Below are 46,268 nucleotides of genomic sequence, written 5' to 3'. Positions count from 1 at the left end.
GGCGACGCCTCCATCGTGGCCTTTACCGTCAGCGTCGACGGCAGCGGCAACGTTACCCTCGATCAACTGCGTGCCCTGCAACACCCGGACGGCAGTGACCCGGATGACCCGGTCAGCGTCGCCGGCAGTGCCATCGCCCTGACCGCGACCATCACCGATGCGGATGGCGATCAAGCCAGCGCCAGCCTGAGCCTGGGCAACTTCCTGACCTTCCATGACGACGGGCCGACGGCCTTCTACCCCGACGGCATTCACGTCGTGCTGGGGGTGGAGGATCCAGCACCCACCACCGTGACCAAGTCGCTCAACTTCCTGGCTAATGCCGGGGCCGACGGGGTCGGCTCCATCGCCTTCACCATCACCGATGGGCAGGCATTTGTGGACCAGGACGGCAAACAGCTGTTCTTGGATAACGAGGAGTTGTTCCTCTTCTACGATGGGGATTCCCAGCACATCGAGGCCAAGACGCTCGATGGCGACGTGGCGTTTACGGCGCAGATCGATGCCAATGGCGACATGTCCATCACCATGTTCACTGGCAGCTTCATCAGCAACACGCAGATCACCAGTATCACCGATCTGTCCGGCATTGGCGGCGGCAACGTCCCGTTCAAGGGCCTGAACATCGGCAGTAATCAGAATCCCGACCCCGACGGTAGTGATGACGTGCTGGTTTCCTCGGAAATCATGCCGCTGGGTGGGAGTGCCGGCACGGTCAACAGCAGCGCCAACGAGCTGGGGGTGGGCCAGGGCAACGAAGTGTCCAACGGTGAGGTCATCCGCTATGACCTGGTCACCGGCCTGAGCATCAACACGCAGCACAATAACGAAAGTTATAGCTTTGGCGGCTACCAGCAGACCTTCGCCTTCCGCCAGAAGCTGACCGTTACCGGCGGCAGCAAGGATGCGGACTTCAAGCTGCGCATCTATGACACTTCCGGTAGCGCCTCAGGGGCCAACACCACACTGGTGGGCACCACGCCGCTGGCGCAACTGGTGTTGCTGGTAAGCGAAATCGTCATCTACGACTCCAACGGCAATGTGCAGAGCAATGCCAATCACGTCGCTCAGGACGGTTCCGGTGTGATTCTCTACAACCTGGGCAACGGCTGGACCTTCGAGATCGTCAGCGTGGATGGGCAGGGTAACCCGCAGGCGTTCAATGCCGTGGAAATCGAGGCGATCGAATCGACCAATGGCACTGTCGGCAGCGACGGAACCACGACCAGCTTCAAGCTGGGCGAGTTCTCCTTCGGTCAGGCCATCGATCTAGACCCGGTCACCTTCAGTCTGCCGGTGACCGGTACGGATGGTGACGGCGATTCGGTCAACAGCGCCATCGATGTGACGGTCTACCCGGACAGCAAGAGCATCGAGGGTACCGATCTGGCCAACCTGCTTGTCGGCGACGGGGGCGAGAACTACCTGTTTGGCTATGGCGGCAACGACACCCTGATCGGCGGCAGTGGCGACGACATCCTCCTTGGCGGGCTGGGCAACGACACCCTGACCGGTGGTGCAGGCGCCGATATCTTCAGGTGGCAGGCCGGTGAAACGGGCCACGATGTGGTGACCGACTTCGAACTGGGTGTCGACAGCCTGGACCTCAGCGATCTGCTGGTAGGCGAGGAGGTCAACCCCCTTGATCAGTATCTGAACTTCAGTTTCTCGATCACGGCCACCACCATCGAGGCCAGTGCGGAAGCCGGTGGCAGTGTGGTGCAGACCATCGAGTTACAGGATGTCACCGAAGCCGACCTGATTGCGCAATATGGCGGATCCGATGTGGCCACTCTGATCACCGGCATGCTGGGTGACGGCTCCCTGGTGGTGGATACCGTCTGAGCCTGAGCCACGAACAGGTCCGCCATTATTACCGCTGGCGGGCTTGTTCGCGGCTGAGCCGTTTTATGATCCACCAGTTGCCACATCGTCCATTTCAGCCCTGCCACGCCGCCGGTGCGCCGATCAGCCTGCCCATGGCGCCGTGGATGCCCAGATCCTTGAGCACCGTGAGTTCGCCCTCGGTCTCCACCATCTCGGCGATCAGCGGCAGGTCGATGCTGTGGGTGGTACGGAAGATGGCCTCGATGAACAGGCGTTTGTCGTTCTCCCGGTCGATGGCGCGGATGTAGCTGCCGTCGATTTTCAGGTAGGCCAGGCCCAGGTGGGTCAGGTTGCCGATCAGGCTGAAGCGCCCGCCGAAATGTTGCAGGCCGAGCTGAAAACCGGTGTCGCGGATGCGCTTGCTCAGGCTTTCGATTTCGGCAGGTCTGGGTAGGTGGTGCTCGTCCACTTCGAAGGTCAGCAGTTTGGCCAGCTGGGGGTGCTGTTTGAGCATCGCAAGCAGGCGCGCCAGGCTTTCCGGTTCGTGCAGGGTCTTGCTGGACAGGCTCAGGGCCAGGGGCTGCGGGTGCCGTGCGAGGTGCGCCAGGCAGTGTTCGAGCATGGTCAGGTCAAAGCGTGCGGACCAGCCCAGGCGCTCGATCCAGGGCAGGAAACGGCCGGCGACTATGGTTTCGCCCCGGGGGTCGAGTAAGCGTGCCAGGACCTTCTGATGCAGCACATGGCGGCGCTCGGCGCACTTCACCACCGGCTGGAAATACAGCTGCACTTTGTCATTGTGCAAGGCGTCGTCGATCAACTGGTGCCATTCATGCAGCCCTTGACCGGGCTGGCTGGCGAAATCGTTCAGGCGCCCCCAGGGCAGGCTCGGGTCGCTCTGCGCCTGGGCCAGGGCCTGATCGGCGCGGGGCAGTACCTGGCCGATGGTCTCGTCCGGCCTGAAGACGGTCATGCCGATGTGCGCCACCGGTGCGCAGTCGCTGGCGTCGGTTTGCCGCAGGTTGTCCAGGTCTTCGTGGAGTTCGCGCGCCAGTTGCTCGGCCTCCAAGCGGCCGTGGCCGGGCGCGAGCACGCTGAACTCACCGCCGCGACTGCGCGCGGCCAGCCAGTGGGCGCGGTTGGGCTGGTTGAGCAGGCGCTTGAGCAGTTCGGCGATGGCGACTAGCAGCGCATCGGTGCGCTGGCCGCCCCAGCGCTGGTTGAGGCCGGCAAGGTCATTGACCCGCAGTACGATCAGGTAGCCTTCGGTACTCTGTTCCGTGATCGTCAGCAGGTTGGTCAGGCGGATGTCGAACAGGCGTCGATTGGCCAGGCCGGTCAGGCTGTCCTGATAGGCCTCTTCACGCAGCTTCTCGCTGCGGGCGGCTTCTTCGGCGAACAGCGCCTTGAGCTTGTCCACCATCTGATTCATGGCCAGTACCACGCGCTTCAGTTCCGGAGTGCGCGGCACCTTGGGCAGGGTCAGGAATTCGCGGCGGGTAATGGCCTGAGCCTGCTGCACCATGTTGTCCAGGGGGCGCAACTGGCTGCGCAGCAGCCAGCCGCCGAGAATCGCACTGAGCAGGCCGCAGAACAGCAACCAGAGCAGGCTGCCAATGGCACTGTCCCATAGCTTGGCGATGGCGAACTGTGGGTGGCTCAGCACCTCGACCCGCGCCGCCTGTTCCCAGCCGCGCATGATCAGGGCCTCGCCGCCCTGGGGTCGCAGGTCGACCAGGCGGACGAACCAATTCGGCACCTGCTCATTTTCGATATCGCTCTGCCGCTCCACCATTACCCGCTCGTCGGGGATGCTGAGCACGCGGATGCTGGTGAAGTAGCCGCTGTCGAAAATCGAGCTGACCATCAGCTCGATCATCGCCGGGTCGTCCACGTGCGGCGTCAACGATAGGCCGAGGGCGGTGGCGGCGTCCTGGGCGTGAGAGTTCAACTGGCCGATCAAGTGTTCGCGGGAGTTTTCCACGCCAACGATGAAACTGCCGCTGAAGGCCACCAGCAAGAACAGGCAAATGGCGAGAAACAGTTGCTTGAGCAGGGACATGGCGTTCTCCTAGCCTTCGCCAATGGCGAAGCCTTCTGTGCGCATTTTTTCAATAAATCCTGCCAGCGCGAGAGTTTCTTGCGGTCGCTCTTGTTGCTGCGAGAACCCGGCAAATACCGGTCTTCGGCATTGAAGGCGTACACCGGCAGCAGGTCCTGGCGTCGTGAAGCGGGGCGGATTTGATTGATCAGCTTGTCCAGTACCAGGGGGGCGTCGGCCGGGTTGGCGTAATGGCTCGGCACCATGTGCGCCAGGTTCAGTTTCAGCGCCTTGACGTAGCTGATGTGCGGCTTTTCGCTGAAAATGCCGAGGCGGTGCAGGCGAAGGTTCCAGTCGTCCCAGGCGGCCCAGGCCCGGCTTAGCCCGAGGGGGGGCGGCAAGCGGCAGAAACAGGGCAAGCGCCGGCCAATGCCGACGCTGTTGCCATCCTGGAAGGCGCTGCCAAGGCTGCATCTACCGTTTCTCCGCCAATCATGGCAGGAGTTTAGGCGGCATCCCGCGGCTTTGCCGCGAGCTGTCCAGGGAGTTGTCCGCGAATATGAATTTTTGCGGGTCGGGCGGTCGATCGCCATTCTCGGGCAGTCTGTCAGTCAGGGGTTGTGAGCATATCGAGCGCCGCAGCGAGAGCATCCAGGTGTTCGCGACAAGGCGTCGCACCGTGCCGTGTGGGTTTCCGCTCGGCGTGCAGGGACAACCCGCCAGGATCTGTGTCGTGTCGGTGAGTCAGCGGCGCACTGCCTGAGGCAAGCAGTGCGTCTGCTCAATAGCGCAGGTGGTTAACGCGGGTTGGGCAGGGTTTTCTGTTTGAGGATGTAAATGCTCACCAACAGTGCGCTGGTCAGCATGACGGCGCGAGCCCAGAACAGGGGGACCAGATAGCAGGAGAGGGCGATGCTGAACCACATCAGGGCGATGCTGTAGACCTTGGCCTTGAGTGGGATGCCCTGGCCTTCGAGGTAATCGCGAACCCATGGGCCGAGCCTGGGATGCAGCACCAGCCACAGATAGAAACGCCTTGAACTGCGGACAAAGCAGGCCGCGGCCAGCAACAGGAACGGCGTGGTCGGCAAGACTGGCAGGAAGATCCCGATCACCCCCAGCGCCACGCACAGCCAACCCAGGGTCAGCAGTGCGCAGCGAATCAGCGGGTTACGCTGTTCCTTTATGTCACGCGCCATGGCCGTGGCGCGGACTCAATGGTGACGGGGTTTGAGCAGGGCTGGTTTCTCTTCCGGGGCATGGCACAGCAGAAACAGGGCGGTCAGCAGTTCGGGGATTTGCTCGACCATGCTGTCTACCAGGTCGCGGTCGCTGGCGATTTCGGCGAACTCTGGCTGCTCTTCGAACAGGCCGGAGGCGACCATGATCGGCAGTAGCAATTCGCTGACCTCGTCTTCGGCATCGTCGAACCAGGCGGCTTCACGCAGGAACACCCCTTCCATGAAGCCGATGCACCAGCCACGCAGATCGGAGTCGTCCGGGTCGTCGCCGAGGTCGAGCTCGCAAGGCACTTCCGGGTCGTCGTCGCTGGCCAGTTGGCGGGCGATATGAGTCTGCAGTTGCACCAGGGTGGCTTCGATATCGTCGCGTTCCTCGTCGCTGCGGTAATGCGGTGGCTCGGAGAACAGGGCATCGATCCACTCACGCTCCGGTACCGGGTCGGGACAGATCGACAAGGCGGTTAGGTAGCCGTGGGCGGCCACGTAGTCCAGAGCCTCTTCGTGCAGCTCATCGGCGTCGAGGAAGGCTTGCAGGCGGGACAGTTGCTCGGCGAAGGACATCGTGGGGCTACCTTGAAGAAGTAAACGAGGATGGATTCTAGTCCAGACCTGCTGCAGCAGCCATAGTTCTAGAAGAATGTGCAGCGAAAAAACAGATCAAAACTCAGTCCGGCAAGCAGGTGCGTATAATGCGCGGCTCGTTTCGGAGACCTTTCATGCTCGACCACGCACTGCGCATCCTCAAAGACGTTTTCGGTTATGACAGCTTCCGTGGCCGCCAGGGGGCGATCATCGAGCGCGTGGCGGGCGGCGGCGACGCCCTGGTGCTGATGCCGACTGGCGGGGGCAAGTCGCTGTGTTTTCAGGTGCCGGCCTTGCTGCGCGAGGGTTTGGCGGTGGTGGTGTCGCCCCTGATCGCCTTGATGGACGACCAGGTCGCCACCCTCGACGAGTTGGGGGTGGCGGCAGTGGCCCTGAATTCCACCCTGAATGCCGAGCAGCAGCGCGAGATCGCCGAGCGGATCAATCGCGGCGAGATAAAAATGCTCTACCTGGCCCCGGAACGCCTGGTGCAACCGCGCATGCTGGCGTTCCTGCAGCGCCTGGATATCGCCCTGTTCGCCATCGACGAGGCGCATTGCGTGTCGCAGTGGGGGCATGACTTCCGCCCGGAATACCTGCAATTGGGCCAGTTGGCCGAGCTGTTTCCCAATGTGCCGCGCATCGCCCTGACCGCCACGGCGGATATGCGCACCCGTGAAGAAATCGTCCAGCGCCTGCATTTGCACGACGCCGAGCGCTTCCTCTCCAGTTTCGACCGGCCGAACATCTTCTATCGCATCGTGCCCAAGGATCAGCCGCGCAAGCAGTTGCTGGCCTTTCTCGCCGAGCGCAAGGGCGATGCCGGCATCGTCTACTGCCTGTCGCGCAAGAAAGTCGACGAAGTCGCGGCCTTCCTCTCCAGCCAGGGTTTTCCGGCGTTGCCCTATCACGCCGGTTTGCCCAGCGACCTGCGCGCCTACCACCAGAAGCGCTTCCTCAACGAGGAAGGCCTGATCATGGTGGCGACCATCGCCTTCGGCATGGGCATCGACAAGCCGAACGTGCGTTTCGTCGCCCACATGGACCTGCCCAAATCGCTGGAGGCCTATTACCAGGAAACCGGTCGTGCCGGCCGTGATGGCCTGCCGGCGGATGCCTGGATGGCCTATGGCCTGCAGGATGTGTTGCTGCTCAAACAGATGCTCAACAACTCCGAAGGCGACGAGCGGCACAAGCGTCTCGAGCAGCACAAGCTCGATGCCATGCTCGCGCTCTGCGAGGAAACCCGCTGCCGGCGGCAGACGCTTTTGGCCTACTTCGATGAGGACATGCCGAATCCCTGCGGCCACTGCGACAACTGCATCGATGGTGTGCAGACCTGGGATGCCACCGAGCCGGCGCGCCAGGCACTATCGGCGATCTACCGCAGCGGTCAGCGTTATGGTGTCGGTCATCTGGTCGACCTGCTGCTCGGCCGCGATAACGAGAAGGTGCGCGCCCCGGGCCATCAGCACCTGTCGGTATTTGGCGTCGGCAAGGCATTCAGCGAGGGCGAGTGGCGCTCGCTGTTCCGCCAGCTGGTGGCGCGCGGCCTGGCCGATGTCGACCTCGAGGGCTATGGCGGCCTGCGTCTGTCCGACAGCTGCCGGCCCTTGTTGCGCGGTGAAGTGACCCTGCAATTGCGCCGCGATCTGAAGCCGCAGCACACGGCGAAAGCCTCCAGCAGTGCTGCCAGCCAGCTGGTTCGCGGCGACGAGCGCGAGCAATGGGAAGCCCTGCGCACGCTACGGCGCAAGTTGGCGGAGGAGCACGCGGTGCCGCCCTATGTGATCTTCCCCGATGCCACCCTGCTGGAAATGCTCCGCAGCAAACCCGTCAGCCTGGCCGAAATGGCCCAGGTCAGCGGAGTCGGCGCGCGCAAGCTGGAACGCTACGGCGAGGCCTTCCTCGACGTGCTGGGCGGTAATGCCGAGGCGCCGCCGGTGGTGGCCGACCTGCGGCATGAACTGGTCAGCCTGGCCCGTGCCGGCATGACCCCGTTGCAGATCGCCAGCCAACTCCAGTGCAGCGAGAAGAACGTCTACAGCCTGCTGGCCGAGGCCATCGGCCAGCAGCAGCTTTCCCTGGAGCAAGCCCTGGATCTGCCGGAAGAGCTGCTCGGCGAGATCCAGGATGCCTTTCTCGATGGTGAAGGCGAGCTGCCGCCGGTGGCCGACGTCAGCAGCTTGTTCGTCGGGCGCGCCGAGGATGGCGTGTTGTACTGCGTGCGTGCCGCATTGCAGGCCGAGTTCGGCGCCTGAGTCCGCGGCGTCTTCAACTGCAGGCGGATCTTCGACCGTTTTGGCCGGCTTTTACCTCCCTCGGGGGCCGGCGCGAGTGTCTGGCGCTGGCTTTTCAGCCCCCGCCGAGGATGACCGGTGTGTGACAGGGTGAAGTATTGAACGACTTCAGGGACTTGCTCTCGAGGTTGCGGTTATGGTTAGCTCACTAATAATTAGATTTTGATAGTTAAAGAGCCGTTTAGCCATGTCGCAGTCACAGTTGGATCCACATCGTTTTGCCATGCAATTAGCCCAGTTATCCCGCTCCTGGCGCGCCGAACTCGATCGTCGTCTGGTTGGGCTTGGTCTGTCACAGGCACGCTGGCTGGTGCTCTTGCATCTGTCGCGCTTCGAGGAGCTGCCGACCCAGCGTGAGCTGGCGCAGAGTGTGGGGGTCGAAGGGCCAACCCTGGCCCGGCTGCTCGATAGCCTGGAAGCCCAGGGTCTGGTCAGCCGACAGGCAGTGCCGGAAGATCGCCGCGCCAAGAAAATCGCCCTGAGCCCGCCAGCGCAACCGTTGATCGAAAAGATCGAGGCTATTTCCACCCAGCTGCGTAAAGAGCTCTTCGCCGGCATCGACGAAGAAGAGCTACGCCGTTGCCAGCTGGTGCATGCCCGGATTCTGAGTAATCTGGAAAAGCGCTGATGGGGCAGGATCTACCGGACTTGCAGGCGCGTTTCGGTGCGAACTATCCGCGCTGGCTACTGGGCATCCTGATGATCGGCAGCATGGCCATGGTGCTGGCTTCGACCAGCATCAACGTGGCCCTGCCAGCGATCATGCTGGATTTTTCAATTGGCCGGCCGCAGGCGCAGTGGTTGTCCACCGGTTTTCTCGCGGCCATGACCGCCGGTCTGTTATTGGCCGCTTGGGCGCATTCGCGTTTTGGCGCCAGGCGCACCGCGCAGCTCGGCCTGTGGCTGTTCGTGTTCAGTTCATTGCTGGCACTGGTGGCCCAAGAGGCCTGGCAGCTGATTGCCCTGCGCATCGTCCAGGGCCTGTGTGCCGGCATCGTCCAGCCGTTGGCGATGGTGCTGATCTTTCGCGTATTCGTGGGCGGCGGCCGGGGCATGGCCTTGGGTTTCTACGGCCTGGGGGTGATGGTTGCGCCAACGTTGGGGCCGACCATCGGCGGCTATCTGGTCGACCACTTTGGTTGGGGCGCCGTGTTCTGGATGCCATTGCCCATGTGCGGCCTGGCGCTGCTGGGTGGGCAGTGGCTATTACCCAGTCGGCGGGAAAAAACCATACCTTTGCTGGATGTCGGGGCTTTCGTTTTGCTCTGCGTGGGGCTGTTTGCCTTGCTCGGCGCCCTGGCCGAGGCCCAGCGCTTTGCCTGGCTGGCGCCACGGGTATGGTTGCCAGCGCTGCTGGGTACGCTGGCCCTCATCGGTTTTTTCACCCGTAGTTGGCGTAGCGCCAAACCGCTGCTGCCGTTGCATTTGTGGCGGCATGCCGGTTTTCGCAATGCCAGCTGGGTGGCCCTGACCCTGGGCATGGGCCTGTATGGCTCGACCTATCTGATTCCGCTGTACCTGCAAACGGTCGAAGGCTACAGCGCCGGGCGCGCCGGTTTGCTGCTGTTGCCCGCCGGGGTACTGATGGGGGCCGCTTCCTTTGTCGGTGGCTGGCTCAGCGATAGGCAGTCGGCGGCCCTGCTGCTGGTCAGCGGTTTGCTGATTTTCGCCTTGTCTGCCGGCGGATTCGGCTGGATCGAGCAGGGCGCTTCGTTCGCCGTCCTGTGCTTTTGGGCCTCTATCGGGCGGGTCGGGCTCGGGCTGCTGTTGCCGGCGCTGAGCACCGGGTCGCTGGATATCCTCAGCGCGCAGGAGTTGGCTCTGGGCGCCGGAGCCATCACCTTCGTTCGTCAGCTGGGCGGGGCATTTGGCGTCAATTTGCTGACGTTCTTTCTCGAGTGGCGCCATGGCCGTGAAGGGGGCGACCTGGCAGCCGAGGCCGTGGCGTTCCAGCAGAGTTTCTGGCTGATGGCGGCGGTCTTTGCCCTGACCGTGCTGGCGGCTTGGCGCGTGCGCTCGCCAAGGCACTGAGGACCCGCATGCAGCCTGGATGCGGGGATGGTCATTTTATTGACTGCTGCCCGTTGCTTTTGCGTATGATGGCTACCTGCCTTATCGTTGCGCCTGCACTAACAGGTCGTCTGCTAAGGCATGCAGGCTGGTAGATCATGGCCATACTCATTCATCAACCGGGCTCGACACGGAGTGTTTCCCGGATGGAAGAATTTGCTGCACCCACTGTTTTCACCACTGATGGAGACGCACGCCAACGCGTGGGGTGGTGTAACGACTCGGGAGCGGAGTCAGCGGGAGAGTTCATATGTCTCGGGTCCGGCAATTGTTGTTCGGTCTTGCTTCAAGCTCGGCATTCTATTCTGGCGTAGTGCCAGCCTTGGGTCTGGGCGAAATCACCCTGCATTCGGCGTTGAATCAGCCACTGGAGGCTGAAATCGAATTGTTGCAAGTCGCCGATCTGTCCAGCAGTGATCTGTTGGTGCGGTTGGCATCTGCCGATGTATTCAGCCGCTCCGGCGTCGATCGCCTGTTCTTTCTCAACGATCTGCGTTTTACCCCTTTGCTGCGAGGCGGCAACAGTGTGATTCGTGTGGTGTCGAGTCAGCCGGTGCGTGAGCCCTATTTGAATTTCATCGTCGAAGTGGCACGGCCCAATGGTGCGCTGCTGCGCGAATACACCCTGCTGCTCGATCCACCTGGTTCATCGGCCTACCGCTCCGTCGCTACCGTGCCTGAGGTACGGGCAGCTTCCGTGCGCCCGGCGGTTTCGCCATCGCCAGCAGCTGCCGCTGCGCCGCGCGTCATGCCGATCGCCGAGGCGGGGGTGCGTTATCAGGTTGTCAGTGGCGACAGCCTGTGGAAGATCGCCGCAGACTTGCGTGCTGCCGGTAGCCAGGCACCGCAGCAAGCGCTGATGCGCGATATCCACGCGCTCAATCCGCAGGCATTCAGCCGTGGCGATATCAACCGCCTGCGGACCGGGGCCGACCTGCTGCTGCCGGATGCCGCCCAGGCGTATAGTGCGCCGATCGCCGAGGTCAGTGCCGAGGCAGTAACTACCACCCTCGGTGCGCCAGCTCTGACGCCTGGCGAGCCGCCAGTCGACCCGCAGGTCGAACAGATGGCACAAATGCAGCTGCGCCTGGATCAGGAGCTGCTCAGTCAGGCCGAGGAAAACCTCAAACTACAACAGAGCATCACTGATCTGCAGGCGCAGTTGCAGCTGTTGCAGGCACAGATGAGCGATAAGGATCGACAGCTGGCCGCGTTGCAAAGCCAGTTGGTGGAACGTCCCGCGCTCACGCAATCGTCTTTGCCGCCTGCTGCCGTGGCAGAGCCGTCGGTGCTTGAGTCGAACGAGGCGTCGAGCCGCAACTGGTTCAGCGCCGGTGTGGCTGCTCTGGCCTTGCTGCTGGTGGCGCTGCTCGGGTTGTTCTGGCGCAGCCGGCACAACCGGAGCCCGCTGTCAGCACCCAAGCAACAAGCCCAACCAGTGCCCGAGCCAGAGCCCGCGGCGAGCGTACCCGAGCCAGTCGTGCCACCGCTACGCAGCCTTCCTTTGGTCGCTCCTGTCGATCAGGCAGCTGCAGTCGGTCCTGCCGATGCACTGGAGGGTGCGAATATCTACATCGCCTATGGCCGCTTCGGTGAGGCCGCGGTAATCCTGCGCAAGGCGCTTGAGATTCAGCCCGAGCGCAGCGATATTCGCTTCCGACTGCTGGAGGTGTTGGCCCAGCAGGGCAATGCCAAGGCCTTCCTCGAGGAGGAAGCGAAGCTGCGCAGTGCCGGTTTCACGGCGGCGCGTATCGATCAGCTCAAGGCGCGTCATCCCGGATTGCTCGATGCCGCGGTGATGGCCGAGACGTTGGACGATGCGGTGTTGGTGCTGGACGAGGCGCAGTTGCAAGCACCAGTGCAAGCGGATGCAGCGCTGGAGGAGGATTCCCCGCTCAATCTGGATGATCTGTCGCTGGATGCGGATTGGGATCTGGTCAGTCCGTTTCCAACCAGCATGCGTAAAAAGAGTGCTGTCTCGACACCAGAGGTTTCCGAGCATGGCGAGCTGCCGGAGGTTTTTGCGTCGTCGGGTAATCGCGATGCACGCAGTCCTTTCGCCCAATCGATGCTGGTTGAAGAAACAACTGCAGGCGACTGGTTGCAGGACGATCTGGCCGAAGGCTTCCTCGATCAACCCTCTGCCGATGACGGCGAGTTGTTGCACGACCTCGATCAGTTGGCCGGTAGTCACGATAACCTGGCCAAACTCAACCTGGCATTGGCCTACATCGATCAGGGCAGTCTGGAAAACGCGTGCAATATCCTCAATGAAGTCATCAACGATGGGGATGACGAGCAGAAGCAGGAAGCCCGCGAACTGCTGGCGAAAATTGCCTGAATAGAGGGTTCGGCTGGCCACTGACTGATCGGGGCGCCACCTGGAAAGGCCCGCTTACCTGCGCAAGGTAAGCGGGCCTTTTTACCCTGCAGTCTGGGAGCTGTTGCCGGGCGGGGGTATCATGATTTTTTTGCGTAGGCAGAGTGGTTTATGTCCAGCAGCAAGGTTGAAGTGACCATCACCTATTGCAGTCAGTGCCAGTGGCTGTTGCGCGCGGCCTGGTTGGCCCAGGAGCTACTGTCGACCTTCGCCGATGATCTTGGCAAGGTCAGCCTGCAGCCTGGCACCGGTGGCGTGTTTCGCGTTACCTGTGATGGCGTGCAGCTATGGGAACGCAAAGCCGACGGTGGTTTTCCCGAAGCCAAGGTGCTCAAGCAGCGCTTGCGCGACTTGATCGATCCGGCACGGGATCTTGGCCACAATGATCGTCCGAACGGTGCCTGATCATTCGGTCAGCTTTTCTGTTCTTTGACTTGCTCTCTGGCCGCCCCAGCGCTAGGGTTGCCCGCTCTGTCGGCTAGTTGTCAGGATGTTGGATTTTTAGTGAAAACCTCAAATTGAACGTGCCGTCCAGGGCCCTGCTGTTGCTGGCGCTGGTGGTCGCGGCGATCAATCTGCGCCCCGGTATCACCTCGCTGGCGCCGCTCATCGAGCGGATTGCCGATGAGCTGGCATTGAGCCGGAGTCTGATCAGTCTGACCACGGCATTGCCGGTCCTGTGCATGGGCTTGCTGGCGCCTTTCGCGCCGCGCCTGGCGCTGCGGGTGGGGCTGGAGCGCACCATCGCCTTGTGCATGGGGTTGATCTCGGCCGCCTTGCTGATGCGTCTGGCCGGCCAGTCCAGTGTTGTCCTGATTGTCAGTGCGGTGCTGCTGGGGGCTGCCATTGCCATTACCGGGCCGCTACTGTCGGGGTTTATCAAGCGCCACTTTGCCGCTCAGATGGGTACCGTGGTCGGCTGGTATTCCCTGAGCATGGCCATTGGCGGTGCTTCCGGTGCCGTACTGACGGCGCCAGCCGCGCAACTGTTCGGCGATAGCTGGCCGCGAGGGCTGGCGGTTTGGGCTTTGCCCGCGTTGTTGGGGTTGCTGTTGTGGTTGTGCCTGCCCAGTCGCGCGGAGGCTGTGGATGCTGCGGAAGCCGGCAGCGGTTTGCCATGGAAGCAACCGCGGGCCTGGTTGATCAGTGGCTTTTTCGCGCTTCAGGCCGGGCTGTTCTATGCCCTGGCAACCTGGGCGGTGGCACGTTACCACGAGGCGGGTTTGACCCTGTTGCATAGCAATGCGCTGTTCAGTATCTCGATGTTGATGGGCATGCCCAGTGCGTTCCTGCTGCCCTGGTTGGCCCAGCGTTTCGGCAATCGCTATACCTTGTTGGTCGCCTGCGGCCTGTTGTCGTCCCTGAGCCTGGCAATGATCACCTTCGTGCCAACCTTCGTGCCGGAGCTGTGGGCGGTCTCCATCGGCTTGGCGCTTGGCGGTTCATTTGCCCTGTCCCTGGTGCTGCCGTTGTACGAGGCGGGCTCGCCATTGGCGGTCAGTCGCTGGACCGCGATGATGCTCTGCATGGGTTACAGCATGGCGTGTCTGACACCGGTTCTGACCGGGCTGGCGCGCGATCTTGCCGGTCACTATCAGCTACCGTTCATGGTGCTGACCGGCCTGGCCCTGTCGAAGACGGCGCTGGCCTGGGTCCTGCGCAACGGCCCGCGCCATTCTTGATCAGACGGGTGTGAGCGTTTTTCACAAGCTCTTAAGGTTTAGGCTGGCGATACAGGTCGATCAGCACCTGGTCGAGAATCGATGACGCGCCCCAGGGTCGCTGATCATTGAGAATCGCCACCACCGCCCAGCTGTTGCCATTGCTGTCGCGGCTGTAGCCGGCGATGGCGCGGACATTGTTCAGGGTGCCGGTCTTGATATGCGCCTCGCCGGCCAGGGCGGTGCGGTGCAGGCGTTTACGCATGGTGCCGTCCATGGCCACCAGCGGCATGGAGCTGATGAATTCGGCGGCATAGGGGCTTTGCCAGGCAGCCTGCAGCAGTTGCGCCAGTTCGCGCGCGCTGACGCGTTCGTCACGCGACAGGCCGGAGCCATTCTCGATCACCAGGTGCGGTGCGGTAATGCCCTTGCGCGCCATCCAGCTGCGGATCACCCGCTGGGCGGCCTTGGCATCGTCGCCGTCGGCCTCGTTGCGGAACTGCGCGCCGAGGCTCAGAAACAGCTGCCGGGCCATGGTGTTGTTACTGTATTTGTTGATGTCACGGATGATCTCCACCAGGTCCGGGGAGAAGGTACGAGCAAGCAGGCGGGCCTTGTCCGGCACCTCGGCGAGGCGATCCGTGCCGAGGATCTTGCCGCCCAGTTCCTGCCAGATGGCCCGTACGGCGCCGGCGGCGTAGCTGGGGTGGTCGAGCAGGGACAGGTAGGTTTGCGAGCTGCAGCCCTCTGCCAGTTTGCCGCTGACGATCACGGTAGTGCCGTCGAACTGTTTCACCGGGTTGTAGCGCACATCCGGCCAGCCTGGGCATTTGCCTGATGGCAAGGCCTCGACCCGATTGTCGATGCGGATCTCGGCGATCGGTGGTTCGACGGAGATGTGCACCTTGCCGCCGTCGGTGCGGGCGACGAAGCGCAGCGCCTTGAGGTTGACCAGCAAAGAGTCGGGGGTGACCAGATAGGGCTTGTTGGTATCGCCGCCGTCATCGTTGAAGGTCGGCAGTTCGGGCTGGTTGAAGTGGCTGCGATCGAGCACCAGATCGCCGCTTATCTGATGCACACCGTTGGCGCGCAGATCGCGCAGCAGCAACCAGAGCCGCTCCAGGTTCAGCTTGGGGTCGCCACCACCTTTGAGGAACAGATTGCCGTGCAGCACGCCGTCCTTCAGTGGGCCATCGCTGTAGAACTCGGTTTTCCACTGGTGCGTTGGGCCGAGCAGTTCCAGTGCGGCAAAGGTGGTCACCAGCTTCATGGTCGAGGCCGGGTTGACCGACACGTCGGCGTTGAAGAAGGTGCTGGTGCCTGGCCCGGTCAGTGGCAGGGTGACCACCGACAGGGATTGGCTGCTGATCTTGTTGGCTTTCAGCGCTTGCTGGACCTTGACCGGCAGGCTGCCGTTGATGGCGGCATGCAAGGGCAGGGCGAGCGGCAGGAGCAAACCGGCGATGGCCAGCTTGCGCAAGGTGTTGGTCATGGGTAGATGCCCTCCAGCTGAGGGGGGTGGCTATAACGAGCGATATGCACGGAAGGTCCCGTCGAGGTTGTGTGATCTGCTGCACATTATGCCTCAGGGCCTTCCTGCCCGCGCGGCTCTGTGACCGACATAAATGTTCACTCGGAGGGCTGGTCGGTGCGGCGCCTGTCGCCTGACTGGCAGAGAGGCGGGCAATTCGCACGGCAAGCTGCTAAAGTGCCGCGCGTTATCACTTTTGAGGATTGTTCCATGGCTACTAACCGTTCCCGCCGTCTGCGCAAAAAACTCTGCGTGGATGAATTCCAGGAGCTGGGTTTTGAGCTGAACCTGAACTTCAAAGACGATCTGGCCGAAGAGGCCATTGACGCATTCCTCGATCAGTTTCTGCGTGACGCCATGACCGCCAACGGTCTTGGTTATGTCGGCGGCGATGACTATGGTCTGGTGTGCCTGGCCAAGCGTGGCTCGGTCAGCGAAGAACAGCGTGCCCAGGTCGAAGCGTGGTTGAAAGGCCGAGATGAGCTGGTCGACGTGACTGTCAGCCCGCTGATGGACGTTTGGTACCCGGAAAGCACCATCAATACTCCGGCCAGTACTCCGGCCTGATGTCTGCCGGCTGGGCATGCAATGTGCCCAGCCGTCGTTTCACCGTCTCTGCGGCCTCCGCGTTCCTCCCCTTGTCCACGACAGTCTAATTGGGCGAGAACATCTCACTGCCCGCGGATGCCTGGTCTGCTAGTCCGGCCTTGCTCAGCACTGCCTGTTCATCCACCTCGTCGATCTGTTGCGCTTGCATGAAGTGTTCGGCGTAGCGCCGATAGATTTTCCTGCGGACGAACAAGCCAAACAGCTCCGGGTCTATGTGCGCGTCTTGGCACATGCCGGCCATGATGTGCAGTGACTCCGAGAGCCGCTTGCCCTTTTTGTAGGGGCGATCCGCGGCGGTCAACGCCTCGAAAATATCGGCTATCGCCATCATGCGTGCCGGCAGGCACCTCGAAGCGCATGCGCACTTCGTGGATGCGATCGTAGAGGGTTTCCAGCTTGGTCGCCTTGTCGACCACGTATTCGGGCGTGGTGACCTTGCCGCAAACATGCAGCCAGGCGGCTATACGCACGCCTCCCATTCATCGTCGCTGGGCCGGTAGTCGCGAAATACCGGGTCGTCGCTGTTTGCCGCCGCGCGGGCCAGCATCAGGGTGATTTCCGGCACGCGCTGCCAGTGGTCGCCGGCATGGGGACTCTTGGCGTCGATGGCGCCGGCGATCAGCTGAAGGCATTGAGCAGCCGTTTCTGCCGCTCCAGCAGGCGCTGACGGTCAATGCACAGTGCCGCCACGCCGGACACCGCCTCGACGAATGCCACGCACTCGGGGCTCTGCATGGTCAGATCGGATGGCCGGCCGCGGTCGCGGTGCAGCAGCACCAGGACGCCCAGCCTATCGCCCTGGCGGTTGTGCAGGCCGGTGGCAACCAGGTGGACGCGCGGGCTGTCGAGGGTTTGCAGCAGGCTTTGGTAATCACCGGCCTGATCGAAGCCCAGCGAGGCGATGCTGCTCTTGTCACCGTTGGGCGGTTGCTGCAGCCAGCTGGGCACTTGGCTGGCGGCCTTGTCGTAGCCCCGAATGCCATGCTGGTCGAGGCTGTGCTGCGTGCCGTCGAGAAACAGGCCGTAAGGCTGCAGGCGCCCGCTGTCGGCGTCTAGCAGGTAAATCAGGCCGCCGTTGGCCGCGCTGATGGCCACGGTTTCTCGCAGGATCCGTTCCAGCAGGGTATCGAAGCGGGTTTCGCCGGAGAGGCTGGCGGAGATGTCGAGGAAGCTGGCAATGGTCTCCTTCATCTGCTCCATGGATTCAGCCAGTTGATCCACTTCCAGCACCGGCGAGTGACTGCTGGGCGGGTAGTCGAAGTCGAAACGGCGGATGGCCTCGGCCTTGAGCACCAGCGCGCGCAAGGGTTTGGCCACAATTCGCGAAGCCAGCCAGCCCAGGGGTAGGCACAGCAGCAAGACGGTCAGCGTGATCAGTGCGCCTTGCCAGCGGATGCGATAGGCGTCGGCCAGCAGTTCGTCTTCCGGCACCAGCAGCGCCAGGTGCAGACCTTGCGGTCCGCCCTCCTGGATATGGCTGCGCGAGACGACCCAGCGTCGTTTGCTCAGCTCCAGAATGCCCTGGTGCGGCGCGTCCAGGCCATCGGCCAGGAGGGTCGCGAGTTCCGGGCTGAGATCGCGGGCCGGGGTCAGCTGCGCTTGGTCGCCTTGCATCAGTAGCAGGCGCGTGCTGTCTGGGTAGGCCACGGTGTTGCCCTTGGCATCGAACAGGATGACTTGGCTGTTGGCCGTGATCCGGTGCTGGGCCAGGGTCGTGGAAATGTCGGAAAGGGTCAGGTCCGCGGCCAGAACGCCGCTCGGTCCGGCACGCCTGGCCAGGGTGGTGCCGACTTCCCGGGTGGAGAAGAACACATAGGGTGCGGTGGTTATCAGCTCAGCCTGGCTGCTGGCGCTCAGGTACCAGCTGCGGCTGCGTGGATCGAAGGATTCCAGGGGGCGTTGCTGCTGGCTGATGAGGTTCAGCGCTTCGTCGAAGAACAGGTAATGGGCCTCGACTCCGGTTGCGCTGCGCTCGATGGACCAGACCTGATAGCTCGCCTGTTCGGGTGCCGCCAGTAGCTGCTTCAGGGTCTCGCTGCGTAGCGGCCGCAGCATGAAAAAATCGCCGTCCGCATAGCCGAGGTGCAGCGAGGCCAGTTTGGGGTTGTCACGCAGGGCCTGGGCCAAGGGTTCCAGCAGTTTCAGGCGGCCCTGAAGATCGCTCGCCTGGGTGTCGCGGTTGAGCACCAGCAGGCTGAGCAGCTGGTCGATGGGTTGGTAGGTGTGGTGCAGGTCCTTCTGCACGTCCTGCTGGATGCGCTCGAACAGCTTGGCGCTGCTGGAGAAGATGATCCGCGAGTTCTGCTGGTAGTTGAATAGCCCCAGCACTATGCCGATCAGCAATAACAGCAAGGTGAACAACACGCTTATATGTATGTGCAGCGGGAAGCGGCGGTCGTGGGGCCGGGTAATTCTGGGCATCGCACGTCTCTCCGTGAATGACGCTGCGGACTCGGGAAGCATAGTGAAGGGGCGGCAGGGTTGCCTGCTAAAAGCGAGTAATTATCAAAAACCTGTGCTTAAAGGTTGGGTAAAAAATCGAGCGCCGTCGCGGGGCCGCCTTCAGGCGATTGCAGTATGCGAGCGTTGTCACAACCTCTCGGAGCGGCTGTGCGCATCTACCGGCTCGAGGTTCCTGCTCAAGGGTTTCGCTGCGGCGCGGCAACGCGCTTCGCGTGCTTGTCCAGCAACTGACTCAGGCCGTGCATGAGCAGCGCGACGAACAGTGCCAGCACCACGCCGAACAGGGCGTTGAGCAAGCGCACCTCGGCCAGGTGCCAGTCCTGTGCGAGGCTTTCGGCGAGCAGGACGAAGCAGACGCTGGTTTGCAACACGAACAAGCCGTAGTGGTTGGCCTGTATGGCGCGGCAGAGGGTGATCAGCGGCAGCAGGGTGGCGACCATCAGCGGCGGATCCTGCAGGCTGTGCCCGAACAGAATCAGTAACCCGGCAGCGGCCAGGCTGGCCAGGCTCGCTTGCAGGGCGCGCACCAGGCTGCCCTGGAACTCCAGCTGCAGGGTGGTCACCACGGTCAAGGTCAACCAGTAGCCGCGTTCCAGACCGGCCAGGTTGACGACCACGCCAGCGAGCGAGAAGGCCAGGGTGCAAGCCAGCGCATGCAGGCGCCACTGCTGCCGGGGCAGGCGTTTGGCGTGACGCTTGAGGACCTTGAGCAGGCTGACGAAGCGCGGCATGTATGGCCACATGCGCAGGCCGTGCATGCCGCGCAGGCCGAACGCCAGGAGCATCACCCAGAGACCGCCGAGAATGAACAGCATGGCGATGGCCAGCGGTTTATCCAGGTTGCCCAGACCTTGCTGACCCTGGCCCAGGCACAGGCATACGGCCAGGCCTATGCCGAGTTTACCGGCCTCGCTACCGAAGCGTTGCAGCCATGCGAGCAAGAAGCCGAAGGCGCCGAACAGGCCGAGGCTGATCAGCGGATCGTTGGCCGCCCAGAAACCCAGGCCGGCGCTGCAGGCGCCAAGACCGATGAGCATCAACATGCGCAGCATGCCCAGGCGGTGCAGGGGGTTGGCCTGGGCGGCCTGAAAGGCGCCGACCGAGGCCCAGAGAAAGCCTGGGTGGGCGCTGAACAAACCGAGCAGCAAGGGCAGGGCGCAGCCGAAGCCGGCGACCATCGCCGGCCCCCAGGCTGGCGGTCCGGCATGCCAGCTGAAGGTCTTCCGTAGCACGCTTTTCATGGATTACACCGGACTCATGGATTACACCGGACTCATGGATTACACCGGGCTTGAGCGCCCCGTCATTTCACGGGCCATTTCAGTAGCGTAGCTGTCGGTCATGCCGGCGATAAAGTCGATCATGCGCAGAAACGAGGTATACAGCGATCCGTGCGGATCCGGAGCGTTGTTGCCGAGCAGGTCGAGGATACGCCGGTGCTTGAACGATGGCGTACGCCCGCCGTGCTGCTCCAGTGCGGCGCCACAAAAGGCGTTGAGGAGGATTTCCAGGGTGGTGTAGGCGCCGATCTCGTGCAGGGTCTTGCGTTTGTCCTGGAAGATCTTCTCCCGCGCCATGTCCTTGGCGCTCTGCACGCAGCGCTTGGCGGTGCCATGCATGTGCTCGACCAGGTCGCCCTGCAGGGTACCGGCAAGCAGGGCGTCCTGCTGTTCGACGAAGGCATGGGCCGCGGCATTGGTCAGGTGTTCGATGGCCTTGCCGCGCAGGATCGCCAGCTTGCGCCGCTTGGAATCCTGCGGGCCAAGCTGGCGGTAGGTTTCCGGCAGGTCGTCACCGACCAGGTCGAGCAGCAGGGCCTCGACTTCGCGGTAGTCGAGCAGTTCCATCTCCAGGCCGTCTTCCAGGTCGATCAGGCCGTAGCAGATGTCGTCCGCCGCCTCCATCAAATAGACCAGCGGATGGCGCGCCCAGCGCTGTTCTTCCAGTTGCGGCAGGCCGAGCTTGTGGGCTATCTGTTCGAGCAGTGGCAGTTCGCTCTGGTAGCAGCCGAACTTGTGCTTCTTGTAGCCGAGTGCTTCGGCGTGACGCGCGGTCCAGGGGTACTTCAGGTAGGTGCCGAGGGTTGCATAGGTCAGCCGCGTACCGCCGTCGAACTGGTGGTATTCCAGCTGGGTGAGCACGCGAAAACCCTGGGCGTTGCCCTCGAAACTGAGAAAGTCGCCGCGCTCGGCTTCGCTCATCGCCTCCAGCCAACCGCGTCCCGCGGCTTGCTGGAACCAGTGGCGAATCGCATCCTCGCCCGAATGGCCGAACGGCGGGTTGCCGATGTCGTGGGCCAGGCACGCCGACTGCACGACCATGCCCAGATCGCTCGGTTCGCACCAGGCGGGCAGCTCGGAGCGGATCATCTCGCCGACGCACATGCCCAGCGAGCGCCCGACGCAGCTGACTTCCAGCGAATGGGTCAGGCGCGTGTGGATGTGGTCGTTGCTCGACACCGGGTGCACCTGGGTCTTGCGTCCCAGGCGGCGAAAGGCGCCGGAAAAGATGATCCGGTCATGATCTTTGTGGAAGGGCGTGCGGCCCAATTCATCGGCGCTGTGCGTCGGTTTACCGAGTCGTTCGCGGTTGAGCAGTGTTTGCCAGTCCAAGGCCAGTCCTCGCCATTCAGTGGCAGATGGTCCCTAGCTTCGGGGTTCGCGCGACTGCCTGCAAGGGCAAACTCTGCGGCATGCGGGCAAAGCCTGGAACATCGGCTAATCCGCGTGCGGCTAGCGGGTCGGGTATAGCGTTGCTAAGGTCAAATCAGGATGCGTAGGGAATCTTGGCGTCGGTGCGCCTCCGCTATATGAATGGAACCACCAACGCGGTTCGGTGGGCTCGATGTCAGTCGCTGGATGAAGCGGTTTCCGCTCAAGAGGTGGGTGTATGAACAATGCAATCGTCTTGCTCGCTCGGCTGTTTCTCGCACATATTTTTCTGCTGGCCGGATTCAGCAAGATCACCGGCTACGCCGGCACGCAGGGTTATATGGAAAGCATGGGCGTCCCCGGCGCACTGCTGCCGCTGGTGATCGTCCTGGAAATCGGCGGCAGTCTGGCAGTGATCTTCGGTTTTCTCACCCGTTGGGCGGCGCTGGCGCTGGCCGCGTTCTGCGTGGCGTCGGCGGTGATCTTTCATCGCAACTTCGACGAGCAGATGCAGATGATCCTGTTCATGAAGAACTTCGCCATGGCCGGCGGTTTTCTGCTGCTCTACGTGCAGGGCCCTGGCGCCTTCAGTATCGATGCCTGGCGCGCTAAATAAGGCGTCGGGACGACCGTTGGCGGGCGCCGTCAGCGTGGCCTGATCCGCTCGGCGAGCACGCTGCCGTCATGCAGCAGGCGGTCGCGTACCTAAGCGGTCGCGTACCTAAATAGGGTCACCGACCCGGAGCGAATGATCGAGGCGTGGAGAACCACGCCTCATGGGGGGTGAAAATATCGAGCGCAACAGCAGGCGAGAGTTTTTCCCGCGTGCGTGTTATGGCTCAACCAGGCAAGAGCGTGCCAGTTGCACGCTTATGGGGCTTCAGCCTCGCTGCCAGTGTTGCGCGGCGGGTTGCGCCTGAGCAGCGGGAAGGCGATCAGGGCGACGCGCAACCAGCGTCGCCAGTTGCCGCGGCGCACCCCGAGGGTTGCCAGCAGCAGGGCGCCGCCGGCGACCCAGAGCGGGGCGTTGCTGTTGCTCAGCTGTTCACGCCAATGGCTGCTGAAGTGCTGCACCTGCCGCAGCGGTTGCAGGATCACCAGGGTTTCATGGCGCAGTTCCTGACGGTGCATTTCCAGTCGCAGGCGTAGCATGGCTTTGCGCAACTCGCTGCGCGAGGCCTTGGCGGGCAGTTCGGGTAGGCTCATGGCAGCAGTTGCTCGCGGTCGCGGGCCAGTTCTTCGAGGCTGGCGCTGAACGGTGGCGGGGCATTGCGCAGCTGTGTCAGCAGGCGCAATAAGCAGATCAGCAGGCCCAGGGCATAAGTCGCGCACAGGAGAATGATCACGGTCAGTCGATGGCTGTCCCAGAAGTTGATCAATAACGCAGCGGACAGGCCGATTACCAGGAGCAAGCCAAACACCAGGCTCAGGCTGGCCAGTATCAGCAGGCGAAGCGTATGGCTTTGCTGTTCTTTCAGCTCCTCGCCAAGCAGTGCGACATGACCATGCACTAAACCGAGCAGAGCACCGGCAAAGCGCCGCGGCGAGGCGCCGCGGCTGGGGGTGGATGGTGGAGCGTCCATGTCTTCTCTCATCAGCGCCGGGTGATCAGCATGCCCAGCAACAAGCCGATGGCGGCGGCAACGCCGAGCGTCTGCCAGGGATGGGTCTGCACATATCCCTCGGTTGCCTGGACCGCGGCCTTGCCGCGATCACGCAGCGAGTCTTCTGCATTGTGCAAGGTGGAGCGGGCGCGACCAAGGCTGGTGCGGATCTGATCGCGTAGCTCTTCGGCTTGCTCACCAACCAGGCTGGCCGAATGCTGCAGCAGTTTTTCGGTGTCGGTAACCAGTGCCTGAAATTCGTTGAGCAGTTCGTCCTGGCTTGTTGAGTTTGCGTTATTACGGGGCATCGGGTTTCTCCTTGAACGGTTCTGTTCAGTGTAGAAGGTTCGAGTGTGGGGCTGGGGGTTGGGTTCCTTCTCTATATGGTCGGGATATGGCCGGGCGGTTTTTACCTGCGGATCGACGTGTGCTGGTACAGCGCTTGCATTGTACTGGTGCACGCCTTTGGCCGAGTGCTCTTTTATGGGGCCTGGTAGGGGTCGGTTTGGATGCCACGGTGCATTTATAAGTCACTGATAAATAAAGATTAAGTTCCTATTGTGCAGTTTCAGGTGGGGCAGTTTTGGTGCCCTGTATGGCTGTGCTACATGAAGCAGGTCGCTCGATGTGCCGCCAGATGGTGCGACGTCGGTCATGAGTGACCTGCTTTGGTGCGTATTCCCTAACCACGGAGTTTTCTTCGCTGATGGAAGACATCAATAGTGCTGTGGAAACCCTGATTCACGGCTCCAATACCCTGTTTATCCTGCTTGGGGCAGTCATGGTGCTGGCCATGCACGCCGGTTTTGCCTTCCTCGAGGTGGGTACGGTTCGCCAGAAGAATCAGGTCAATGCCTTGTCGAAGATAATCTCCGACTTCGCCGTGTCGGCCCTGGCCTATTTCTTTATAGGCTATTGGATCGCTTATGGCGTGACTTTCCTCGAACCGGCGAGCGTGCTGACCGAAGGCAATGGCTATGCCTTGGTCAAGTTCTTCTTCCTGATGACCTTCGCCGCAGCGATCCCGGCGATCATCTCCGGTGGTATCGCCGAGCGCGCCCGGTTCGGTCCGCAACTGTGCGCCACCATTCTGATCGTGGCCTTCGTCTATCCGTTCTTCGAAGGCGTGATCTGGAACGGCAACTACGGCGTTCAGGCGTGGCTCGAGGCACAGTTCGGCGCGCCTTTCCATGACTTCGCCGGCTCGGTGGTGGTGCATGCGATGGGCGGCTGGCTGGCTCTGGGGGCGGTGCTGTTGCTGGGGCAGCGTAACGGGCGCTATCGCGATGGCAAGCTAGTGGCATTCGCGCCGTCGAACATTCCCTTTCTCGCCCTGGGCTCATGGATCCTGATCATCGGCTGGTTCGGCTTCAACGTGATGAGCGCGCAGACCCTGGGTGGCGTCAGCGGCCTGGTGGCGGTCAATACACTGATGGCGATGGTCGGCGGTACCGTGGCGGCCTTGCTGGTCGGGCGCAATGACCCGGGCTTCCTGCACAACGGCCCGCTGGCCGGCCTGGTGGCGGTGTGTGCCGGCTCCGACCTGATGCACCCGGTCGGCGCCTTGGCCACTGGCGCCATCGCCGGGGCGCTGTTCGTCTGGGCGTTCACCGCGACCCAGGTCAAATGGAAGATCGACGACGTGCTCGGCGTCTGGCCGCTGCACGGTTTGTGCGGCGTCTGGGGCGGGATCGCTTGCGGGATCTTCGGTCAGCAGGCTTTGGGCGGCCTGGGCGGCATCAGCCTGAGCAGTCAGTTGGTCGGTACCGCGCTCGGCGTTGTGGTGGCGTTGCTCGGTGGCTTGCTGGTGTATGGCGTGCTCAAGGTGCTGGTCGGCATCCGCTTGAGTCAGGAAGACGAGTTCAATGGCGCCGACTTGTCGATCCACAAGATCGGCTCGGTCAGCGAAGACTGATCAAAAGCGCTCCAGACCGCAAAAAGCCCGCTCGAATGAGCGGGCTTTTTGTTTGCAGCCAGGCTTACATTTACAGCCCGGCTTACAGCAGCGGGATGCTGTAGCTGACGATCAGGCGGTTCTCGTCGAGGTCGCCACCGGTGGCGGCCGCATTGCTGCGCACCATTGCATTGCGCCAGCGCACGCCGAGGTTTTTCAGGGGGCCGTCCTGCACTGTGTAGCTGATATCCAGGTCGCGTTCCCATTCCTTGCCATCGCGACCGCCAGCACCGGCGAAGTCTTCACCGGTGACATAACGCACGAAGGCGACCAGGCCGGGTACGCCATAGGAGGCGAAGTTGATGTCGTAGCGCGCCTGCCAAGACTTCTCGTCCTTGCGGGTGAAGTCGAGGATCTGCAGGTAGTTGACGATGTAGGGGTCGGTTTCATTGAGGAAGGGGAAGGCGTTGTCGCCGCCGACGTCCTGATAACCCAGGCGGAAGGTGTGCGCACCCAGGCCGGCCCAGAGGTTGACCGAGGTCAGATCGTTGTCGAGTTCGCCGCCGAGTTTCTTGCCATTGTCCTGGGAGTCGAAATACGCCAGGTTGGCGCCGAGCTTCCAGTCGCCGATCGGCTGGATGTGGATCAGGTTGTAGAGTTTCTGGTCGTAGATGTCTTCAAGTTCGCCATACCACAGGCCGACCGTGGTATTGCCGCCGTTGAACTTGTAATCGCCGCCGACGAAGTTGTAGCGGTCGCTTTCGCCGCTGACGTTGCTGGCCCTGATGTCCTGACTGTCGGTGGAGTTGCGGAAGTTCACCTCGCGCAGCTGGCCGCCATTGAGACTCAGGCCGTCGATTTCCTGGGAGTTGATCATGCCGCCGTTGAAGACCTGGGGCAGCAAGCGCGAGTCGCCGGAAGAGACGATCGGCAGTTTCGGCATCAGACCACCGACCTTGGCCACGGTCTTCGACATTTTCACTTTGAGCGCCGCGGTGGCCTCGGAATATTCGTCCGGGCCTTCGTTGCCAAAGCCATTGGGCAGCAGGTTGGTGCTGGCGCGCTCGTCCGATGAGTCGAGCTTCAGGCCCAGGCCGGCATAGGCGTCCAGGCCGAAGCCGACGGTGCCCTCGGTAAAGCCGGACTCGGCTTTGAAGATAAAGCCCTGTGCCCACTCCTCGCGTTTGGATTGCTGCGCTGCTGTAGTGTTGCGCAGGTCACGGTTCATGTAGAAGTTGCGCAGCTGCAGGCTGGCGGTGCTGTCCTTGATGAACTCGGCGTAAGCCAGGGATGGCAGGGTTAGGCTGGCGCCCAGGGTGGCGAGGGCCACTGCTTGGGCGAGGCGCGTCTTACTCATTATTATTATCTCCAGTGTGGTGTGCGGACCGGCGCATGACCGACCTGTTACGGCGCTGTGGAATAAACCATGCGCGCGCTTGCCCGGCCTTTAGACTTTAGTCGGCATGCCTTATTTATCAGTGGCTTACGCGTGGCTGCCGAGTCTGTCACGGGTGATCTAACGCACACCCGTGGGCCAGGTGTCAGGCCCTGGTCCCCGCTGAGGGGCTCACTCGAGCCGTTTGCAGCGTATGACCTGCGCGCCGCTGGTCGGCCAGTACCCGTTGCCTCCTCAAGTTCGCCTGCTTTCGGCCGTCAACCGAGTAGATATTCTGCTCTGGTACCTCGTCATGAACCCGCTGGCCTCGTTCGCATCGCCTGCTTCACGTTCGTCCCTGCTGAACACCCCGACAGCCATACGCAATGAAGCCTTCGCGCAGCAGACCCTGGCCAATCGTCTGGCCGAGCGGCTCGGTCTGGAGCCGGGTGCGTTAGGTGGCAAGCGCGATGCCTTCAGCCCGGAAAAGGTCGCCTCGGTGGTTCTCGGCTTTATCGAGCAGCGTCTGCGCAGCGAAGCGGCCGCCGGCGCCGAACCCGCCAAGCTGCAAGCGTTAATGATCCAGGCGCGCGATGGCGTGGAAAAGGGCTTTGCCGAGGCGCGCAAGATTCTCGATGGCCTGGGGGTGTTGCAAGGCAAGGTGGCGGCGGATATCGACGACACCTACCAGCGCATCCAGGATGGTCTGGGCGACCTCGGCAAACGCTTCGATCCGGCCGCCCTGGAAGCCGCTGGCAATAGCCGGGTCGCGGCCTCCAGCGAGCGCTTCGCCGCCGTCGCGCAGACCTTGGAGATGGCGGTGACCACCCGCGATGGCGATCGCCTGCGCATCTCCGTCGCCCAGGCGGCGGCCAACTGGTCGCACAGCCAGGTTGCCGCAACCGGCAGCGGCAGTGCTGTTGCGCTGGTCGCCAGCAGTCAGTCCGGCAGCGTGCAGATCGGTGCCTGGCAGGTCAGCGTCGAAGGTGAGCTGGACGAACAGGAGCGCGCGGCCCTGGACAAGCTTTTCGGTCAGGTGCAGGACCTTGCCGACAAGTTCTATGCCGGCGACCTGGAGGGCGCTTTCGATCGCGCCATGGCCCTGGAGCTGGACGGCGAACAACTGGCTTCGATGTCCCTGCGCCTGACCCAGAGCAGCGTGCGCCAGGCCACCGACGCCTACAGCACCGTGGCCGAGCAGGGCGGTCAGGCGGCCAGTGCGGTCAACCCGTCGCTGATCGATTATGCCAAGGGCCTGTTCGAGGCGTTGCGCAACGTCGACGACCTGCTTGAGAACGGCCGCAGCGGTCTGCAGGAACTGCTCAAGGGCGGTTTTGCCCTGGACCCTCGTCTCGACCTGGCACGTCTGGACAAGGCAGAACTGCTTAACCGTCGCTTGCTCGATGGTCTGCAAGGCTTGCTCGACCCTGCTGCGGGGCCGGCTTCCGCCTGAGAACTTGGGGAAAAACCTCACCTACTGTGACCGTCTGCAAACGCGCGCCGTGCACCATGGTTCGCCGGCGCGGCACAAAAGCCTGCGGGCTGTCGCTACGCTCCGAGGCCGCCCTACCCGAGGCAGTGCCGCACGGTTCGTCGGTGCGGCATAGAAGCCGGCGGGTTGTCGCTGAGCTGCGAGTGGAGCGTTGCACGGGCTCTTGTCGCGAATGCCTGGCGGCGGTCTTTTTCACACCCCTGACAAGGGATCTGCCGGTGCCGCAAGCTCATGCCCGCAGGGCTCGGTGCTAGGACTGCAAGTCCCCGGTGCTAGGCTGCAAGTCCCGGTGCTAGACTGCAAGTCCCTTTATGGAGACCTGTGGATGCTCCCTGAATGCCAATTGTTCGGCACCCTTGGCTGTCATCTATGTGATGTGGCCGAGGCGATGCTGATGCCTTTCGTCGAACATGGTTTGCTGGTCGAACTGATCGATATCGTCGAGCGCGAAGACTGGGTCGAGCGCTATGCCCTGCGCATCCCCGTGTTGCGTCGTTGCGATACCGGCGCCGAGCTCAACTGGCCGTTCGAGGCCGAGCAGATTGTGGAGTTCTTGCGTTGAGCGGTTGTGAAAAACTCCCGGCTATAGCGAACGCCTGAAGACGCTGTCGCGACGGCGCTCGATATTTTCACAGCCTCTGAGTATTTAGTTTCGGCGCTCCCGGTCGATAAGGGTTCAACTTGTCCTGATCACGCACTTTGCTGCGCGCCTCGGCCGGTTTGTAGCTGGGCCCTGCGCCTAAGCCGGATGCAATCCGGGCTACAAGAAACGATTCGTTTGCCTTGGGTGAACACGACTGGGCTCGGCGGAATCTTTCTCGTTGCCATGAGGCAATCGCTGACCCGGATAGGTAGCCAGGTGATCTTTTTATCGGGTGGATCAGGCCCGACTGTTAGGCTTTGAGCATGTTCGGGTCTGAATTCGAAGCGGAGGGTGGTTGATGAGTGTGGTGCTGGGAGATGCGTTATCGCTGCTGTTGTTCCGTTTGCACAGTGGCCGGTTGCTGGGCATCAACCTGCTCAAGGTCAAGGAAATCGTGCCTTGTCCGGCTTTGACCAAGCTGCCCAATCGTCACCCCCACGTGCGCGGCGTGGCGAGTCTGCGCGGTGCATCCTTGATCGTGGTCGATCTGGCGCGGGCAATTGGCGAGCGTGGCGAGACCGACAGCCGGGATGGCTGTCTGATCGTCACCGAACTGAGCCGTTCGCGGCAGGGACTGCATGTGCAAAGTGTCGAGCGCATCGTTCAGTGCTCCACCAGCGACGTGCGTCCGCCGCCGGCCGGCACCGGGGCGAGAGCCTTTATCACCGGGGTGACCCAGATCGATGGCGCCATCGTGCAGATTCTCGACATCGAGAAGGTTCTGCATGAGATCGCTCCCGCGCTCCCGGAGGAGGTCGATGAGCAGTTGCTCACGGAGACCGAGCGCAACCTGCTGCGCGGTCGTCGCGTCCTGGTGGTGGACGACTCCCACGTGGCCTTGCAGCAGACGCTGGTCACGTTGCGCAAGCTCGATCTGGAGTGCCAGGCGGTGAGAAGCGCCGCCAGTGCGCTGGACCTGTTGCTCACCCAGCACCAGGCCGGCCTGCCGATCGAAGTCCTGGTCTCGGATATCGAAATGCCGGAGATGGACGGTTACAGCCTGGTCCGGGAAATCCGTCAGCGCAGCGATATCGGCCGGACCTATGTGCTGCTGCACACCTCGCTGGACAGCACCATGAACACCGAAAAGGCCCGTTCGGTAGGTGCCAACGATGTGCTCACCAAGTTTTCCACGGTGGACTTGAGCAAGGCGCTACTGCATGCGTTTCAAAGCCTTGCCTGAGCGGGTGAGGCGCCAGGCCTGGATGCCTGGGTTGAGCAAATAAAAACGCACGCCGGGTCTGCTGGGGTGCGTTTTTTTATGAGCGGTGGTGCATTCGAAGGGCAAAACAAAGCCCGCACGAGGCGGGCTTGGTTTTGCTTGTTTCAGTACATGCACGAGGCAGGTTGAAACTGGGAATTGGTCGGAGAGACAGGATTCGAACCTGCGACCTTCTCGTCCCGAACGAGACGCGCTACCGAGCTGCGCTACACTCCGAATAATTCGAATTGTACTGAAAAAGTTTTGTTGCACAAGGGCTTAGGCCGATATTTTTTTCGAGCGGAAACGCCGTTCCAGCAATCTTTTCGGCCGGCCGCCTGCACTCAAGGCCCACGCATTGGGGGCAAGCGTAGGTTGTGCTTACAGCTCCTCGATGGTGCGCACCTGATCCTTGTTGACCTTGGCGCGGTTACCGTCGAGTTGTTCGAATTCGTAGAAGCCCGACTCGTCATCGAACGCCGGGGTGTCGACGGCCTGGATTTCACGGCCATCGTTCAGGGTGATGACCGATGGTGATGCGCAACCTGCTAGTGCGGCTAGGCCCAGGGCGAGCAGGCATGCGGGAAGAGTCCGCTGAGTCATGACGTGTTTCCTTGTGATTATAGGGGCTGTGTACTTTGTCTCAGACGGGAAATTGGCGGCCAAGTTCAGTGCTCAGCGCTTATTCGCAACCTGCGCGAGCAGTTCCGGGGTGTTCAGGTTGGCCAGGCGTGGGTCGTTGGGTAGGCAATCGACTGCAACGGGATCATGCCGGCATAGCCAGCGTTGCGGGCTGCGTTCACCGGCCAGCCATGCCTCTTCGAGTGTGCTGTCCAGGGCTTTGGGAATCAGGCTGAACAAGGGCTCCCAGAAGTCTCCTTGACGCAGCATGACCGGTCGGCTGCCGGCCTTGCCCAGTAACGCCTCGAGCAAGGCGCGGTCGAGCAGGGGCGTATCGCACGGCAGCACCAGCAAATAGTCGTGACGGGCCGCCTGCAGGCCCGCGCGGATGCCGGCCAGCGGGCCCTGGAAGTGCTCGTCGTCGTCGCTGATCAGGCGGTCGGCAAAGGCCCTGTAGCGTTCGCCGTTGCGGTTGCAGGAGATGATCAGGTCGTCGCTGAGCGGTCGCACCAGGTCATGCAGCCAGGCGACCAGCGGGCGGCCCCGCCACTCGATCAAGCCCTTGTCGCGGCCGCCCATGCGTTGTCCGCGTCCGCCGCACAACAGCAGTACGGAACAACTCGGCAGAACAGGGGGAGCGGGCATGGTAGAGCCTCCAGGGGTGGGCCTGTGATATAACATCGCGCACTCTCTCAGACAACTGGAAGCCTGTCATGAACCACAAGGCCGAGGCACAGTTCGTGCCGTTGAATATTGCCGTGCTGACTGTCAGCGATACGCGTACTCAGGCAACCGACACCTCCGGTCAGCTGTTCGTCGACCGTCTGCAGGCGGCTGGGCATGCCCTGGCGGCGCGGGTGTTGCTCAAGGACGATTTGTACAAGATCCGCGCCCAGGTCGCGACCTGGATCGCCGAGGATCAGGTGCAGGTGGTGCTGATCACCGGCGGCACCGGCTTCACCGGCCGCGACAGCACCCCCGAAGCCGTGGCCTGTCTGCTGGACAAGCAGGTCGACGGTTTCGGCGAGCTGTTCCGGCAGATTTCCGTGGCCGATATCGGCACCTCGACCATCCAGTCGCGCGCACTGGCCGGCCTGGCCAACGGCACCCTGGTGTGCTGCCTGCCGGGTTCGACCAACGCCTGTCGCACTGCCTGGGATGGCATTCTCGGCGAGCAGCTGGATGCTCGCCATGGCCCCTGCAACTTCGTCGCTCACCTGAAGCAGGCGGCCGCCTGCGAGAGCCGCGGATGAGCGGCGGCGAGCAATCCGGCCTGCTGCCGGTCGAGGCCGCGCTGCAGCGTCTGCTGGCCCTGGCCGAGACGATGCCGATCGGTGAGCACGAACAGGTTGCCCTGGCCGATGCCGACGGCCGGGTGCTGGCCGAGCCGCTGATTGCCGGGCTGGACTTGCCGCCCTGGGCCAATAGCGCGATGGACGGTTACGCCCTGTGCCTGGCCGATTGGACGGGCGAGCCGTTGACGGTCAGCCAGCGCATCCAGGCCGGCAGCGCGCCGTCGCCGCTGCAACCCGGCAGTTGCGCGCGGATCTTCACTGGCGCGCCGCTGCCGGCCGGCGCCGATACGGTGGAAATGCAGGAAAACGTCGTGGTCGAAGCGGATGGCCGGGTGCGTTTCAGCGAGCCGCTGCGGCTCGCGCAGAACGTCCGCCAGCAGGGCCAGGAAACCCGTGTCGGCGACCACCTGTTGCCGGCGGGAACGCGCCTGGGTCCGATCGAACTGGGCCTGGCGGCCTCGCTGGGGATCGCCAAGCTGAGCGTGCGTCGACGTCTGCGGGTGGCGGTGCTGTCCACCGGCGACGAGCTGGTCGAGCCGGGCCTGCCGCTGGGGCCGGGACAGATCTACAACAGCAATCGCCGTCTGCTGATGGCCTGGCTGCAGCGCCTCGGCTGCGCGGTGGTGGATGGCGGGATCCTCGCCGACGACCTGGAACTGACCCGGGCGGCCTTGGCGGCGCTAAGCGATGTCGACCTGATCCTGTCCACCGGCGGGGTGTCGGTGGGCGAGGCGGATTTTCTCGGTGTGGCGCTGCGCGAAGAGGGCGAGCTGGCGCTGTGGAAGCTGGCGATCAAGCCGGGCAAGCCGCTGACCTGCGGGCAGTTCCGTGGCGTGCCGGTGATCGGCCTGCCGGGCAATCCAGGCTCGACCCTGGTGACCTTCGGTCTGCTGGCGCGGCCCTATCTGCTGCGGCGCATGGGTGTGCAGCGGGTCGAACCGCTGGGTTTCGCGATGCCGGCCGGTTTCACCTGGAGCAAGCCGGGCAAGCGCCGCGAGTACCTGCGCGCGCGTCTGGAAAATGGCCGGGTGGTGCTGCACCCCAACCAGAGTTCCGGCGTATTGCGCAGTGCCGCCTGGGCCGAGGGGCTGGCCGAGGTGCTGGAAGGCACGACCTTGGCCGAGGGCGACAGCCTGCGCTTTATCCCGCTGAGCGAAATCCTCGGGTAGGGCGGCCGCAACCCGCAGCGCGGTCACCCGTATCCGATTCGGCGGGTTCCACCCGCCCTACGGGTTCTACGCCTGGCGCTGGTTCTCGCGGAACTGCCCCGGGGTCTGGCCGGTCCAGCCCTTGAAACTGCGGTGGAAGGAGCGCGACTCGGTGAAGCCCAGGCAACTGGCGATGTCCTGGATCGCCAGCTCGCTGTGCAGCAGGTAGTGCGCGGCCAGCTCCTGGCGCAGTTGGTCAAGGATCTGCTGATAGCTGGTGCCGGCCTGCTGCAGATGACGCTGCAGGGTGCGCAGCGTCATGTCGAATTGTTCCGCCACCCGTTCCTTGCGCGGCAGGCCGTCCTTGAGCTGCAGGCGCAGGGCGTTCTTGACCCGCTGCGGCAGCGCTTCGTCGTCATCCAGGCCGGCCATCACGGCCAGGGCATGTTCTTCCAGGGTGCGCAGCAGGTTGGCGTCGGCCTGGCGTAGCGGCATGCCGAGGTAGTCCAGCGGGACGAGCAGGGCGCTGCAGGGCTGCTCGAAGCGCACCGGGCAGCCGAATACCGCGCTGTACTCGGCGCTGTCCACGCCCTCGGGCAAGGCGTGCTCGAACCAGACCTCCTGCGGTGAATGCTGCATGTCGGCGATCCAGCGGGCATAGAGCAGCCAGGACGCCAGTACCTCCTCGACCATATGCCGGCGGATCGGCGCGCTCTCGTGGCGGCAGCTCCAGATCAACTTGACGTGATCGGCGCTCGCCTCGATCCGGCTGACGCCCATATCGCCCACCAGTTTTTCATAGGGCACGATCCGGTTCATGGCCTCGCCGAGGGTGGCGCAATTCATGGCGATGTAGCCGAGCACACTCCAGGAACCCGGCTGCACGAAACGCGCACAATGCAGGCCGAACAGCGGGTCGCCGGAGACCTCGATCAGGTGCTGGAGCAGACGTTGGTGGACTGCACCGGCAATGCGCTTGCCGTTGTCCGCGAGATCGTCGGCCTCTACGCCCGAAGTCGCCAGCGCCTGGGCGATATCCAGGCCCAGCTGTTCGGCGTGGCGCAGGTACTTGAGCAGGGCGGGAACCGAGGTGTAGCCGAGATTCTGCATAAGAGTCTTATTCGCAATGGCTTGATTGGCGACAGCGCCTGTCCCGATCCGACAGTGACGCCGCGCTGCGGCTGGCTAGTATAGGCAGCCAATGATGGCGACCGAAATATCCAATGGGAGAGGCAGATGCGACGTTGGAACGGCTGGGGCGATGAGGCAACAGTGGTGGAATTGCCGAGCCATGGCGAGGTCTTTCTCGCCGACCTGATCGGCCCGGGCCAGGTGTTGGCGGATGCCAGCCTGGAGCAGGTCTTGGCCAAGGTGCCGGCCTCGCGTTTGCCGGCCCACCCGCTGATCAGCCAGGATGCCGAGGAGCGGGTGCGCCACGCCCGTGGCCAGAGCCTGGCGGACTGGCTGGCGATGCGCTCCGGCGAGTTCGGTGTGTTCCCCGATGGCGTCGCCTACCCGGAAAGCGCCGCGCAGATTCGCCAGTTGCTGGCCTGGGCCAGCCAGCACGATTCGATCGTGATTGCCTACGGTGGCGGCACTTCGGTGGCCGGGCATATCAACCCGCAAGTTAGTCAAAGGCCGGTGCTGACCCTGTCGCTGGAACGCATGGGCAAGCTGATCGAGATCGATGAGGACAGCCTGATCGCCACCTTCGGTCCCGGCGCCAATGGCCCGCAGGTGGAAAGTCAGCTGCGCGCCCGTGGCTACACCCTCGGTCACTTCCCCCAGTCCTGGGAACTGTCGACTCTCGGCGGCTGGGTGGCCAGCCGTTCCAGTGGCCAGCAGTCGCTGCGGTACGGGCGGATCGAACAGCTGTTCGCCGGCGGCAAGGTCGAGACCTTCGCCGGCACCCTGGAGCTTCCAAGCTTCCCGGCGTCGGCCGCCGGTCCCGACCTGCGTGAGGTGCTGCTGGGCTCGGAAGGGCGCTTCGGCATCATTTCCGAGGTCAAGGTGCGCATCAGTCGCCTGGCCGAGCAGGAGCACTTCTACGCGGTGTTCTTGCCCACCTGGCAGCAGGCAGCGGCCGGTATCCGCAACCTGGCCCAGGCACGCGTGCCGCTGTCCATGCTGCGCCTGTCCAATGCCAGCGAAACCAGGACCCAGCTGGCGCTGGCCGGTCATCCGCAACAGATCGCCTGGCTGGAAAAATACCTGGCCCTGCGCGGCGCCCGCGACGGCAAGTGCATGCTGACCTTCGGCGTCACCGGCAGCCGGGTGCAGAACGCCGCCTCGTTGCGACAGGCGAAGACATTGCTCAAGCGCTTCGGCGGCGTGTTCAGCGGCACCCTGCTAGGCAAGAAGTGGGCGGAGAACCGCTTTCGCTTCCCCTACCTGCGCCATGGCCTGTGGAGTGCCGGCTATGCTGTGGACACCTTGGAGACCGCCACCGACTGGAGCAATGTCGACAGCCTGCTGAACAAGGTCGAGGCCAGCCTGCGCAATGGCTTGAGTGAAGAGGGCGAGCAGGTGCATGTGTTCACCCATCTGTCCCACGTTTACGGCGAGGGATCGAGCATTTACACCACCTACGTATTCCGCCCCGGTAACAGCTACGAGCAGGCCATGGCGCGCTGGCAAAAGCTCAAGCACGCCGCCAGCCAGACCATCGTCGACAACGGCGGCACCATCAGTCACCAGCATGGCGTCGGTCGCGACCACGCGCCCTATCTGGCTGTGGAGAAGGGCGAGCTGGGCATGGCGGCGCTCAAGGCCTTGTCCGCGCACTTTGACCCGCAGCAGCGCCTGGCTCCCGGCGTGCTGCTCGAGCCATGAGTACGCCTACCTGGAACGCCGCCTGGCGCGAGAGCGCGTTGCCCGAACTGGCCGCGCGCGGCTGGGACCTGATCGTCATCGGTGGCGGCATCAGCGGCGCCGGAATCCTGCGCGAGGCGGCGCGGCGCGGCTGGACCTGCCTGCTGCTGGAGCAGCGCGATTTCGCCTGGGGCACCTCCAGTCGCTCGTCGAAGATGGTCCATGGCGGCCTGCGCTATATCGCCAAGGGCCAGCTCGGCCTGACCCGCGACTCGGTGCGCGAGCGCCAGCGCCTGTTGCAGGAAGCTCCCGGCCTGGTCGAGCCGCTGAGTTTCGTGATGGCGCATTACCAGGGACAGTTTCCTGGACCGAAAGTGTTCGGCGGACTGCTGGCGCTGTACGACGCCCTGGCTGGCAAGCGCAATCATCTGTACTACCCGCTGCAGGCGCTGCGCTATCTGGCGCCGGGCCTCAAGCAAGACGGCCTGCTCGGCGGCACGCGCTTCTTCGATGCGGTGACCGATGACGCCCGGCTGGTCATGCGCGTGCTGGGTGAGGCCCGTGGCGACGGTGGCGAGGCGCTCAACGGGGTCAAGGTTGTCGAGTTGCTGCGCGACAACGGTCGAGTGGTCGGTCTGCTCGGCGAGGATCGTGAAAGCGGTCGGCGTTTCACCTTTCGCAGCCGGGTCGTGGCCCAGGCCACCGGGGCCTGGACGGATCGGTTACGCGTAACGCCCGGCAGCGAGCATGTGCGGCCGTTGCGTGGCAGCCATCTGCTGCTGCCGGCCTGGCGTCTGCCGGTGGCGCATGCCTTTAGCTTCATGCACGGCGCGGACCGGCGTCCGGTGTTCGTCTTCCCCTGGGAAGGCGCGACTGTGGTCGGCACCACCGATCTCGATCACCGGGAGTCACTGGATCAGGAGGCGCGGATCAGCAGCGATGAGGTGCAGTATCTGCTGGCCGCCTGCGCCCAGCAGTTTCCCGCTGCGGCAATCACGGCCAGCGATGTGCTGTCGACCTGGGCCGGGGTGCGGCCGGTGGTCAGCGACGGCGCCGCAGGACGTAAACCCTCGGACGAGACGCGCGAGCATGCGCTGTGGAGCGAGCCCGGTTGCGTGACCCTGGCCGGCGGCAAGCTGACCACCTTCCGCCTGCTGGCCCTGGAAGTGCTGCGGGCCTGCGCCGAGATGCTCGGCCGGGCACTGGACGACCAGGGCGCGGCGACCTTCCAGCCTTGCACGCCAGCGCCCATGCCGAGCCTGAGCCCTGCCCAGCAACGACGTCTGGCCGGCCGCCATGGCCGCGAGCTGCCTGAGTTGCTGGCGTTGCTCGATGAGGTGGGCAGCGAGCGGGTAGCCGGCAGCGACACGCTCTGGGTGGAACTGGCCTGGGCGGCGCAGAACGAGCTGGTGCTGCACCTGGACGATCTGCTGCTGCGTCGCACCCGACTTGGTTTGCTCCTGACGGGCGGCGCGCGGGCCGAGCTGCCGCGCATCCGTGCGCTGTGCCAGGCGCGTCTGGGCTGGGACGATGAGCGCTGGGACAGCGAAGAGCGTGACTACCTTGAACTCTGGCGGTGCTATTACAGCCTACGCGAGTTCGACTAACTATAAGGACCCTGCCTTGAGCGAAAAAAGCTACCTGCTGGCCATCGATAACGGCACCCAGAGCGTGCGTGCGCTGTTGTTCGACCTGCAGGGCAACCTGCTCGGCAAGGGCAAGGTGGAGCTCGAGGCCTACTACTCCACTCAGCCTGGTTGGGCCGAGCAGGATCCGGAGTATTACTGGACCAGCCTCGGCGAGGCCTGCCAGCGGCTGTGGGCGGCGGTGGATATCGACCGAAGCCTGATCAAGGGCGTGGCGCTGACCACCCAGCGCGGCACGCTGATCCATGTCGATGCGTTGGGCCAGCCGCTACGCCCGGCGATCCTCTGGCTCGATCAGCGTCAGGCCGAGGTGCGCGAAAGGATCAAGGGGCCCTGGGGCTGGTTGTTCAAGCTGATCGGCGCGCAATCGGCGGTCGATCATTTTCGCGCCCAGGCCGAGGTCAACTGGGTCGCGCAGAACCAGCCGGAGATCTGCGCGCAAACCGATAAAGTCCTGCTGCTCTCCGGGTTCCTCAGCCATCGCCTGTGCGGGCGCTTCGTCGATTCGCTGGCCTGCTGTGTCGGCTACCTGCCGTTCGACTACAAGCGCCTGCAATGGGCCGCGCCGCGCGACTGGAAATGGCAGGCCATAGCGGTGCGCCGCGAGCAGTTGCCGGAGCTCTACACGCCGGGCGAACGGCTCGGCAGCATCAGCGCCGCGGCCAGTCGCCATACCGGAATTCCCGAAGGTCTGCCATTGATCGCCGCCGGCGCCGACAAGGCCTGTGAAGTGCTCGGCGCGGGTGTGCTGGAGCCGCATATTGCCTGCCTGTCCTATGGCACCACCGCGACCATCAACACGACCCGGCGCAGCTACCTGGAAACCATCCGGTTGATCCCGCCATACCCCGCGGCGCTGCCCGCGCACTTCAATACCGAGGTGATGATCTACCGCGGCTTCTGGATGGTCAGCTGGTTCAAGCAGCAGTTCGGCCAGCGCGAAATGCAACGGGCCAAGGAGTTGGGTGTCGAGCCCGAGGCGCTGTTCGACGAACTGGTCAACGCCGTGCCAGCTGGCTGCATGGGCCTGATGCTGCAACCCTACTGGTCACCGGGTATTCGTGAACCAGGGCTGGAGGCCAAGGGCTCGATCATCGGCTTTGGCGATGTGCACACCCGTGCGCATATTTATCGCGCCATTCTCGAAGGCCTGGCCTATGCCCTGCGCCAGGGCAAGGAGCGGATCGAGAAGCGCTCGGGGACGAAGATTACCCGCCTGCGCGTCTCCGGTGGTGGCTCGCAGAGCGATGCGGCCATGCAGTTGACCGCCGATATCTTCGGCCTGCCGGCCGAGCGCCCGCATGTCTACGAAACCTCCGGCCTGGGGGCGGCCATCGATTGTGCAGTGGGCCTCGGCCTGCACCCGGATTTCCCCAGCGCCATCGCGGCCATGACCCGGGTCGGCCAGGTGTTCCAGCCCAACCCGGCGGCGCAACGTATCTACCAGCAGCTGTATCGCGAGGTCTACTTGCGTATGTACAAGCAGCTCAAGCCGTTGTATCTGCGCATTCGCGCGATCACCGGCTACCCGGCGTAAATCCGTTAGCTTCGATGCGCGTGGCTCGCATGGCCGCCGTGGTTGGCATGCCGAGCGTCCTGCATGGTAAAAAATCAGGGGCTCGGCTAAGGTTGAAGGAGCAACCGTGATAGGGTGCTCCTGTCGTCGGATTGTAGCCTGTCGGCTGTCACGCGTCGCACGCGAAGCCATAAGAATCATAAGAAGAAGCAGGGGAACGCTCGCTTGAAAATACTGATAGTCGATGATTCGGCCATGTCACGAAAACTGGTACTGAAAGCCCTGCCGGCGGATTTGCAGGCGGTCGTGACCCAGGCCACCAACGGTGAGGAAGCATTGGCGGCATTCCATGCGGGCCATGCCGAGGTGATCTTTCTCGATCTGACCATGCCGGTGATGGACGGTTTTCGTACCCTGGAGCAACTCAAGCGCGAAGATGCCAATGCCGTGGTCATCGTCATCAGCGCGGATATCCAGCCTCAAGCCCAGCAGCGGGTGCGCGATCTGGGAGCGGCGGCCTTCGTCAAAAAACCGATTACTCCCGAGGCCATGCAGGCGGCGTTGCATGAAGTAGGGCTGATCTAGATGAGCAGCCAACTGGCAAACCTTAGTGAAGAACAGCGCGATGCCTTGCAGGAACTGATGAACGTGGCCATGGGCCTGGGGGCTGACCGCCTGGCCCGCTTGACCGAAACCTTCGTCACCCTGTCAGTCCCCCGCATCCATGCCGTGGACGTGACCAACACCGGCCTGCTGAGTCAGCTGATGATCGCCAGTCAGCCGGCCATCATCACTCGTCAATCTTTTCTCGGTCGCCTGCGCGGCGAGGTGATGGTCTGCTTCGGCGAGAATGGTGCCGATCAATTGGCCGACTTGATGGGCTATGAAGGCGTGGAAAAACACAGCATCCAGGATGAGCTGATGCTGGATGTCACCAATATCCTTACCGGTGCCTGTATCAATGGTCTGGCGCAGCAGGTCGATATCAAGGTGAATTACGGTTCGCCCTCGCTGCTATCGCGTGGGCGTTCGCTGCAGGAGGTGCTCGGCGCCGAGGAGTTGCGTGGTCATCAGGCGCTGGTGCTGGAGATCCATTTCGAAGTGGCGACCCACAGCTTCTATTGTGATCTGCTGGTGTGCATCACCGAAGATACGGTGGTCACCGTAATCGAAGTGATCGATCAGTTGCTGAGTGATATCTAGCTCGGATCATCGGAATTAAGGATGCAAGATGACGTCTGCACCAGGAGAAGTATTGCCCGCAGAGTTGGTGGCGGTGCTGCAGAGCATCAACCTCGGCGTAGTGTTGCTCGATAGCCAGTATCGGGTGGCATTCTGGAACGATTTCATGGCGATCCACAGTGGCAAGGACAGCGATGAGGTCAGGGGGCGGCCGCTGTTCGATCTGTTTCCGGAATTGCCACAGCTGTGGGTGCAGAAGAAAGTCGACGGGGTGTTCGCCTTGCACAATCTGGCGTTCACCTCCTGGCAGCAACGTCCGCACCTGTTCAGTTTCTCCGGCAGCCGGCCGATCACCGGCTCGACCGAAATGATGTACCAGAATTGCACTTTCTCGCCGATGGTGGAAGCCACGGGTACCGTCAAATATGTCTGCCTGACCATCTCCGATGCCACCGAAACCGCGGCCCAGCACCTGCAGCTGGAGCAGCTCAATCAACTGCTGCGTGCGGAACAGAGCGAGCAGGCACGCCTGATTTGCAAGCTCGAGGATACCCAGGCGCAACTGCTGCAGTCGGAGAAAATGGCGGCGATCGGCCAACTGGCCGCCGGCGTTGCCCACGAGATCAACAACCCGGTGGGTTACGTCTATTCCAACTTCAGCAGTCTGGAGCGTTATGTCGGTGACCTGTTTCGCCTGATCGAGAGCTACCAGGCGCTGGCAGCCGAACACCAGGATGCGACCTTGCGCGCGCAACTGGAGCAGGCCAATCAGGCGCTGGATTACGATTTTCTGCGCGGCGACATGGCCGATCTAGTGCGTGAGTCGCGCCAGGGCCTGGAGCGGGTCAAGCAGATCGTCCAGGACCTGCGCGATTTCTCCCATATCGACTCGGGCGACTGGCAGGAGGCCGATTTGCACAAGGGCCTCGACAGCACGCTCAACGTGATCTGGAACGAGATCAAGTTCAAGGCCGAAGTGGTCAAGAACTACGGCGAATTGCAGCCCGTGCAATGCCTTGGCTCGCAGCTCAATCAGGTGTTCATGAACCTGATCATCAATGCCGCCCATGCCATCGAGGGGCAGGGCACTATCTGGCTGGAAACCGGCGCCCAGGATGATTGGGTGTTCGTGCGGGTGCGCGACAGTGGCAGTGGTATTGCACCGGAGAATCTGACCCGCTTGTTCGATCCGTTCTTCACCACCAAGCCGGTCGGGCAAGGCACCGGTCTTGGCCTGTCGGTGTCTTACAGCATCGTGACCAAACACCATGGTCGCCTGGAGGTCGAGAGCGAACTTGGCAAGGGCGCCGCGTTCACCGTCTGGCTGCCACTCTGCCAGCCGCTGCAGGTCGATCCGGAGCCGGGCGAATGATGCTGCTCTGGGTGAGTTGTGAAAAGACTATCGCCTGCTACGGCCGTGTCGCTAATGCACGCGATATTTTCAAAGTGTCAGAGAGCTACTGCACCTGTGCAGGTTTTTCGTTGTCTATAAGGTCTTGATCCGATTAGGTGCAAGGCGCAGGTTATGAGCGAACGCAAGGCATTGTTGATCCTGCATGGCAAGCAAGCCGGCAATGAAGAGGTACGCGCCGCGGTGGCGGCGCGTCGTGAGGATGGCTGGCGGCTGGACGTGCGGGTCACCTGGGAGGCGGGTGACGCCCGTCGGCTGGTCAACGAGGCGCTGCAGGCCGGCTATCCGACCCTGATCGCCGGAGGTGGTGACGGCCTGTTGCGCGAGGTGGCCGAAGCGATGGCGCTGGCGCAAACCGAGGCCAGCCTGGTGCTGTTGCCGCTCGGTACCGCCAACGACTTCGCCAATGCCGCGGGGCTGCCATTGACTCCGCTCGAGGCCCTGGCGTTGCTGGATACGCCGGCGCAGCCGATCGACCTGGGAGAGGTCGATGGTCGGCTTTTTCTCAATATGGCCACGGGCGGCTTCGGCTCCCATGTCACCGCCAACACCTCCGAAGACCTCAAGCGCCTGCTCGGCGGCGCGGCCTACTTTCTCACCGGTCTGACCCGCTTTGCCGAGGTGCGCTCGGCCTTTGGCCGCTTCAGCGGGCCGGACTTCCTCTGGGAGGGCGAGTTCATTGCCATGGGCATTGGCAATGGGCGACAGGCCGGCGGGGGGCACCTACTTTGTCCGCATGCGCGCGTTAATGACGGCCTGCTGGATGTCTGCATAGTGCCGGCCGCGGAGGACGTGGTCGGCACCTTGGGCACCTTGTTATCCGGCGGGATCAACGGCTTGCAAAGCGTCGCACTCAGCGCACGCTTGCCCTGGATAGAGATCGAGGCACCGGAAGGCCTGGATGTGAATCTGGATGGCGAACCGCTGGAAAGCCGACGACTGCGTTTTTCCGCGCGGGATCATGCATTGCGGGTACATTTGCCGGTGGATTCGCCGCTGTTGCGCGAGTGATGCAGATAGCACTTGGCTGGTACCGTTACGCCGGCTCGTGCAAGATGGCGCCTGGTCGGCTTCAGCACTGTCGCTCCTGGCCGATACCCTTGCTGTAACTGGATTCGATCAAAACAATTTGGAGCGCGCAATGGCTGGCATTCTCGACTCGGTGGATCAACGCACCCAACTGGTGGGTGAGAACCGCCTGGAAATCCTGATGTTTCGCCTGGCTGGGCGGCAGTTGTTCGCGATCAATGTGTTCAAGGTGCAGGAAGTCCTGCAGATGCCCAAGCTGACACTGATGCCGCATCGCCATCGCTTCGTTTGCGGAGTGGTCAGTCTGCGCGGTCAGACCCTGCCGGTCATCGACCTGTCGCAAGCCATCGGCATGCGCCCGATAGTGCCGGATGAGCGCAGCACCATCATCGTCACCGAGTACAACCGCTCGGTGCAGGCCTTCCTGGTCGGTGGCGTCGACCGCATTCTCAACCTCAACTGGGAATCCATTCTGCCGCCGCCCGGAGGCGCGGGGCGTCAGCATTACCTGACGGCGATCACCAAGGTCGAAGAGCAGTTGGTGGAAATCATCGACGTGGAAAAGGTGTTGGCCGAGATCGTGCCCTACAACGCCAAGATTTCCGGCGACCGCCTGGCCGATCCGCTGCTGGAGCGTGCGCGCGGGCGTGAGGTGCTGCTGGTGGACGACTCCAGCGTGGCCCTGGCCCAGTTGCGCGAGACCCTGTCGCAGCTGGGCCTGAAGATGCATGTGGCCACCGATGGCCTGAAAGGCCTGAACATGCTGAAGAAATGGGCTGATGCCGGCGAGGTGCTGACCGACAAGCTGTTGATGGTGTTCACCGACGCGGAAATGCCGGAGATGGACGGCTACCGCCTGACCACCGAAATCCGTCAGGATCCGCGCCTGAAGGATCTCTACGTGGTGCTGCATACCTCGCTGTCGGGCAGCTTCAACGAGGCCATGGTGAAGAAGGTCGGTTGCAACAACCTACTCTCCAAGTTCCAGCCGGACAAACTGGTCGATGTGATCCGTGAACGCTTGATGCTGGATGAACCCGGCGCGTAGGGCGGCTCGGGCGGCGTTCCGTTCGGAGCGAAGCGACAGCCCGCCATTTTTGCTGCGGCGACCCTACGTTTTGCGGATTGCCGCAGTCCAGGCGGCGTTCCGGCCTACTGCTGCTCGCCGAGCCGTTGGCGCAGATCCTCGATGCGCTGGCGGTTGACCCCCAGATCCGAGTAACCCAGGCGTGAGGCCGAGCGTACGTCGACGACCTGCTCGCCGATCAGAAACTCAACATCATCGACGAAGCGCAGCACCTGGCTGGTGAATTCGGCGCGTAAGTAATTCGGCTCCTGCTCGATCAGGCGCACGCGGGGTTCGTCGGCCAGTAGCTTGACCAGCAGTGCCTGGGTCTGGCTCGGGCTGCCCTTGAGCGGCAGCGGTTCGATCCGATGCGCCTTGTCACGGGACTGGCTGCTCACGCAGTTGGGCGACTCCGGGCAGGGCGTCAGGTGCCCATCATGCACGCCCAGGTTGTCGGGCGGACTGCCGCTGCAGGCACTCAGCAGGGCCGTCAGGGCAAAACCCAGTGCAGGCTTGTGAGTGCGCCGGGTTCCTCGTATAAGGACGTTTTGCCGAACGGGAAGCTGGCTCATGTTACGTCTCTCCGGGTTGTACCGTTATCCACTGAAGTCCGCCATCGCCGAACCGCGGACTGACATTCAGCTGGATGCCCTAGGCGTGGTCGGTGACCGTCGCTGGATGGTAGTCGATGCACAGAATGGGCGCTTTCTCACCCAGCGGGCACTGCCGCATATGAGTCAATTGCTGGCGCGGCTTACTGCCGCGGGAGGCCTGACCCTGAGCGCGCCTGGTTTTGCTGCGCTCGAGGTGCCCTTGCCGGCTGCCGATGCAGCGTTGCGCGGGGTGTTTATCTGGAGCGACAGCCTCTATGTGCCGGACGCCGGCGATGAGGCGGCCGAGTGGTTGAGCCGCTTTATCGGCAAGTCCTGCCGGTTGGTGCATGTGCCCGCCGAGCGTGCCCGGTATATCGCGGGTAACCTCAGCACGGAACAGAAGGTCGGTTTCGCCGACGGTTTTCCCCTGTTGTTGATTGGTCAGGCCTCGCTGGATGATTTGTCGGCGCGGGTCGGTCGGCCGTTGGAAATGCTGCGTTTTCGGCCGAACCTGGTGGTCGAGGGCGGTGCCGCCTACGCCGAAGACAGTTGGCGCCGGATCCGTATCGGCGACGTCGAGTTTCGCGTGGCCAAGGGCTGTACGCGCTGCATCCTCACGACCCTGGACCCGCTGACCGGCGAGCGCAGTGCCGACCGTGAACCGCTGACCACGCTGAAGACCTACCGCGCCCGTGATGGCGAGCTGTACTTCGGCCAGAACCTGATCAACCAGGGGGCTGGTGAGCTGAAGATCGGCATGCCGGTTGAGGTGTTGGAGTAGCAGGCAGTCATAAGCCTTAAACTACAAACTGTCAGTAAAAGCGTGATGGGATGCCTGAGCGCCTACTCTGACTCGCTGCAGCTTGTAGCTCTTACACCTACTGATCGTCGAAATAACGCTCGTGCCAGGCGATCAGTGGGTGCGGTGCGTTGAGCTTCTGCCCGTAGATCACCGAATAAGACAGCACGTTCTGTACATACTGACGGGTTTCGTCGAATGGGATGTTCTCGATCCAGACGTCGTAGGCCAGGTGATCGGCGCCGCGCAACCACTGGCGTACACGGCCGGGGCCGGCGTTGTAGGCGGCGGAGGCGAGCACGCGGTTGCCGTTGAATTGCCCGTAGACCTGGCTCAGGTAGGCGGCGCCGAGTTGGATGTTCACATTCGGCAGCAGGGTATTGTTCGGGTTGCTCAAGGGGATGCCGAATTTACGTGCGGTCTCCTTGGCGGTTGCCGGCATCAACTGCATCAGGCCCATGGCGCCGACCGGGGACCTGGCATCGGCCATGAAGCCGCTTTCCTGGCGGGTAATGGCGAATACCCAGCTGGAGTGCAGGCCGCGTTTCTTCGACTCGATGGTCAGCGGTTCGCGGTGGGCCATGGGGAAACGCACGTCCAGGTCGTCCCAGTACTGCGCCTGGCTGATGGTGCGAATCGCCGGGAAGTACCACTCCATGTCATATGCCAGGCGGGCCTGGGCAACCAATTCGTCACGACTGAACAGGCGGCTGACGTGATACCACTCGCGGCGGCCATCGACGATCTGGCCGCGCTCGTGGAATTCCATGGCGCGACGAATGCCGGCGGCGTTGCGCACTTTCTGCAGGATTCTGGGTGAAAGTTGCAGCGGCGTGTTGTTCAGTTGGTAGGGCGCCTTGACCTGGTCGGCGGCCATGAAGCCGTAGAAGTCGCGCTCCTTGGCCAGGCCCTGGTAGAGCACTTGCGGTTCCTGGCTGTTGGGTTGGGCCAGCTGCAGGCTACGCGCCTGCCAGTAACGCCAGCGGTTGGTCTTTCCCAGCTCGTCAGGCATTTGTCGGGTCAGCCGGTGCGCTTCGTCCCAGCGGCCGAGGCGCAGCAGCAGGCGCGCCCGCCATTCGCTGACGGTGTTGTCGCGTAGTTGCGGGTCGTACTGGGCCATCACCTTGAGTGCGCGAGCGTCGAAGCGCTTTGCCAGGGTCAGGCCGATTTCACGGGCGATGGCGACTTTTTCGTCGCTGGAAAACTTCATGCGCTGGGCATAGCCCTCCAGCAACGTGAGGGCCTTCTCCGGATCTTGCCGGGCCAGGCGGCGCAGGCCGAGCCCGACGACATCGGCCATGGCCTGATCGTTGGGACTGAAACGAGTGGTTTGGCTGAGGATCTGTGGTTTCTGCGCCACTTCCAGCAGCAGCTTGCCGTGCATGCCCAGGGTCGGCAGCCCCTTGATCAGGTAGCTGGCCAGACCATAGTTGCGGGCTTCGGCTGCCAGCTTGGTGCGCTTCCAGCGCATCTCTTCGGTCAGTTTGCCCTTGGCGGCCCATAGCTCGAACAGGCGGTCGCAGGCATTGGGTTGCGACTTGCCGACCAGCCAGAGCTTCTCGGCGGTGGCAAAGCCCTCGGCAAGCATA

Annotated in this window: 39 protein-coding genes, 1 tRNA gene and 2 pseudogenes (1 of these 42 only partly in view); 24 read left to right on the top strand and 18 right to left on the bottom strand. The window is 63.0% G+C overall.

Annotated features, from left to right (window positions below):
* A partial coding sequence (locus tag ABZE94_RS00475; protein ID WP_372873571.1) for a DUF5801 repeats-in-toxin domain-containing protein occupies positions 1-1,845 on the top strand: 1,845 nt, incomplete at its 5' end.
* A 94-nt stretch (positions 1,846-1,939) separates the two neighbouring features.
* On the opposite strand, the gene lapD is transcribed toward ABZE94_RS00475, so the two are convergent.
* The 4 genes and pseudogenes from lapD to ABZE94_RS00455 form a co-directional block, all read right to left on the bottom strand.
* A complete protein-coding gene (lapD, locus tag ABZE94_RS00470) occupies positions 1,940-3,886 on the bottom strand; it encodes a cyclic di-GMP receptor LapD (RefSeq protein ID WP_372873570.1) in 1,947 nt (648 codons plus the stop codon).
* Positions 3,887-3,895: 9 nt separating this feature from the next.
* A pseudogene (locus ABZE94_RS00465) lies at positions 3,896-4,206 on the bottom strand (hypothetical protein); the annotation flags it as partial.
* A gap of 456 nt (positions 4,207-4,662) precedes the next feature.
* Complete coding sequence (locus ABZE94_RS00460; protein ID WP_372873569.1) at positions 4,663-5,064, bottom strand: YbaN family protein; 402 nt, start codon at positions 5,062-5,064, stop codon at positions 4,663-4,665.
* 15 nt (positions 5,065-5,079) lie between these two features.
* Positions 5,080-5,667: a YecA family protein gene (locus ABZE94_RS00455; RefSeq protein ID WP_172147461.1), complete on the bottom strand. Its 588-nt coding sequence runs from the start codon at positions 5,665-5,667 to the stop codon at positions 5,080-5,082.
* A 155-nt stretch (positions 5,668-5,822) separates the two neighbouring features.
* Between ABZE94_RS00455 and recQ the strand changes: the two genes are divergently transcribed.
* The 6 genes from recQ to ABZE94_RS00425 all read left to right on the top strand — a co-directional run bounded on the left by recQ (position 5,823) and on the right by ABZE94_RS00425 (position 14,120).
* Positions 5,823-7,949: a DNA helicase RecQ gene (recQ, locus tag ABZE94_RS00450; RefSeq protein WP_372873568.1), complete on the top strand. Its 2,127-nt coding sequence runs from the start codon at positions 5,823-5,825 to the stop codon at positions 7,947-7,949.
* A 262-nt stretch (positions 7,950-8,211) separates the two neighbouring features.
* Entirely contained in the window at positions 8,212-8,616 is a 405-nt protein-coding gene (locus ABZE94_RS00445) for a MarR family transcriptional regulator (protein WP_372873567.1), read from the top strand.
* Positions 8,616-10,019, top strand: coding sequence for a DHA2 family efflux MFS transporter permease subunit (locus tag ABZE94_RS00440; RefSeq protein ID WP_372873566.1), 1,404 nt, complete (start codon positions 8,616-8,618; stop codon positions 10,017-10,019). Before ABZE94_RS00445 ends, ABZE94_RS00440 begins: the two co-directional genes overlap by 1 nt.
* A gap of 352 nt (positions 10,020-10,371) precedes the next feature.
* Positions 10,372-12,399 (top strand): FimV/HubP family polar landmark protein, encoded by a 2,028-nt coding sequence (locus tag ABZE94_RS00435; protein WP_372873575.1) that lies wholly within the window; start codon positions 10,372-10,374, stop codon positions 12,397-12,399.
* Between the two features lie 150 nt (positions 12,400-12,549).
* The gene (locus ABZE94_RS00430) at positions 12,550-12,843 is read left to right on the top strand and encodes a SelT/SelW/SelH family protein (RefSeq protein ID WP_372873565.1); all 294 of its coding nucleotides are present in this window, start codon (positions 12,550-12,552) and stop codon (positions 12,841-12,843) included.
* A 113-nt stretch (positions 12,844-12,956) separates the two neighbouring features.
* Positions 12,957-14,120 carry a CynX/NimT family MFS transporter gene (locus ABZE94_RS00425; protein ID WP_372873564.1) on the top strand — a complete coding sequence of 388 codons (1,164 nt, stop codon included), beginning with the start codon at positions 12,957-12,959 and terminating at the stop codon, positions 14,118-14,120.
* Positions 14,121-14,151: 31 nt separating this feature from the next.
* Here ABZE94_RS00425 and dacB read toward each other — a convergent pair whose 3' ends face one another.
* The gene (gene dacB / locus ABZE94_RS00420; protein WP_372873563.1) at positions 14,152-15,591 is read right to left on the bottom strand and encodes a D-alanyl-D-alanine carboxypeptidase/D-alanyl-D-alanine-endopeptidase; all 1,440 of its coding nucleotides are present in this window, start codon (positions 15,589-15,591) and stop codon (positions 14,152-14,154) included.
* A gap of 249 nt (positions 15,592-15,840) precedes the next feature.
* On the opposite strand from dacB, the gene ABZE94_RS00415 reads away from it, so the two are divergent.
* Positions 15,841-16,197: a YggL family protein gene (locus ABZE94_RS00415; RefSeq protein ID WP_372873562.1), complete on the top strand. Its 357-nt coding sequence runs from the start codon at positions 15,841-15,843 to the stop codon at positions 16,195-16,197.
* Between the two features lie 85 nt (positions 16,198-16,282).
* Here ABZE94_RS00415 and ABZE94_RS00410 read toward each other — a convergent pair.
* The 3 genes and pseudogenes from ABZE94_RS00410 to ABZE94_RS00400 all read right to left on the bottom strand — a co-directional run bounded on the left by ABZE94_RS00410 (position 16,283) and on the right by ABZE94_RS00400 (position 21,314).
* Positions 16,283-18,660, bottom strand: a pseudogene (locus ABZE94_RS00410) (HD domain-containing phosphohydrolase).
* Positions 18,661-18,878: 218 nt separating this feature from the next.
* A complete protein-coding gene (locus ABZE94_RS00405; RefSeq protein ID WP_372873561.1) occupies positions 18,879-19,943 on the bottom strand; it encodes an FUSC family protein in 1,065 nt (354 codons plus the stop codon).
* A 39-nt stretch (positions 19,944-19,982) separates the two neighbouring features.
* The gene (locus tag ABZE94_RS00400; RefSeq protein ID WP_372873560.1) at positions 19,983-21,314 is read right to left on the bottom strand and encodes a deoxyguanosinetriphosphate triphosphohydrolase; all 1,332 of its coding nucleotides are present in this window, start codon (positions 21,312-21,314) and stop codon (positions 19,983-19,985) included.
* 277 nt (positions 21,315-21,591) lie between these two features.
* Between ABZE94_RS00400 and ABZE94_RS00395 the strand changes: the two genes are divergently transcribed.
* On the top strand, positions 21,592-21,969 hold the full coding sequence (locus tag ABZE94_RS00395) for a DoxX family protein (RefSeq protein ID WP_372873559.1): 378 nt from the start codon (positions 21,592-21,594) through the stop codon (positions 21,967-21,969).
* A 254-nt stretch (positions 21,970-22,223) separates the two neighbouring features.
* On the opposite strand, the gene ABZE94_RS00390 is transcribed toward ABZE94_RS00395, so the two are convergent.
* From ABZE94_RS00390 to ABZE94_RS00380, 3 genes are read right to left on the bottom strand one after another with little or no spacing between them, the layout of a single operon-like run.
* A complete protein-coding gene (locus tag ABZE94_RS00390; RefSeq protein WP_372873558.1) occupies positions 22,224-22,559 on the bottom strand; it encodes a hypothetical protein in 336 nt (111 codons plus the stop codon).
* Positions 22,556-22,936: a phage holin family protein gene (locus ABZE94_RS00385; RefSeq protein ID WP_372873557.1), complete on the bottom strand. Its 381-nt coding sequence runs from the start codon at positions 22,934-22,936 to the stop codon at positions 22,556-22,558. The genes ABZE94_RS00390 and ABZE94_RS00385 overlap by 4 nt, the downstream gene beginning before the upstream one ends.
* An 11-nt stretch (positions 22,937-22,947) precedes the next feature.
* Positions 22,948-23,265 carry a YqjD family protein gene (locus ABZE94_RS00380; RefSeq protein WP_372873556.1) on the bottom strand — a complete coding sequence of 106 codons (318 nt, stop codon included), beginning with the start codon at positions 23,263-23,265 and terminating at the stop codon, positions 22,948-22,950.
* A 398-nt stretch (positions 23,266-23,663) separates the two neighbouring features.
* On the opposite strand from ABZE94_RS00380, the gene ABZE94_RS00375 reads away from it, so the two are divergent.
* Positions 23,664-24,872 carry an ammonium transporter gene (locus ABZE94_RS00375; RefSeq protein ID WP_372873555.1) on the top strand — a complete coding sequence of 403 codons (1,209 nt, stop codon included), beginning with the start codon at positions 23,664-23,666 and terminating at the stop codon, positions 24,870-24,872.
* A gap of 82 nt (positions 24,873-24,954) precedes the next feature.
* On the opposite strand, the gene ABZE94_RS00370 is transcribed toward ABZE94_RS00375, so the two are convergent.
* Positions 24,955-26,208, bottom strand: coding sequence for an OprD family porin (locus ABZE94_RS00370; RefSeq protein ID WP_372873554.1), 1,254 nt, complete (start codon positions 26,206-26,208; stop codon positions 24,955-24,957).
* A gap of 331 nt (positions 26,209-26,539) precedes the next feature.
* On the opposite strand from ABZE94_RS00370, the gene ABZE94_RS00365 reads away from it, so the two are divergent.
* The 3 genes from ABZE94_RS00365 (at position 26,540) to ABZE94_RS00355 (ending at position 29,544) form a co-directional block, all read left to right on the top strand.
* Complete coding sequence (locus tag ABZE94_RS00365) at positions 26,540-27,679, top strand: DUF5610 domain-containing protein (protein ID WP_372873574.1); 1,140 nt, start codon at positions 26,540-26,542, stop codon at positions 27,677-27,679.
* 364 nt (positions 27,680-28,043) lie between these two features.
* The gene (locus tag ABZE94_RS00360; RefSeq protein ID WP_372873553.1) at positions 28,044-28,280 is read left to right on the top strand and encodes a glutaredoxin family protein; all 237 of its coding nucleotides are present in this window, start codon (positions 28,044-28,046) and stop codon (positions 28,278-28,280) included.
* Between the two features lie 379 nt (positions 28,281-28,659).
* Complete coding sequence (locus tag ABZE94_RS00355) at positions 28,660-29,544, top strand: chemotaxis protein CheV (protein ID WP_372873552.1); 885 nt, start codon at positions 28,660-28,662, stop codon at positions 29,542-29,544.
* A 178-nt stretch (positions 29,545-29,722) separates the two neighbouring features.
* Here the strand turns inward: ABZE94_RS00355 and ABZE94_RS00350 are convergent.
* The 3 genes from ABZE94_RS00350 to mobA all read right to left on the bottom strand — a co-directional run bounded on the left by ABZE94_RS00350 (position 29,723) and on the right by mobA (position 30,828).
* Positions 29,723-29,799, bottom strand: a tRNA-Pro gene (locus tag ABZE94_RS00350).
* A 144-nt stretch (positions 29,800-29,943) separates the two neighbouring features.
* Positions 29,944-30,165 carry a YgdI/YgdR family lipoprotein gene (locus ABZE94_RS00345; RefSeq protein WP_372873551.1) on the bottom strand — a complete coding sequence of 74 codons (222 nt, stop codon included), beginning with the start codon at positions 30,163-30,165 and terminating at the stop codon, positions 29,944-29,946.
* A 72-nt stretch (positions 30,166-30,237) separates the two neighbouring features.
* Positions 30,238-30,828, bottom strand: a complete 591-nt coding sequence (gene mobA, locus ABZE94_RS00340) for a molybdenum cofactor guanylyltransferase MobA (RefSeq protein ID WP_372873550.1) — start codon at positions 30,826-30,828, stop codon at positions 30,238-30,240.
* Between the two features lie 68 nt (positions 30,829-30,896).
* Here mobA and moaB point away from each other — a divergent pair, with 68 nt between their 5' ends.
* On the top strand, positions 30,897-31,436 hold the full coding sequence (gene moaB / locus ABZE94_RS00335; RefSeq protein ID WP_372873549.1) for a molybdenum cofactor biosynthesis protein B: 540 nt from the start codon (positions 30,897-30,899) through the stop codon (positions 31,434-31,436).
* Complete coding sequence (gene glp, locus ABZE94_RS00330) at positions 31,433-32,647, top strand: gephyrin-like molybdotransferase Glp (RefSeq protein WP_372873548.1); 1,215 nt, start codon at positions 31,433-31,435, stop codon at positions 32,645-32,647. Before moaB ends, glp begins: the two co-directional genes overlap by 4 nt.
* A gap of 66 nt (positions 32,648-32,713) precedes the next feature.
* Here glp and ABZE94_RS00325 read toward each other — a convergent pair whose 3' ends face one another.
* Positions 32,714-33,736, bottom strand: a complete 1,023-nt coding sequence (locus tag ABZE94_RS00325; protein WP_372873547.1) for an AraC family transcriptional regulator — start codon at positions 33,734-33,736, stop codon at positions 32,714-32,716.
* Positions 33,737-33,862: 126 nt separating this feature from the next.
* Between ABZE94_RS00325 and ABZE94_RS00320 the strand changes: the two genes are divergently transcribed.
* The 8 genes from ABZE94_RS00320 (at position 33,863) to ABZE94_RS00285 (ending at position 43,269) form a co-directional block, all read left to right on the top strand.
* Complete coding sequence (locus ABZE94_RS00320; RefSeq protein WP_372873546.1) at positions 33,863-35,458, top strand: FAD-binding oxidoreductase; 1,596 nt, start codon at positions 33,863-33,865, stop codon at positions 35,456-35,458.
* Positions 35,455-37,044 carry a glycerol-3-phosphate dehydrogenase/oxidase gene (locus ABZE94_RS00315; protein ID WP_372873545.1) on the top strand — a complete coding sequence of 530 codons (1,590 nt, stop codon included), beginning with the start codon at positions 35,455-35,457 and terminating at the stop codon, positions 37,042-37,044. The genes ABZE94_RS00320 and ABZE94_RS00315 overlap by 4 nt, the downstream gene beginning before the upstream one ends.
* A 16-nt stretch (positions 37,045-37,060) precedes the next feature.
* Positions 37,061-38,620: an FGGY-family carbohydrate kinase gene (locus ABZE94_RS00310; protein ID WP_372873544.1), complete on the top strand. Its 1,560-nt coding sequence runs from the start codon at positions 37,061-37,063 to the stop codon at positions 38,618-38,620.
* A gap of 204 nt (positions 38,621-38,824) precedes the next feature.
* Complete coding sequence (locus tag ABZE94_RS00305; RefSeq protein WP_372873543.1) at positions 38,825-39,184, top strand: response regulator; 360 nt, start codon at positions 38,825-38,827, stop codon at positions 39,182-39,184.
* Positions 39,185-39,802: a hypothetical protein gene (locus tag ABZE94_RS00300; protein WP_372873542.1), complete on the top strand. Its 618-nt coding sequence runs from the start codon at positions 39,185-39,187 to the stop codon at positions 39,800-39,802.
* A 28-nt stretch (positions 39,803-39,830) separates the two neighbouring features.
* The gene (locus ABZE94_RS00295) at positions 39,831-41,153 is read left to right on the top strand and encodes an ATP-binding protein (RefSeq protein ID WP_372873541.1); all 1,323 of its coding nucleotides are present in this window, start codon (positions 39,831-39,833) and stop codon (positions 41,151-41,153) included.
* Positions 41,154-41,306: 153 nt separating this feature from the next.
* A complete protein-coding gene (gene yegS / locus ABZE94_RS00290; protein ID WP_372873540.1) occupies positions 41,307-42,203 on the top strand; it encodes a lipid kinase YegS in 897 nt (298 codons plus the stop codon).
* Positions 42,204-42,333: 130 nt separating this feature from the next.
* Entirely contained in the window at positions 42,334-43,269 is a 936-nt protein-coding gene (locus ABZE94_RS00285) for a chemotaxis protein CheV (RefSeq protein ID WP_372873539.1), read from the top strand.
* Positions 43,270-43,373: 104 nt separating this feature from the next.
* Here the strand turns inward: ABZE94_RS00285 and ABZE94_RS00280 are convergent, their stop codons facing one another.
* The gene (locus tag ABZE94_RS00280; RefSeq protein ID WP_372873538.1) at positions 43,374-43,859 is read right to left on the bottom strand and encodes a DUF1499 domain-containing protein; all 486 of its coding nucleotides are present in this window, start codon (positions 43,857-43,859) and stop codon (positions 43,374-43,376) included.
* Between ABZE94_RS00280 and ABZE94_RS00275 the strand changes: the two genes are divergently transcribed.
* Positions 43,858-44,661: an MOSC domain-containing protein gene (locus tag ABZE94_RS00275; RefSeq protein ID WP_372873537.1), complete on the top strand. Its 804-nt coding sequence runs from the start codon at positions 43,858-43,860 to the stop codon at positions 44,659-44,661. The genes ABZE94_RS00280 and ABZE94_RS00275 overlap by 2 nt on opposite strands.
* 97 nt (positions 44,662-44,758) lie before the next feature.
* On the opposite strand, the gene ABZE94_RS00270 is transcribed toward ABZE94_RS00275, so the two are convergent.
* Positions 44,759-46,268 carry the 3' portion of a transglycosylase SLT domain-containing protein gene (locus ABZE94_RS00270; RefSeq protein WP_372873536.1) on the bottom strand. 419 nt of this gene lie beyond the right edge of the window, so 1,510 of the gene's 1,929 nt are visible here — the last part of the coding sequence; the start codon falls outside the window, past its right edge — the gene reads right to left on this strand; it ends in the stop codon at positions 44,759-44,761.

Source organism: Pseudomonas sp. (assembly GCF_041601375.1).
Lineage (GTDB): Bacteria > Pseudomonadota > Gammaproteobacteria > Pseudomonadales > Pseudomonadaceae > Aquipseudomonas.
The sequence above is the reverse complement of the archived record's forward strand: the minus strand, read 5'-3'. Positions and strand labels throughout refer to the sequence as shown.

What these genes read in the sequence shown, in the direction of transcription:
- ABZE94_RS00380 (WP_372873556.1), bottom strand. Translation starts at nt 23,265, where the DNA reads ATGCCCCGTAATAACGCAAACTCAACAAGCCAGGACGAACTGCTCAAC.
- ABZE94_RS00285 (WP_372873539.1), top strand. Translation starts at nt 42,334, where the DNA reads ATGGCTGGCATTCTCGACTCGGTGGATCAACGCACCCAACTGGTGGGT.
- yegS (WP_372873540.1), top strand. Translation starts at nt 41,307, where the DNA reads ATGAGCGAACGCAAGGCATTGTTGATCCTGCATGGCAAGCAAGCCGGC.
- ABZE94_RS00320 (WP_372873546.1), top strand. Translation starts at nt 33,863, where the DNA reads ATGCGACGTTGGAACGGCTGGGGCGATGAGGCAACAGTGGTGGAATTG.
- ABZE94_RS00455 (WP_172147461.1), bottom strand. Translation starts at nt 5,667, where the DNA reads ATGTCCTTCGCCGAGCAACTGTCCCGCCTGCAAGCCTTCCTCGACGCC.
- recQ (WP_372873568.1), top strand. Translation starts at nt 5,823, where the DNA reads ATGCTCGACCACGCACTGCGCATCCTCAAAGACGTTTTCGGTTATGAC.
- glp (WP_372873548.1), top strand. Translation starts at nt 31,433, where the DNA reads ATGAGCGGCGGCGAGCAATCCGGCCTGCTGCCGGTCGAGGCCGCGCTG.
- ABZE94_RS00445 (WP_372873567.1), top strand. Translation starts at nt 8,212, where the DNA reads ATGCAATTAGCCCAGTTATCCCGCTCCTGGCGCGCCGAACTCGATCGT.
- ABZE94_RS00280 (WP_372873538.1), bottom strand. Translation starts at nt 43,859, where the DNA reads ATGAGCCAGCTTCCCGTTCGGCAAAACGTCCTTATACGAGGAACCCGG.
- ABZE94_RS00375 (WP_372873555.1), top strand. Translation starts at nt 23,664, where the DNA reads ATGGAAGACATCAATAGTGCTGTGGAAACCCTGATTCACGGCTCCAAT.
- ABZE94_RS00360 (WP_372873553.1), top strand. Translation starts at nt 28,044, where the DNA reads ATGCTCCCTGAATGCCAATTGTTCGGCACCCTTGGCTGTCATCTATGT.
- ABZE94_RS00460 (WP_372873569.1), bottom strand. Translation starts at nt 5,064, where the DNA reads ATGGCGCGTGACATAAAGGAACAGCGTAACCCGCTGATTCGCTGCGCA.
- ABZE94_RS00345 (WP_372873551.1), bottom strand. Translation starts at nt 30,165, where the DNA reads ATGACTCAGCGGACTCTTCCCGCATGCCTGCTCGCCCTGGGCCTAGCC.
- ABZE94_RS00430 (WP_372873565.1), top strand. Translation starts at nt 12,550, where the DNA reads ATGTCCAGCAGCAAGGTTGAAGTGACCATCACCTATTGCAGTCAGTGC.
- ABZE94_RS00315 (WP_372873545.1), top strand. Translation starts at nt 35,455, where the DNA reads ATGAGTACGCCTACCTGGAACGCCGCCTGGCGCGAGAGCGCGTTGCCC.
- ABZE94_RS00370 (WP_372873554.1), bottom strand. Translation starts at nt 26,208, where the DNA reads ATGAGTAAGACGCGCCTCGCCCAAGCAGTGGCCCTCGCCACCCTGGGC.
- lapD (WP_372873570.1), bottom strand. Translation starts at nt 3,886, where the DNA reads ATGTCCCTGCTCAAGCAACTGTTTCTCGCCATTTGCCTGTTCTTGCTG.
- ABZE94_RS00385 (WP_372873557.1), bottom strand. Translation starts at nt 22,936, where the DNA reads ATGGACGCTCCACCATCCACCCCCAGCCGCGGCGCCTCGCCGCGGCGC.
- moaB (WP_372873549.1), top strand. Translation starts at nt 30,897, where the DNA reads ATGAACCACAAGGCCGAGGCACAGTTCGTGCCGTTGAATATTGCCGTG.
- ABZE94_RS00440 (WP_372873566.1), top strand. Translation starts at nt 8,616, where the DNA reads ATGGGGCAGGATCTACCGGACTTGCAGGCGCGTTTCGGTGCGAACTAT.
- ABZE94_RS00365 (WP_372873574.1), top strand. Translation starts at nt 26,540, where the DNA reads ATGAACCCGCTGGCCTCGTTCGCATCGCCTGCTTCACGTTCGTCCCTG.
- ABZE94_RS00325 (WP_372873547.1), bottom strand. Translation starts at nt 33,736, where the DNA reads ATGCAGAATCTCGGCTACACCTCGGTTCCCGCCCTGCTCAAGTACCTG.
- ABZE94_RS00295 (WP_372873541.1), top strand. Translation starts at nt 39,831, where the DNA reads ATGACGTCTGCACCAGGAGAAGTATTGCCCGCAGAGTTGGTGGCGGTG.
- ABZE94_RS00415 (WP_372873562.1), top strand. Translation starts at nt 15,841, where the DNA reads ATGGCTACTAACCGTTCCCGCCGTCTGCGCAAAAAACTCTGCGTGGAT.
- dacB (WP_372873563.1), bottom strand. Translation starts at nt 15,591, where the DNA reads ATGACCAACACCTTGCGCAAGCTGGCCATCGCCGGTTTGCTCCTGCCG.
- mobA (WP_372873550.1), bottom strand. Translation starts at nt 30,828, where the DNA reads ATGCCCGCTCCCCCTGTTCTGCCGAGTTGTTCCGTACTGCTGTTGTGC.
- ABZE94_RS00275 (WP_372873537.1), top strand. Translation starts at nt 43,858, where the DNA reads ATGTTACGTCTCTCCGGGTTGTACCGTTATCCACTGAAGTCCGCCATC.
- ABZE94_RS00390 (WP_372873558.1), bottom strand. Translation starts at nt 22,559, where the DNA reads ATGAGCCTACCCGAACTGCCCGCCAAGGCCTCGCGCAGCGAGTTGCGC.
- ABZE94_RS00300 (WP_372873542.1), top strand. Translation starts at nt 39,185, where the DNA reads ATGAGCAGCCAACTGGCAAACCTTAGTGAAGAACAGCGCGATGCCTTG.
- ABZE94_RS00395 (WP_372873559.1), top strand. Translation starts at nt 21,592, where the DNA reads ATGAACAATGCAATCGTCTTGCTCGCTCGGCTGTTTCTCGCACATATT.
- ABZE94_RS00405 (WP_372873561.1), bottom strand. Translation starts at nt 19,943, where the DNA reads ATGAAAAGCGTGCTACGGAAGACCTTCAGCTGGCATGCCGGACCGCCA.
- ABZE94_RS00355 (WP_372873552.1), top strand. Translation starts at nt 28,660, where the DNA reads ATGAGTGTGGTGCTGGGAGATGCGTTATCGCTGCTGTTGTTCCGTTTG.